Consider the following 54,362-nt stretch of genomic DNA (forward strand, 5'->3'; position numbering starts at 1 on the left):
GGGCTTGCGGCCTGTACGCGCGACTACCTGGTGCAGATGAACAGCGACGTGTACCTGGAGGCGGGGGACCTCGAGGCCCTCTGGCAGGCGGCCCGGGCCGAGCCCAAAGCAGCGCTGGTAGGCCCTACCCTGGTCACGCCGCAGGGGCGGCTGCAGTCCTTTGGGCCCCTCTACGCGCCCTACTACTGGAACCTGCGGGCACCCCGGGCGGTGGCCTGGATCTCGGGGGCCCTCACCCTGATGCCCCGCGCAGCCTACGAGGCGGTGGGGGGCATGGACGAGCGCTTTTTCTTCTACAACGACGACCTCGAGTGGTGCGCCCGCGCGCGCCGCAAGGGTTGGCGGGTGCTTTTGGTGCCCCGCCGGGTGCTGCACCTTGGGGGGAGCTCCACGCCCAAGGACCCCCGCTTCCTGGCCGAGGGGTACCGGGGGGGGCTGCTGTTTAGCCGGGACTACTTTCCCGCCCTGCACGGCCTGCACAGAAAAGTGGTCTGGCTCGAGGCCCACCTGCGCATCCGGCTCGACCCCGACCCCATCCGTAAGGCAGGCTACGGCCTGATTTTGAACAAGATAAACGAGGGCGATTTGGACACGCCTTTCCTACCCTAGAAGGTAGCAGGTTCAGGCCTCGGGCTTGCAAACCCGATCGTTGCGCGACACCAGCTCCGCAAAACAGGGGAGGGCAAGGCCGGTCGCTTTGGGCCAAGATACGCCCGGTGAAGGCCCGGGCTAAAGCCGCACCCGGCTGCGGTCCCCTAGCACCAGCTGCAGGGTGTTGCGCCGGGGGCTGCCCCGGCCGTCCACCACCACCCCCTGGCCCAGAATGCTGCTGTCGAGCCGGTGGGGGAGGGCGTGCACCCGGGCCTCGTCCATCAGGATGGAGTACTCGACCTCGCTCAAGACCACCTGGGCGTTCTTGCCGATGGCGGTGTAGGGGCCGATGAAGCTGTCCTCGATGAGGGCCCCGGCCCCGATGAAGGCCGGGCCGCGCACCGTGCTGCGCACAATTCGGGCCCCCGGCTCCACCACCACCTCGCCCACCACCTGGGCCTCTATGAGCTCCCCCTCGATGCGCCGCGCGATGGCCGAGAGGGCCAGCCGGTTGGCGTCCAGCAGGTCCTCGGGCTTGCCGGTGTCCTTCCACCAGCCCCGCACCTGGTGGGCCACCACCTTCTGGCCGCTGTCGACCAGGCCCTGGATGGCCTCGGTGATCTCGTACTCCCCCCGGCCGCTGGGCCTGAGCCCCTCGATGATGGGATGGATGGCCGGGCTGAACAGGTAGACCCCTACCAGGGCGAGGTTGGACGGGGGCTCCTGGGGCTTTTCCAGAAGCCGCACCACCTCCCCCTGCCCGTTGAGCACCACCACCCCGAAGGCCCTGGGGTCCTCCACCGGGCATAGAAGCACGATGGCCGCAGGCCGGGTGGCCCGGTACTCGGCCACCAGGTGCTGGATGCCGCCCGAGAGCAGGTTGTCGCCCAGGTAGAGCACGAAGGGGTGCTCGCCCAGGAAAGGCCGGGCGGTCTTGACCGCGTGGGCGATGCCCAGGGGGGCTTCCTGCACGATGTAGGTGAGGTGGACCCCCCAAGAAGAGCCGTCGCCCAGGGCGGCCCGCACCTCGTCGCCGGTCTCGGGGCTTAGGATGACCCCTATGTCGCGGATGCCGGCGGCCACCAGGTCTTCTAGGGCGTAGAACAGGTTGGGCTTGCCGGCGATGGGGATGAGCTGCTTGGCCCGGGTGTGGGTCAGCGGGCGCAGCCGGGTGCCCTTGCCGCCCGAGAGGATCAGTCCCTTGAGTTCCATACTCGGCCCAGTCTACCAGGGCCTTGGCCGGGGCCATGGTGTAGAATCCTGAGAAGCCGAGGGAGGTTTCAATGGTGCCGTTCTGCGAAGATGCTCGCCTTGCCGTAAAAACGCCCCCCAACTTCATTCTCACGGGAGAACCCACCGAAGGGCTGAAGCGGCTGGCCGAGGGGCTGCCCGGCGTGTTGGAGGCCCATGGCTACCGCCACGAGCCGGGGGCAGAGGCCCCAAGGGCGGTGTTGAACTTCATCCGGGCCGACAGACCCACCCCTTACCGGCGGAAGGCCCAGGCCACCATGGTGATTTCCTTTCTGGAGCTCGAGGCCATGCCGGCCGACCCCATTGCGGCGCTTTACAGCTACCTGGTGCGGGCCCTTTCCAACATGCTGGTGGTCTATGTGCCGGGCCAGGGGGCCTACTTCCTCACCCTCGAGCTCGGCCAGTACCACGAGCCCGAGGGGCCCCGCTTCCTGGAGCGGCTTTTCGAGCGGATCCACCCCATCGCCTCCGCAGTCCTGGTGGTGAACAACCGCTTCGTGCCCGACCTCGAGCCCGAGCTCTGGCAGGGCGATGCCCTGACCGAAAGCCTGCGCCGGGCCGGCCAGCGCCTAGCCGAGTGGGACCTGCTCCCGGCGGCCTTCCCCATCGAGGAGATCCTACCCCCCGAAGACCTGCGCCACGTCAAGCGCCTGTATGGCATCGGCGGCCTTTCCTACGGCAACCTCTCGGTGCGCAAGGACGAGCGGCGCTTCTGGATGTCGGCCAGCGGGGTGGACAAGGCCAACCTGCGCGAGGTGGGCCGGGACATCCTGATGGTCACCGACTACGACCCGGCGGAGAACGCCATGCGCCTTTCGGTGCCGCCCCATGTGGAGCCCAGGAGGGTGAGCGTAGACGCCATAGAGCACTGGATGATCTACCGCGAGCACCCCAGGGTGGGGGCCATCATCCACGTGCACGCCTGGATGGAGAACATCCCCTCCACCCAGTTCAACTACCCCTGCGGCACCTACGAGCTGGCCACGGCGGTGGCCGAGAAGGTGCGCCAGGCCCCCGACCCGAGCCGGGCGGTGGTGGGCCTCAAGAACCACGGCCTCACCATCACCGGCCACAGCCTGGAGGACATCCTGGAGCGCATCGAGGGGCGGCTTTTGCGCCAAGTGCCGATGAGCTAGTGATGGATAGGGCAGGAATTTCTCACGGAATCGGGTAGGCTTACTGGTATGGAGCGCCCGGTTCGAAAAAGCCTGCCGCTCGTGCCCCTTCTGGCTGGGCTTTTGCTGCTGGCGGGAGGGCTTGTGGGGGTCTACCTGCTGGTGCCGGGGCTGCAGGCGCGGCTCGAGGGGCTCTACCAGCTCCTCAGAAGCGGGGACCTCGAGGCCATCCGGGCCTGGGTGGCGGGCCTGGGCTGGGTGGGGCCTCTGAGCATCATCGCCCTGATGGTGCTCCAGACCCTCGTCTCGGTGGTGCCCATGTCGCTGGTGATGCTGGTCTCGGTGCTGGTGTTTGGCCCGGTGGTGGGGGGGGCGGTGGGCTTCGTGGGGGCGGTGGTCGCGGCCATGGTGGGCTACGGCCTGGCCCGGCTTTTGGGCCCGGTGGTGGTGGACCGCCTGGTGAGCGCCCCCATCCGCCGGCGGGTGGAGGCCCAGGTGGAGCGCTACGGGCCCTGGGCCATCATCGCCCTTCGGTTTTCCCTGGTCGTCCCCACCGACAGCATCAGCTTCGTGGCCGGCCTGGTGCGGATGCACCCCTTGAAGTTTCTTCTGGCCACCGCGGTGGGGGCTTTGCCGGTGACCCTGCTCATCGCCTGGCTGGGCTCGGATTTCACCCGCATGGGGCCATTCATGCTGGCCCTGAGCCTCCTGGTTCTGCTAGGGCTTGCCGCCTGGGTCCTCTACGAGCGGCGGCGCATCTCCGCCGAGTAGGGCCTCCATCCCCTCCACCGCCCCCAGCGGCAGGGCGCAGTCGGCCAGGCGGGTGAGGGGGGTGGGGGTGGGGTTGATCTCGATCAGGTAGGCCCCGCTCAGGTGGGCGATGCGGCCCAGGCTGGCGGCGGGCTCCACCTCGGCGCTGGTGCCGATGACCAGCGCCACCTCGGCCTGAACGAAGGCCCGCTCGGCCCGCTCGAAGGCCCCCGGGGGCAGAAGCTCGCCAAACCAGACCACATCGGGCCGGGCCCGCCCGCCGCAGGCCGGACAGGTGGGAGGGGGGTTGAACGCCTCGGGCGGGGGGAGGGGGAAGCGCTTTTGGCAGCGTTCGCAGCGGGCCCGGGTGATGTTGCCGTGGAGCTCCACAAGCCGCCCGGAGCCGGCCCGGGCGTGCAGGCCGTCCACGTTTTGGGTGACCAGCAGAAACCCCTCCCCCACCCTCGCCTCGAGCTCCACCAACCGCCGGTGCGCCGGGTTGGGCTCGGCCTCCACGGCCTTGCGGTAGCGCCAGGCGTACCAGTTCCACACCTTCTCCGGGTCGCGGGCGTAGGCCTCGGGGGTGGCGTACTCCAGGGGGTTGAAGTCCTTCCAGAGCCCCTCTGCGTCCCGGAAGGTGGGGATGCCGGAGGCCTTGGAGATGCCGGCCCCGGTCAGAACGGCCACCCGCCGGGCGCTGAGCAGGCGTTGGCGTGCGGTCAGAAGCTCCATATCTGTAGAATAAGCCCCATGCGGCTCTTCACCCCGGAGGCCATGCGCGAGGCCGATCGCCGGGCGGTGGAGCTGGGCTACCCTAGCCTTCTGCTGATGGAAGCGGCGGGCAGGCAGGTGGCCGAGTGGGTTCTGCGGGCCTACCCGGGGCGGAAGGCGGTGGTGCTGGCCGGCCGGGGCAACAACGGCGGCGATGGCCTGGTGGCGGCCCGCTGGCTGGCCCTTTGGGGGCAGCCGGTGGAGGTGTTCGCCGCCGAGGGGCAGGCCGGCGATGCGGCGGTGGCCCGGCGGGCCCTGGAAGCTTTGGGCCTTGCGATAAGGCCCCTGGCCGAGTGGCGGCCTGAGCCCCAGGCGGTGGTGGTGGACGCGCTGTTCGGGACCGGGCTCAGGGGACCTTTGGAGGGGTTTTATGCGGAGCTGGTGGAACGGCTGAACGCCTTAGGGGGGCCGGTGGTCTCGGTGGACCTGCCCTCGGGCCTGCCCTACACCCCCCATGTGCGGGCCCACCTGACCGTGGCCCTGGCGGGCCTGAAGACCGAGCACCTCTTCTACCCCCAGCGCTCGGCCTGCGGACGGATTGTGCTGGCCCCGATCGGCATGCCCCCCAGGGCCCTGGAAAACCCCGCGCTGCCCGAGCTTCTCAACCAGGCCGCCATGCGGGCCCTGCTGCCGGTGCGGCCCGGGGATGCCCACAAGGGCTCGGTGGGCCGGGTGCTGGTGGCGGGGGGGTATCGGCACTACACCGGGGCCCCGAGCCTGGCCGCGCTGGGGGCCTACCGCGCCGGGGCCGGGCTGGTCACGGTGGCCTACCCGGCGGACTGCCCGGTGGAACCGCCCCTGGAGGCGGTGCGGCTGCCGGTGGAGGGCTGGCGTCCGGAATGCCTGCGGGAGGCCCGGGCCGAGGCGGTGGCGGTGGGGATGGGGGCTGGGGCGGGGGGAGAGGCGGCGGCCATGGCGGCGCTGGGGCTGGCCCGCCCCACCGTGTTGGACGCCGATGCCCTCCACCCCCCAGTGCTGGAGGCCTACCGAGCGGCGGGTGTACCGGCGGTGGTCACGCCCCACCCGGGCGAGGCCAGCCGCCTGCTGGGCTGGCCCAGCCGGGAGATAGCCGGGCGGCCCCTCGAGGCCGCCCAGGCCCTGGCCCGGCGCTACGCGGGGCTGGTGGTGGTGCTCAAAGGGGGCCCCACGGTGCTGGCCTGGGCCGACCGGCTGGCGGTCAACCCCAGCGGCAACCCGGCCATGGCCACCGGGGGGATGGGCGACGTGCTCTCGGGGGTAATCGCGGCCCTGCTGGCGGCGGGGCTTGCCCCCTGGGACGCGGCCCGGCTGGGGGTCTACCTGCACGGGCTGGCGGGCGACCGGGTGGGCCGGGTGGGGCTGCTGGCCCACGAGGTGGCCGATGTCCTCCCCGAGGCCCAGGCGGCCTTGCGGGAGGGCGGGGTCCGGGACTTCTGGGAGCCCTAGGTCTGGAGCGCGGGGGCGCGGAACTGGGCCCGGTTCTCCGGCCAGAAGAGCCAGATGAGGCCCAAGATGGGCTGCACCAAGGGCAGGAAGCCGTAGTCGATGCCGAATTCGTGCCAGACCGTGCGCCCGATCACCTGGGGCATCAGGAGGCTCAGGGTGCCCACCCCGAGCACCCCCACAAGCTCGAAGGAGAGGGCCACCACCGAGACCCACCAGGCCCAGGGCCGGCGGATGACGAAGGCCACCGTGGCCACCAGGTAGACGCTGGCCGCCACCGCCGAGAGAAGGGGGGGCAGATAGTCGGTGACCCCGGGCTTGAAGAAGAGCTGGTAGACGGAGCGGGCCCCGGCGGCCAGGGCCAGCAGGGGGTAGGAGACGGCCAGGACCTGGCCGATGGCCCGGATGAGGGGAGGGGTGAGGAGCCTCTGCATACCCTAGCGGCTGTAGTTGGGGGCCTCCTTGGTGATGAGCACCCCGTGGGGGTGGCTCTCGATGAGCCCGGCCCCGGTGATCCGGGTGAAGCGGGTTTCGCGGCGGAAACGCTCCAGGTCGGGGGTGCCGCAGTAGCCCATGGCCGCCCGCAGCCCCCCCACCACCTGGTAGAGGACGTCGCCCACCGGGCCCTTATAGGGCACCATACCCTCGATGCCCTCGGGCACCAGCTTCTTGGCCTCCACCGGACCGACCCCCTTGCCCCCCTCCTGGAAGTAGCGGTCGGCCGAGCCCTGCCGCATGGCCCCCAGGCTGCCCATGCCGCGGTAGAGCTTGTAGCGCCGGCCATCCTTCAGCACCTCCTCGCCCGGGGCCTCCTGCGTGCCGGCCAGCATGGAGCCCAGCATGACGGTGTGGGCCCCTGCGGCCAGGGCCTTGGCCACATCCCCCGAGTACTTGATGCCCCCGTCGGCCACCACCGGCACGTCCAGCCCCTCGAGGCCCGCCACGGCCTCCATGATGGCGGTGATCTGGGGCACCCCCACGCCGGTGACCACCCGGGTGGTGCAGATGGAGCCGGGGCCAATCCCCACCTTGACCGCATCCGCCCCGGCCTCGGCCAGGGCCCGGGCCCCCTCTGCGGTGGCCACGTTGCCGGCAATCACCTGCACCCGCTCGCCGTAGGTCCTCTTGAGGTAGCGCAGGGCCTCCAGCACGCCCTTGCTGTGGCCATGGGCGCTGTCCAGCACCAGCACATCCACCCCGGCCTCCACCAGCGCCGCGGCGCGGGCCTCCAGGTCCTTGGCCACCCCCACCGCGGCCCCCACCAGGAGCCGGCCCTGGGCGTCCTTGGCGGCGAAGGGGAATTTCTGCCGCTTGGTGAGGTCCTTGAGGGTGAGAAGGCCCCTGAGCCGCCCCTCGTGGTCCACCAGGGGTAGCTTTTCAATCTTGTGCTGGCGCAACAGGGCCTCGGCCTCCTCCAGGATGGTGCCGGGCGGGGCGGTGATGAGCCGCTCCGCCGGGGTCATCACCTCCGAGACCAGCCGGGTCATATCCCGCTCGAAGCGGATGTCGCGGTTGGTGACCAAGCCCAGAAGCCGGCCGTAGAGGTCCACCACCGGCAGGCCCCCAATTTTGAACTCCCGCATGAGCCGTTCGGCGTCCTCCAGGGTGGCGTTGGGGGCCAGGGTCACGGGGTCCTGGATCATGCCAGCCTCGCTGCGCTTGACCTTTCGGACCTGGGCAGCCTGCTCCTCCACGCTCAGGTTCTTGTGGATGATGCCCAGGCCGCCCTCGCGGGCCATGGCGATGGCCATCTCGGCCTCGGTCACGGTGTCCATGGCCGCCGAGAGGATGGGGATGTTGAGCCAGAGCTTGCGGGTGACCCGGGTGCGGGTGTCCACCTCGCGGGGCAGGACCTCCGAGTAGGCCGGAATGAGGAGCACGTCGTCGAAGGTCAGGCCCTCTTGCACGATTTTCTCCTGCTTGACGTGGGGCTTGAGCGCCTGCATATTCCCTGCAGTATAGCACCCCCACCTAGCGGGCCACGGTCCGGGGCCTTGGGCCCTCGCCCAGGGCGTTCTCCCCGGTGAGCTCGCGGCCCAGGATTAGGGTGTGGATGTCGTGGGTGCCCTCGTAGGTGTCCACGGTCTCCAGGTTCAGCATGTGGCGGATGCTGTGGTACTCCAGGGTGATCCCGCTGCCCCCCAGGATTTCCCGGGCCGCCCGGGCCCCGTTCAGGGCTGCCCGCACGTTGTCGCGCTTGGCCAGCGAGACCTGGGCGGGCCGGAGCCGGCTCTCGTCCTTGAGCCGGGCGAGCCGCCAGGCCAGCAACAGGCCCTTGGTGTGGTCGGCGGCCATGCGCACCAGCTTCTCCTGCACGAGCTGGCGCCTGGCGATGGGGGCCCCGAAGGTGGTGCGGCTCTGGGCGAAGGCCAGCGCCTCGGTGTAGACCGCCTCCAAAGCCCCCAAGGCCCCCCAGGCGATGCCGAAGCGGGCCTGGGTCAGGCAGGACAGGGGCCCCTTGAGGCCCTCGACCCCGGGCAGAAGGGCAGTTTTGGGCACCCGCACCTCCTCCAGCACCAGCTCGCTGGTGACCGAGGCCCTTAGGCTGGCCTTGTGCTGGATTTTATGGGCCCGGAAGCCCTTGCTATCGGTGGGCACGATGAAGCCCCGCACCACCCCGGCCTCGTCCTTGGCCCAGATGAGGGCGATATGGGCCAGGTTGCCGTTGGTGATCCACATCTTGCTGCCGTTTAGCACGTAGTCGCCCCCATCGCGCCGGGCCCGGGTCTTCATGTTGCCGTCGGGGTCGCTGCCGCCATCGGCCTCGGTAAGACCGAAGCAGCCCACCAGCTCCCCTCTGGCCAGCCTGGGCAGGTACTCGCGCTTTTGCTCCTCCGAGCCGTAGGCCCAGATGGGGTACATCACCAAGGAGCTCTGCACGCTGCAGAAGCTGCGCAGCCCCGAGTCGATGCGCTCGAGCTCGTAGCTCACCACCCCATAGGTGGCTGCGCTGGCCCCCAGCCCGCCGTACTCGACGGGGATGTTGGGGCCCAGGAAGCCCATCTCGCCGAACTTGCGGATGAGGTGGGTGGGGAACTCCGCGTTTTCCCACCACGCGGCGATGTAGGGCAGGCACTCGGCCTCGAGGAACCGGCGGGCGGCTTTCTGCATGGCCTGCTCCTCGGGGGTGAGCAGCTCGCCAACCTGGTAAAAGTCGAACATGGCCAACCTCGCCCCGATTCTACCCCCAGGGTGCGGGTTGTTTGCACCCCGGGACCACACTGGGCCGGGTAAGCTGGGTCCATGCGCGTGCTCTTCGTGGGAGATGTCTTCGGCGACGCCGGGCTCAGGGTGGTGGCCTCGCGCCTGCCCGATCTGCGCCCCCAGTACGACTTCGTGATTGTCAACGGGGAGAACGCCCACCACGGCAAGGGGCTCTCGCGCCCGGCCTACCGCAAGTTGCGCGAGGCCGGGGCCGACCTGATCACCCTGGGCAACCACGCCTGGGACCACAGGGATGTCTACGAGCTCATCGAGACCGAGCCCATCCTGCGGGCCCTGAACTACCCGCCGGGCACCCCAGGGCGGGGCCACTGGGTGCTGGAGACGGGGGGGGAGCGGCTTCTGGTGATGCAGGTGATGGGCCAGGTGGAGATGGGCCTCAACCTCTACGACCCCTTCCGCACCCCCGAGGCCCTGCTAGAGGAGGTGCCGCACGACTATGCCCTGCTGGAGGTGCACGCCGAGGCCACCAGCGAGAAGTATGCCCTGGGCCACTATTTCGACGGCCGGATTGCTGCGTTACTGGGCACCCACACCCACGTGCCCACCGCGGACGCGGGCTTCTTGCCGCGGGGCACCGCTTTTCAGTGCGATGTGGGCATGACCGGGCCCCTCCACTCGATTATTGGGGGGGAGGTCGAGAGCTTTCTGGCCCGCTTCCTCACCCAGCGCCCCACCCCCTTCCGGGCGGCCCAGGGCCGGGCGGTTCTCTCGGCCACCGAGCTGGTGCTGGAGGGGGGGCGCTGCACCCAGATCCGCCCCCTGCGCTGGGAGGAGCCGTGGATATGAACCTGAACCACTACCCCTACCCCTCCCGCCGCCATCTGGTGGTGGGAAAGCGCGGTGCGGTGGCCACCAGCCAGCCCCAGGCCGCGCTAGCCGGCATGGAGATGCTCCTGCAGGGGGGCAGCGCGGCGGACGCGGCGGTGGCCATGGCCATTGCCCTCACGGTGCTCGAGCCCACCTCCAACGGCATCGGCTCGGATGCCTTTGCCCTGGTGCACGATGGGCAGCGGCTCTACGGCCTCGACGCCAGCGGACATAGCCCCGCCGGGCTTTCCTTCGAGGCCTTCGCGGCGGAGGGGCGGGTGCCCACCCGGGGCTGGCCCACCGTCACGGTGCCGGGGGCTCCTTCGGCCTGGCGCGCGCTCCACCAGCGCTTCGGCCGGTTGCCCTTCGAGGCGCTTTTCGCCCCGGCCCTTCGCTACGCCCGGGAGGGCTTCGCTGTGAGCCCCGAGGTGGGCCGCAACTGGGCCCGGGCCGAGGCGGTGTACGGGCCTTTGGCGGAGGCCTGCTACCAGCCCTTCAAGGAGGTTTTCCTGCCCGGGGGAAGGGCCCCTAGGCCGGGGGAGGTCTGGCAGAGCCCCCAGCACGCCGAGACCCTGGAGGAGCTGGCTAAAAGCGGCTGCGAGAGCCTCTACACCGGCCCTCTGGCGGCCCGCCTGGCCGATTTTGCCGCGGACACCGGGGGCTATCTGACCCGGGCCGACCTGGCGGCCCACCGGCCGGCCTGGGTGGAGCCCCTCAGCGTGCGCTACCGGGACCTCGAGGTCCACGAGCTGCCCCCGCCCACCCAGGGCCTGGCGGCCCTCATCGCCTTGGGGCTGCTGGGGGGCTTCGAGCTGGGCCGCCACCCCCGCGACAGCGCCGAGGGGCTGCACCTGCAGATCGAGGCCATGAAGCTGGCCTTCGCCGAGGTGCAGGCCCAGGTGGCCGACCCCCGCTTCATGCGGCTGGCCCCCTCGGCGCTGCTGGACCCAGCCCGCCTGGCCCAGCGCCGGGGGGCCATAGGGGAGCGGGCCCTTTTCCCCTCCCTGGCCGCCCCCCAGGGCGGCACGGTCTACCTGGCCGCGGCCGACGGGGAGCTTTGGGTCTCCTTCATCCAGTCCAACTACATGGGCTTCGGCTCGGGCATCGTGGTGGAGGGCACCGGGATTGCGCTGCAAAACCGGGGGGCGGGCTTTGTGCTGGAGGAAGGCCACCCCAACCGCTACGCCCCCTCCAAGCGCCCCTTCCACACCATCATCCCGGGCTTCCTTACCCGCGAGGGGAAGCCCCTGGGGCCCTTTGGGGTGATGGGGGGCCACATGCAGCCCCAGGGGCACCTGCAGGTGGTGGTGGCCCTGGCCGACTACGGCCTCAACCCCCAGGCCGCGCTGGACGCCCCGCGCTGGCAGTGGGTGAGGGGGCGGGTGGTGGAGCTCGAGCCCACCTTTCCCCTTCACGCGGTCCAGGGCCTGCGCGAACGGGGGCACGAGGTGGTGTTGCAGCCGGAGTGGGCCCAGTTTGGCCGGGGCCAGATTGTTTTGCGCCATGGCGGGGCCCTGCTGGCCGCCACCGAGCCGCGGGCCGACGGCATGGCCCTGGCCTGGTAGGGCTATCGCCGGTAGTGGAGGATCCCCTCCAGCTCCACCGGTACAGCCCGCCCCGCCTCCACCAGGTACTCCAGGTGGGCCAGGGTCTCGGCCCAGGCGAAGCGCCGCTGGGCCAGGCTGAGCTCACCCGGGAACAGGGCCAAGGAGAGCTGCCAAGCGGTCTGGGGCTCGGGGCTGAGCAGCCCCTCCAAGAAGGCCAGCCGCTCCTGGTGGTGGGCCCTGAGCTCGGCCACCCGCCCCGGAATGTCCGCGATGGGCCGGTAGTGGCCGGGCAGGGCCAACCGGGCGCCGAGCCCCCGGGTTTTTTCCAGCGAGGCCAGGTAGTGGGCCAGCGGGTTGGGGTAGGCGTAGGCCCAGCGGCCGATGTTGGGGGAGATTTTCTCCAGGATCTGGTCGCCGGCCAGCAGCACCCCGTCCTCCTCGCGCAAAAACATGGCCTGCCCGTCGGCGTGCCCCGGCACCCAGACCACCCGCAGGCGCGTCCCGGCCCACTCCAGCACCACCCCGTCGGGGAATGTCCTGGGGTTGCGCACCGGGTGGACCCGGCTTCGGGTGAGGGCCAGCTCCTTCTCCAGGCCAGCGAGGTATTCGTCGGTGACCCCGTGCCGGCGGAAGAAGGCCATCCCGGCCTGGTTCATGGCCTCGGCCTGGGTCCAGAAGATGTGGCCCCGCTCCTCCTCGATGTCCAGCATGTAGACGCTTACCCCGGCCTGCTCGATGAGCCCGGCGAGACCGTAGTGGTCGGGGTGGTGGTGGGTGAGGAGGAGGGCCTCGAGGTCGCCGTACCCCAGGCCGTGCTCCCGCAAGGCGCCCTCCAGCGCCGCCCGGGCCTCCGGGGTGTCCAGGGCGCAGTCCACCAGCACCGGCCCGCCCGTGCTCAGGGGAGGGGGCAGGAGGAGGTAGACGTTCACGTAGCGGAAGGGGTAGGGGATGGGGATGGGAATGGCGAAGATGCCGGGCGCGACCGGGTGGGAGAGGCGGGCTTGGTGCATGGAAAGATTGTACCAAGTCAAAGGAAAAAGCGCGGAAGTGTGCCCTGCCTCCTAAAGGCCTGGGGTAGACTTAACGAGTTATGGGGAAGCGCGTGCTGGCGGCCATGAGCGGGGGGGTGGACTCCTCGGTGAGCGCGGCTTTGCTCAAGGCCCAGGGCTACGAGGTGATCGGGGCCATGATGCGCTTCTGGCCCGACCAGAAGAAAGACGACTGCTTCGAGACCTGCTGCTCGCCCGACGCGGCCTACGAGGCCCGGCGGGTGGCGGATGTTTTGGGAATTCCCTTCTATCTGCTCGACTATCGCGAGGAGTTCGAGGCAAAAATCGTCCAGCCCTTCCTGGCCGGCTACCAGGCGGGGGAGACCCCCAACCCCTGCGTGAACTGCAACACCCGGGTTAAGTTCGACTCCCTGCTCAAAAAGGCCCGCATGCTGGGCTGTGACTACGTGGCCACCGGGCACTATGTGGTGAGCCGCGACGGCGGGCTGTACCGGGGCGACCCGCGCAAGGACCAGACCTACTTCCTCTGGGGCACCCCTAAAGAGGCCATTCCCCACCTGCTTTTCCCGGTAGGGCACCTGGAAAAGCCCCAGGTGCGGGCCCTGGCCGAGCGCTTTGGCCTGCCCACGGCCAGAAAGCCCGAAAGCCAGAACATCTGCTTCGTCCAGGGCGACCTGAAGGACTTCCTGGCCCAGCAGCTAAAGACCCGCCCCGGCCCCCTCATCGACCTCGAGACCGGCCAGCAGGTGGGCGAGCACGGCGGGGCGCAGCTTTACACGGTGGGGCAGCGTAAGGGGCTGGGTTTGTGGAAGAGCCACCTCGAGCGCTACGTGGTCCGGGTGGACGTGGCCCGCAACGAGGTGGTGGTGGGCCCCAAGGAGGCCTGCATGTGGGGCGGCCTCGAGGCCCGCGGGGTGAACCTGCTGGTGCCCCCTGGGGAGCTGGGCGAGGAGGTGGAGGTGCAGGTGCGCTACCGCACCCGGCCGGTGCCGGCCCGCCTCGAGGAGGTGGGGCCGGAGCGGCTGGTCCTCCGCTTCTCAGAACCCCAGTTCGCCGTGGCGCCGGGGCAGTCGGCGGTGCTCTACTGGGGCGACCGCCTTCTGGGCGGAGGGGTCATCGCCCGGCCGCTTTACAACCTCTGGACCGGCTAGGGGCCTTCCAGCCGGGCCCGCAGCCGGGGGGCTTCCTCCCTCCAGCGCTGGTAGGCCGGGCTCAGGAGACCAAAGAAATTGGCCGGCTCGTAGCCGCGAAAATCCAGGGGAAAGTGCTGCAGGCCCACCTCCAGCACCCTTCTGGCCTCCTCCTTCAGCCCGCTCCCGGCCAGGAGCTGGGCCAGCTCCAGGTAGTAAAGCGGGCTGGCCAGGGGGAAGGTGCGCACGATTTTTTCCAACAGCGCCCGGCGCTCGCTGGCTTCCCGGGCCTCATCCAGCCGCAGCCGGTAAACCCAGAGGCTCTTGGGGTTGCGCAAGGTGGCCTGTTCCAGCAGGTGCTGCCGTTCAGGGGGGGGCAGTCCCTCCAGCGCGCGCAGCACCGCGGGCCGGTAGCCCAGGTAGCGCTCTATGGCGCAGTTGCCCGCACACGGCGCGTACCACCACACGATAAGCCCCAGCCCCAGCCCGAGCCCCAGGAGGTTCCAGCGAGCCCTCCCTGGGGGCGCGACCTGGGCGTGCACCGCCCCCAGCAGGGCAAAGGCCAGCATCATCACCGCGGGGTACATCCCGGTGACGTCGAAGGCCAGCGTGGCCCAGACCCCCCCCGCCCCCAGCGCCCAGGGCCAGGCCGCCGTGCGCCAGCCGCGCCAGAGCACCACCCCCAGCAGGTAGAGCAGGAGCCCGAACCGCAGCCAGCCCCCCGTGGCGGCGGTCTCGAGGTAGTAGTTGTGCGCGCTGTTGAAGAGGATGCCGGGGTACTGCTGGTAGGCGGCCAGCACCTCGCGGAAGCTGCCGTTGCCGGTGCCCAGGGGGGCTTCCAGCGCCATGTTCAGGGTCTGCTTCCACATCAAAAGGCGGCTGCCGATGCTGCCCAGCTCGCTTATGTCGCTCACCTGCTTGCTCAGGGTGGCCTTCAGCCCCAGGGCGTTCTGCACTGGGGAGAAGGGCAGGGCCAGGTCGATGGCCGCCACCGCGGCCAGCACCGCGCCAAGCCCCAGGCCAATCCGCCCCAGCCCCACCCCCTCGCGCCAAAGCCGCCACACCAGGAGCAAAGCCCCCAGCAGCAGGGGCAGGTAGACGGCCCGAGCCCCCGACAAAAGGGCCAGGTACAGGGCTGCGGTGAGCAGGAGGCCACCCAGCAGGGGCCAGCGGCTGCGGAACATCCACACCGCGGCCAGGGGCACCAGAGCCAGGGCTTGGGCCCCGGCCACGTAGTGGCTCGAGCCGGAGAAGTACATGGCCAGCCCCGCCCAGGCCAGGGTGAGGGTGGTGAGGAGCCCGTGGCCCAGCAGGAGGAGGTTGAGCCCCACCAGGCCCCAAAGCCACCTGCCTGCGGCAAAAGCGGCCAGGTAGGCCAGCTCCCAAAGGCCCAGCACCAGGGTGTTGCCCGGGGTAAGGCTCCAGAACACCCCCAGAAGGCCCAGGGCCCACCAGGCCCAGAGGGAAGGGGGCACCCGCGCCAGCGCCACCGCCAGCAGGGCCAGCCAGAGGGGCGGGGCCTCGTAGTGGGTGAGGACCTGCGGCCAGAGCCAGAGGAGGCTTCCTAGGATGAGAGATCCGCCTAGCAGTTGCATGTTCGTCTGAGCCTCTTGACTTGCTCGCGTTCTCCTATACTCGGTTGGGGGATAGAGTGAAGAGAATTTTGTTCGCCCTTTACGGCTGGTGGTGGTCTATATACGTCATCCTGTACCCACTGGTGTTTGTGCCTTCTGAAAGGGGCTTTTGGGGCTCTAACTACGCTTACCATATTGGACTTACCGTGCTTTTTGTAGTAGGCGCAGCTCTTTTTGAATGGTTCTCCTATCCTAAGCTGCGGCTTTCTGATATTCGGTATCTACCTAGGCTGGTCCTCAAACACACTCCCGTGCTCGTGGCGCTTTTGTTCGGTGTTTGGGGGGTTCTGGCTGCTTTTTTCACCCCCTCTCCGATAACAGCTTTGATGGGCAGTTTGGCCAGGAATGGGGACGGAGCCTTGGCCGCTTTTTTGTTTGTGCTGGTTTTTGTTTTTGTGTACCTTCAGGTGAAGACCCGGCCGGTTGTTCTGGAACGAATACTGTTGGGAATAGTCCTTTCCGGTCTTATTTTGAGTTTTGGGGCTGTGGCCGAGGTTGCCCTGGGTCGGGGGCTTATCTACAGGCCCAATCCCGCTGACCTTCCCATAGTCTCCTTTCCTCAAAGGGGCCACCTCGCCGGATATCTGGCGGCAACCCTGGGGGTGTCTATAGCCGTGTCCTTTTGGAAGAGGGCCTGGTTTTATCCTGTGGCCTCCTTTTTCATCGCCTGCGCTCTGGGTCTCACCTTCAACCGCGCCGCTTTCCTTGCGGTTTTGGTGTTGGTTGCCCTGGGCTTCAGGCTTTACCCAAAACGGGCTGTGCTGATGGCGTTGTCGGTGGGTCTGGGCATTCTAGGGGGCATGGGGTTCACGGAGCTGCGGGGTGTGGGGGGGGACAAGGACCTTGCTAGCCGGACCTCTTTGCAATCGCGCTTTTTGTTCTGGAAAGCGGCCATAGGTGGCATCCTGGAAAGGCCGATGTTTGGATGGGGAGGCGGCAACTTCGACTATTACTGGCCTTTTTTCCTGACCCCGGAGGAGCAGGCGCTCTTTTTCAAGTATGAGGTAGGCGAGCTAAAGGTGATCGAAATCCTTAGCCAACCAGGGACGATACCCGTCTGGCTGGTGGAAACACCTTCAGGAGAGAGGCGCCCTCACAGCATTCCTCTTTGGAAGTCTCACAACCAGCTCATGGAGGTGGCCCTGCAAAGGGGTCTGGTGGGTTTGCTGCTTTACCTCGCCCTGATGGCTTTTTCTCTCAGGGCCTTTATCAACCTTTTGCCAGGGGCAGCAGGGGTTTGGGGGTACCACGTGTTCTTGATGTTGTGGTTCATCCCTTTTTTCTCCGAGGGGGTTCTCTGGGTCTTGTTTGCTCTGTCCTGTGTAGAAGGCGAAAGGGCCTGGGGGTTCATCCCCCAGGCCGGGCTTGTTCCTAGGTCAAGGGATCTGGCCGCTGCCGGAAATCCCTACGTATGAGACCAAGGCCGTACCTCCACTCGCAGTCACCGTGCAGTGGGCCAGGGTGGGTGTGGCGGTTGGCGGCACGCTGTAGCTGCCTGCGCTGAAGCCGCGGGTACAGTCGGGGTTGGGGAGGGCAGAGGCCCCAGTGTTTTCCGACAGGTAGGCGTTGGCGGCGAAGAACACGTTGCGCAGGTAAAGCTGTTCGGAGCGAACAGCGGCAGCGTTTCGTGCGCTGAGCAGATTTGGCAGCAGCACCACCCCTAGGATGCCAATGATGGCGATCACGATGAGGAGCTCAACCAAGGTGAACCCCCTACGTATCATCTGGCCACCTCCTGTGGGGCTTTGGGCAACAGCCCCAGAAGCGGGACCGCTTCTGGGGCTGGCAGGCGGTGAGTGGGTTTACTGGATGGTTGTGTCGGGAATGCCCAGAGTGCTGCTCCCGTAGGTCACCGAGGCGCGGCCGTCAGCTGTCACCGACACGGAGCAGGTGGATAAGCCCAGGGGGGCGGTGCCTGCTCCGTAGCTGCCTGCAGCATATGAAGCTAAGCAGTTCGTAGGAACGGTAGTGGCGGTGATGTTCTCGGCAAGGTAGGCGTTGGCGGCCTTGTAGACGTTCTGGGCGTAGGCCTGGACCGCCCGGATCTGGGCAGTGCGGCGGGCGTTGAGCAGGTTGGGGACGAGGACTGCCGCCAGGATGCCGATGATGGCGATCACGATGAGGAGCTCGATCAGGGTGAAACCGGACTTCTTCATCTTTTCTCCTTGTTTCCGCACCGGTATATGGGTATGGGTGCGGTATGGGTAGTGCTAGAGGGCTTGGGGCCTCATGGGAGCGGGCCGATTCCCGAACTCCGAGAGTTAATACTAGCGCCGGTTCTTGTAACGCGTGTGGAATTTGACCCAGCCCCCGCCTTTCCGCGTTACGTGCAGAGATGCGAATAGTTCTCAATCCTAAAATCTCAAATCCCGACTAGAATACTTGATTTACTTTCCATAGCTTGCTAGCTTGGTGGGTGCTGCGATGCTGGCTCACCCCTCCAGGCCCATTCCCAAATCCCTGCTGTTCCTGGCCTTCTTGGTGGGGCTGGGCGTGCTTTTGCCGCTGGTCTATCTGGTGCTGCGGGCCGCCCAGGCCGAGCCGGCCCAGCTTGTGGAGATCGTATTGCGCCCGCGCAACCTGCAGCTTCTGCTCAACACCCTGGCCCTTTTGCTGGGGGTCCTGGTCTTCTCAACCTTGCTGGCTCTGCCGCTGGCCTGGCTCACCAGCCGCTCGAGCCTGCGGGGCAAGCGCTTCTGGGCTTTGTTGCTCACCCTGCCCCTGGCGGTGCCAGGGTATGTGGGGGTGTTCGGGTTTTTCGGGGCCACGGGGGCCAGCGGCTGGCTCAGGGACTGGCTGGGCTTTCCCTGGCCCCGCCCCACCGGCTACTGGGGGGCCCTGGGGGTGCTCACGCTCTTCACCTACCCCTACTTGTTCCTGAACCTGCGGGCCGCCCTGCTTGGGCTGGACCGCTCCCTCGAGGAGTCGGCGCGGAGCTTGGGGTATGGGGGGTGGCAGGCCTTCTTTCGGGTGGTGCTGCCCCAGCTCCGGCCGGCTCTGTACGCGGGCTGGCTGTTGGTGGGCCTGCACGTGCTGGGCGACTTTGGCGTGGTGAGCCTGGTGCGCTACGAGACCTTCAGCTACGCCATCTATCTGCAGTACTCCTCGGCCTTTGACCGGGTCTATGCGGCCTGGCTGGCCCTGATGCTTTTACTCCTCACGGGCAGCCTGCTCTGGCTCGAGGCCCGGCTGCTCAAGAACCTCTCTTTGAGCCGGGTGGGCCAGGGCAGCGCCCGCCCGGCGGCCCCGGTGCCGCTGGGGGCCTGGACGCTGCCGGCCTACGCGCTCCTCCTCCTGCCGGTGCTGGGGGCGCTGGGGGTGCCGTTGGTCTCCATCCTCTACTGGATGCTGGAGCCGGGCCATGGGGTGGTCTGGCCGAGCGTCTGGGAGGCCCTGCGCAACTCGGCCCAGGCCTCGGCCCCGGCGGCTCTGCTGGCTGCTCTGCTGGTCCTGCCCCTGGCCTACCTGGGGGTGCGCTACCCAGGCCGGCTCTCGCGGATGCTGGAACGGGTGGCCTACCTGGGCTACGCCACCCCCCCCCTGGCCTTTGCCCTGGCCCTCATCTTCTTCAGCCTGCGGGGGGCGCCCTTTTTGTACCAGACGTTGGCCCTGTTGGTGCTGGCCTACGCCCTGCACTTCCTGGCCGAGGCCATAGGCCCCATCCGCAGCGCCCTCTACCAGGCCCCGCCCCGGCTCGAGGAGGCCGCGCGCAGCCTGGGCTACACCGCTCTTCAAGCCTTCAGGCGCGCCACCCTTCCCCTTCTGCGGCGGGGCATGCTGGCCGGCATGGCCCTGGTTTTCCTCTCGGCCATGAAGGAGCTGCCCCTCACCTTTTTGCTGGCCCCAGTGGGCTACTCCACCCTGGCCACCCGCATCTGGGGCTACACCGCGGACGCCATGTTCGCCGAAGCTGCCCCCTACGCCCTCTGGGTGGTCTTGTTCTCGGCCCTTTTCGTGGGCCTGCTCTTGAGCCAGGAACGCCGATGAGCGAGGAGATTCTGCTACGCGTGGAGGGACTGACCAAAGGCTTTCACCCGGGGCTGCCCCCGGTGGTGGACGGGGTGAATTTTGCCGTGAGGGAGGGGGAGATCTTCGCCCTTCTGGGCCCCTCGGGCTGCGGCAAGACCACCACCTTGCGCCTGATCGCGGGCTTTGAGCGGCCCGAGGCGGGGCAGGTCTGGCTGGGGGGCCAGGCCATCACCCACTGGCCCCCGGAGAGGCGGCGCATCGGCTTCGTCTTCCAGGACTACGCGCTCTTCCCCCACCTGAGCGTGAGGGAGAACGTGGCCTTCGGCCTGCGCCACCTGAAGGGCCGGGCCCGGGCGGCGCGGGTGGAGGAGGTGCTGGCCCTGGTGGGGCTTACCGTTTTCAAGGACCGCAGGCCGAGTGAACTCTCGGGCGGGCAGCAGCAGCGGGTGGCGCTGGCCCGGGCCATCGCCCCGGGGCCCAGGCTCATTTTGCTGGACGAGCCTTTCAGCAGCCTGGATGCCGCCTTGCGCCAGAGCACCCGCGAGGAGGTGCGGGCCATGCTGAAGCAGGCCGGCATTGGGGCCATTCTGGTTACCCACGACCAGGAGGAGGCCCTTTCCTTCGCCGACCGCCTGGGGGTGATGCGCGCCGGCCGGTTGGAGCAGGTGGGCACCCCCGAGGAGGTCTACCGCCGCCCCTGCACCCCCTTTGTGGCCCAGTTCCTGGGGCGCACCAACCTCATCCCGGGGGAGGCCCGGGGGAGCTGGGCCGAGACCCCCTTGGGGCGGGTCTTGCTGGAGGAGGAGGCCTCGGGGCCGGTGCTGCTTTCCCTCAGGCCCGAGGGGCTGGGGCTGGCCATGCCGCTCGACCACCTGGGCCCGAGGCAGCTTGAAGGGGTGGTGCTCGCGCGCGAGTTCAAGGGCCATGACCTCACCTACCGGGTGCAGCTCGACGGACGTGAGCTTTTGGTGCAGGAAGGCCCCGAGAGCCCCTTCCGCCCGGGGGAGCGGGTGCGGGTCTTGGTGCGCACCAGGGCGGTGGTGGTAGGCCGGGGCGGGTAGAATAACCCTCGCCTTGGAAGCAGAGAAGGACAACCAGGGGTTGCGCCGCATCCTGCTCACCCTGGAGTACGACGGCACCCACTTCGCCGGCCTGCAGGCCCAGGCCCAGGGGGAGCGCACCGTGCAGCAGGAGCTCGAGGCCGCCCTGGGCAAAATCCCTGGGGCCCAGCCCAGGATCTGGCCCTGCGGCCGCACCGATGCAGGGGTGCACGCTTTGGGGATGCCGGTGCACTACGACACCGCCGACCGCATCCCGGTGGAGAAGATTCCCTATGCTCTAAACAGCCTGCTGCCGCCCGACATCCGGGTGCTCCGGGCCCAGGAGGTACCCCTCACCTTTCACGCTCGCAAGAGCTGCCTGTGGCGCGAGTACCGCTACCGCATCCTCCAGCGCCGCATGCCCCCCGCGCTGGAGCGGCACCGGGTCTGGTGGATTCCCCACTCGCTCAACCTGATTCCCATGCGGCACGCTTTGGAGCACCTGGTGGGGGTCCACGACTTCCGCGCCTTCGCGGTAAAGGAAGAGCGCACCACGGTGCGGGAAATCTACCGGGCCCATCTGGAGGTCTGGCCGGCCGAGGGCGGGCGGGAGGTGTGGCTCGAGTTCGTGGGCTCGGGCTTCCTGCGGGGCCAGGTGCGCAGCATGGTGGGCACCCTGGTGGAGGTGGGCCTAGGCAAGCGGGACTCCAGCAGCATCGCGGCCCTGCTCAAGGAGGGCAGCCGCAAGGAGGCCGGGCCTACGGCCCCCCCGCAGGGCCTGTACTTCGTGCGGGCCGGCTACGAGCCCTACCGCAGGTGAAAGCGCAGGTAGAGCCTTGCCGCCTCCACCGGGGCTTGGGAGACCTGAAGCCCCAAGCCGAGCCGCTCGTCTGGGGTGTACCCAAGGGCCCAGAGCAGCTTGCGCGGGCGCAGCAGCCAGGCCCAAACCCCCTGCTCCCATAGGCCCCCGTCGGGACTCCACCAGAAGAACCCCTCCAGCCCGAAGGGCAGGGCCAGGCGGCCCCAAAAACCCCGCTCAGCCTGCCAGTAGAGGGCAAACCCCGGGCCCTGCCAGCCCACCCGGGGGTTCAGGCGCAGGGTGCCGGCCGCCACCTCCAGGAAGCCCCCAGCCTCCAGCCCGGCCTGCTGCAGCCCCAGGTAGAGCTCCCCTCCCACCAGCCCCGGATGGGGCAGGTAGGCGGCGCTAAGCCCCTCGTACCGGGCGAAAACCCCCCAGCGGCCATCCGGCCCCAAGAAGGTCTCGTCCCAAGGCCCCCCCAGGCCGGTGCGCTTGCCGTAGGCCAGCCAGACCGGGCCCAGCCGTGTGCTTCCCTGGGCCTCCAGGAGGCCCCACTGCAGCGCCTCGGCGTACCACAGGCCCAGCTTGAAGCTGTAGTCCACCCCGGCTTCCTGGGCCCGGAGCTCCAGAAGGGCGCCCAGAGCCCCTCCAGGGGTCAGGGGCTGTGCCTCGAGGCGGTTCAGGGCGAGCTCGAGGCGGAAGCTGGGCTGCAGACAGAGCACCCCCTCCGGGGGGCAGGCGAGGGCCAGCGAGCCCCCCAGCAGGGCGCCCAGCAGCCAGCCGCGCATTACAGCCGGCTGCGCGGGTCCAGGGCGTCCCGCAGCCCGTCGCCCAGGTAGTTGAAGGCCAGCACGGTGATGAAGATCATGAAGCCCGGCGCCAGGGCCAGCCAGGGGTAATCGAAGACGTAGATCTGGGCGTTGTTGAGCATGTTGCCCCAGGTGGCCACCGGCGGCTGGATGCCGAAGCCCAGGAAGGAGAGGGCCGACTCGGTGATGATGGCGCCCCCGATGGCCAGGGTGGCGTTGACGATTAGGGGGGCCAGAGCGTTGGGCACCAGGTGGCGGAACATGATGCGGGCGTCGCTGGCCCCGAGCGACTGGGCTGCGGTGGCGAACTCCTGCTCCCTCAGGCTCAGCACCGCCCCCCGGATAAGCCGGGCGGTGCCCACCCAGCCGAAGAGCACGATGATGGCGATGATGATGAAGACCGAGGCGGCCTCGCCGAAGACCGACTGGGCCCAGCGGCCGGCCACCCCCTGGGTGTCGCGCAGCAGGGCCGAGAGCACCAGGAGCAGGGGCAGCTCGGGGATGGTCAGCATGAAGTCCATGAAGCGCGAGATCACCACGTCCAGGTCGACCCGGCTCTGGCCGAAAAGCCCCCAGAGGCCCACCGCCAGCAGGGCCGCCCAGGTGAGCCCGAGCCCCAAAAGCGAAAGGAGGTTGTTGAGCGAGAACTCGCCTCCTAGCAAAGCCTGCACATTGGCGCCGGCCAGCCGCCAGGCCAGGTCGCCTATGAAGAAGAGAAGCCCGTACAGGATGAGCCAGGAGGCCACCCGCCACAAAGCAAAGGGCCAGGGCCGCCAGCCGTCGGCCACGCGGGCTAAGGGCCCGGCGTAGAAGCGCAGCGGCCGGCCCGAGAAGTAGCCGGCAATCACCCCCAGGGTGGTGCCGATGATGGCTGAGGCGATGGCCGCGACGAAGCCCACCATCAGGGAGATGCGCGCCCCGTAGATGATGCGCGAGAGCACATCGCGGCCCAGGTCGTCGGTGCCCAGAAGGTGCTCGCGGCTTGGGGGCTGGAAGTACCTGGCGGCCAGGTCGTCCCCCGTGGGCTGGGCGGTGGGGCTGTAGGGGGCAATCCAGGGGGCCAGAAGGGCCATGAGCACCAGGGCCACAACCACCCACAGGGAGACCATGGCGGCCTTGTGCTTCCTGAAGCGGCGCCAGGCCAGGGCCCAGGTGGACTGGGGTTTGGAAGCGGTTGCCACAGCAGCCATAAAGCCCCCTAACTATAGCGGATGCGCGGGTCTACCACCGCGTACATGAGGTCGGCCAACAGGTTGAACAGCGCCGTCAGCAGGGCCAGGAAGGCCAGGGCCACCATGGCCACGTTGTAGTCCTTGTCCACTAGGGCGTCCAGAATGGCCCGGCCCATGCCCGGGTAGGAGAAGATGGTCTCGGTAATCACCGCCCCTCCGAACACGCCGGGAATGGCCAGCCCCACCAGGGTGATGATGGGGATGAGGGCGTTGCGCAGGGCGTGTTTGTAGAGCACCACCCGCTCAGAGAGCCCCTTGGCCCGGGCGGTGCGGATGTAGTCCTGGTTCAGCACCTCGAGCAGGCTCGCGCGCATGTAGCGGGTCCAGGAGGCCATCTGGATGGTGGAGAGGGCCAGCACCGGCAGGGTGAGCTTGAAGGCCCAGTCCTTGATGTACTGGAAGAAGCTCACCTCACCGGCCCGCACCTGGTGCCACTGCAGGTCGGAGATGCTCTGCACGGGGAACTGGGGGAACCAGGGGAGCTTATCCGGCAGCCAGAAGGCGAAGAGGAACAAGAGCAGAATGCCCAGGAAGAAGATGGGCATGGAGAAGCCCACAAAGGAGAGGAAGGTGATGGCGTAGTCGGCCGCACTGTACTGCCTGACCGCCGAGAAGATGCCCACCGGGATGGCCACCAGCAACGCCAGCAGCAAAGCCGCGCCAGAAAGAACCAGCGTGCGGGGCAGGCGCTCGACGAAGATGATCTGGGCGGCAGGGGTGGCGTAGGTGCGGGACTGGCCGAAGTCCCCTTGCAGGGCCCGGCCCAGCCACTTGAAGTAGCGCACATAGATGGGCTGGTCGAGGCCATAGGCCCGGCGGAGCTGCTCGAGCTGCTCGGCGGTAATCCTGGGGTTCTGCTGCCGCAGTTCATCCAGAGGGTCGCCCGGTTGCAAGGCCAGCAGGGTGAAGATGACCACGGAGGCTGCAAACAATAGGGGTATCATTTGCAGCAGACGGCGGACGGTGTAAGCAAACACGCCCTACATAATACCTTTGGGGGAGCCCCTGGGGATTTAGATCGGCGCTCGAGCAGGGCAATTTCGCCCATGCACGCGCTTTTTAGCAATGCACCTCCACCGAATGGTGGACGAAAAGCCCCTCCTCGGGGGAGGGGCTGGGCGCTAGCGCGCGATGAGCTGGCCGTACTTGGCCTGGTCGTAGACCTTTTGCGCGCCCCTGGACTGCCAGCCGATCAGCCAGGGCTCGATGGTGGGGTAGGCCGAGCTGGCAAAGGTCGAGGAGACGTAGTTGACCAGGCCGCTGCGGAAGACCCGTGCGTCCGCGACGAAGTAGAGGGGAATCATGGCCACCTCGTTGGCCCAGATCTCCTGCATGCGGGCGAAAAGCTGCTTGCGGCGGTTCACATCGAACTCCACCGCCGCCTGGTTCCTGAGCCGGTCGAATTCCTCGTTGCACCAGCCGCCGAAGTTCAGCCCGCGGAAGCCGTTTTCGCGGGTAGGAACGTAAATGACCCTCCCCTCGTCGTCGCGGCAGGCCGAGCGCACCCCGTCGTCGGCCTGGCCCATGCTGAAGGCGAAGTGCAGGAAGCCGGTCCAGGTCCCTTCCTGGGCCCTCGAGCGGTACTGCGCGCTCAGCAGCACCGCGCTGGGGGCGTTGTTGACCCGCACGGCGATGCCCACCTGGCGGTAGTTCTCCGCCACAAACTGCTGGATCCGCTCGCGCACCGCGTTGCCGGCGGTGGTGGCCCACTCGAGCTCGAAGCGCACGGTGCGTCCGTCCACGGTGCGCTGCAGGATGCCGTCGGGACCGGGGCGCCAGCCCAGCTCGGCCAGGAGCTGCCGGGCCCGCTCGGGGTTGTAGGGGTAGCGGGTCACGTTGGGGTTGAACATGGGGTTCTGGGGCGAGACCCAGGTTGGGGCCACCGTGTAGAGCCCATCAAAGAAGGCCTTGGTGATGCCCTCGCGGTTCATGGCGTAGATGAGGGCCTGGCGGGTCTTGACGTTGTCCAGCATCAGGTCCCGCACCCTTTGCACGTTGCTGAACTGGTTAATCTCGATGTGCTCGAAGAAGGGGGTGGAGACGGCCCAGATCTCGAAGCGCCCTGGGGCCCGGCTCAGAAGCTGGCGGCTTCGGGCCTGGTCGAAGGTGATGGAGACGCTCGAGGCCGCATCAATCCCCCCGCCCAGGATGGCCACCAGGAGCGAGTTGGTGTTCTGGATAATGCGGTAGACCACCCGCTGCACGTACTTGTCCTCCCCGCCGGGGGGCTTGATCCAGAAGCGCGGGTTGCGCTGCATCTCGATGCTGCTGCCCGGCACCCACCGCACCAGGGTGAAGGGCCCCGAGTAGACCATCCGCCCGCTGTTTAGGAACTGGGGGGAGGAGAACTGGGTGAAGAAGTTGCGGAAAATCTCGGCCTGGCGCGCCGCATCGGAGGTTTGGGCAGCAGCAGCCTTGGCCCGCTCCCACTCCTGCCGCATGATGTGGTTCGGGGCGTAGTTGACCTGGTTTACCTCGAGGTCGTAGAAGTAGGCCGGCTCCAACACCACCGTGAAGTTGCGGCCATCGCGCACCCGCAGGGTGGCCCGCTCGAAGAAGTCCACCGCGGTGGAGGGGACCCCTTTGGTCTTACCCATCTCGAACCAAAGGGCCACGTCCTCGGTGCTGATGGGCCGCCCGTCCGACCAGACCGCATCGGGCCTTATGGTGTAGTCGAGCTCCAGCCGCCTTACCCCTGGGCGGATGTTGGTAAAGCGCACCCGGCCGTTCTGCAGCGTGGGCACCTCGGTGACCACCACCGGGATGATCTCCAGGTCGCGGTTGGTCTGCACCAGGGGGGCGAACAGGAAGTTCTCGATCTCGAACTTGATGGACTGGTTGGAGATGGCGTTGACCACATCCCCAGCCAAAGCCCGGGGTTCCTGGGCAGCCCCAATCACCAGGCTGTTGTCCTGGGGGCCGGCCAGGGCCAGCCCAGCCAAAAACCAGAGGCTCAGGGCAACCTTTTTCATCCTTACCTCCATGGCCAAAGACTTGTGCACGATTGTATTGCTCCCTACCCTTTTAAGCCAAGAAGCCGGGGAGCCCCCGGCTTCCTCTGCTTAGCCCGGCCTACTTGATGGCGATCCCACCGGCCTGGGCCTGGTCGTGCCGCTTGACCGCTCCCCGGCTGGCCCAGCCGATCTCCCAGGCGTTCCAGCCCGGGTAGCCGTTTCCGCCGGAGTAGGTCGAGGCCACGTAGTTCACCAGCCCGCTGCGCACCACCAGGTAGTTGGAGCGGAAGCGCAAAGGCAGGGCGGGCAGCTCCTCGGCCCAGATCTCCTGGGCCCGGGCAAAGAGCTGCTTGCGGCGGGCCTCGTCGAACTCGATCACGGCCTGGCTGGTGAGCCGGTCAAACTCCTCGTTGCGCCAGTTGCCGATGTTCTGACCGGCGTAGTTGTTCTCCCGGCTGGGTACCTGGATGGCGCCGGTGTTGAGGTTCCTGTACTGGAAGAGGCTGCCGTCCTCGGCCAGGCTGCTCACCCAGGCGAACATGAAGAAGAGCCACTTGCCCTCCTCACCCCGCTGGATGAAGTCGTCGGCAAAGACCACGGCGCTGGGGGCGTTGGCCGCCCGGACCGCAATGCCCACCTGGCGCCACTGCTCGATGAAGAGCTGCTGGGTGCGCTCGCGCACGGTATTGCCCGCGGTGGTCACCCAGTCCAGCTCGAAGCGCACAGTGCGTCCGTCCACGGTGCGCTGCAGGATGCCGTCGGGACCGGGACGCCAGCCCACCTGGGCCAGCAGCTCGCGGGCCCGGGCCGGGTTGTACTCGTACCGGCGCACGTTGGGGTTGAAGAGGGGGTTGGTGGGGGAGACCCAGGTGTGGGCCACGGGCTCGGTGCCGTCGAAGAAGGCCTGTACCCAGGCTTCGCGGTTGATGGCGTGCAGCAGGGCCTGGCGGGTGCGCTTGTCGTCCAGGGTGAGGTCCCGCACGCGCTGAACGTTGGTGAACTTGTTGATGTCGATGTGCTCCCAGATGGCCCCCGGCACCGCCCAAATCTCGAAGCGCCCTGGGGCCCGGCTCACGAGCTGGCGGCTTCTGGCCTGGTCGGCGGTGATGCCCACCGTGGAGGTGGCGTCAATACCCCCGCCTAGGATGGCCACCAGGAGCGAGTTGGTGTTCTGGATAATGCGGTAGACCACCCGCTGGACGTACTTGTCGGCCCCACCTTGGGGAACGATGGCGGTGAAGTTGGGGTTGCGCACCAGCTCGATGGTGCTGTTGGGGATCCAGCGCTGCACCCGGAAGGGACCCGAGTAGACCATCCGCCCGGCGTTGATGGCCTGGTTGGAGCTGAACTGCTGGAAGAAGTTGCGGTAGAGCTCGTTCAGCCGCTGGGCATCGCGATCAGGGTTCAGGGGAGCGGCCGCAGCCTTGACCTTCTCCCACTCGGGGCGCATGATGTGGGCCGGCGCGTAGCCGATGGGCGAGCCGTAGGTGTCGTAGTAGTAGGCCGGCTCAAAGATCACCGTCATGTTCTGCCGGTCGCGCACCCTGAGGTTGACCCGCTCCCAGTAGTCGGGGTTGGTCACGGGCATCCCCTTGGCCTTGCCCACCTCGAAGTAGAAGGCGAAGTCGTCGGTGGTGAGGGGAGCCCCGTCCGACCAGCGCAGGTTGGGCTTCAGGGTGATGTCGATCTCCAGCCGGCGCTTGCCGCCGCCGACATCGGTTACCCGGATGCGGCGGTTCGCCAGGGTGGGCACCTCGGTGGCGAGCACTGCCTCGTTTTCGGCCCGCAGGTTTTGCACGATCAGGGGCGCGAAGAGGTAGTTTTCGATCTCCACCTTGATGGACTGGTTGGAGATCACGTTGAGGAAGTCACCCCCCAGCACCCGCGGCTCCTGGGACGCGCCGATGACCAGGCTGTTGTCGGCAGGCCCGGCCAGCGCAGCCCCTGTGGCTAGGGTTAGACCCAGTGCAAGAATTTTGCTTAGACGACCCATCAAGCCTCCTTTTGGGCCCTGCTGAGCAGAGCCGTGTTGCTGTGGCGTTTTGCCGCCCCTATTATAGCCAGCCCGACTTCGGCGTCAAACTGAGGGGAATTTCAGTGAGCGAGGACGGCACCCTGGTTTTTGGGCACCTGCTCGCAAAGTAAAAGGGCCATCCGCCAAAAGGTGGATGGCCTCCCCTCGAGGGCTTAAGCTAGCCGCCGCAGCCGCCCCCCTCAGGGCTTCTACCGTCGGTGCGGAAGGAGTGGCCGCAGCCGCAAGAGGAGGTGGCGTTGGGGTTGTTTACGCTGAAGCCCCCGCCCATCAGGTTCTCCACCCAGTCCACCTGCGAGCCCTTGAGCAGGGGAAGGGACATCCGGTCCACCACCAGCCGTACCCCGTGCATCTCCACGGTGGTGTCGCCTTCCAGCTCCCGCTCATCCACGGCCATGCCGTACTGGTAGCCGCTGCAGCCCCCCGACTTCACGAAGACCCGAATGGCCGCGTGGGGTTTGTTGTACCGCGCCAAAATCTCCTTGGCCCGCTCGGCGGCCAGCGGGGTGATGGAGATTACCGCTTCCTGCACCACAGCTATCCTCCCACCCTAGAGGTTAGCACGCCCGTCCGGGCCAAACGTAAGCAAGGGCACCGGGGTTAGGATGGTCGTTATGGATATCGCCAAGGCCCAGCAAGCGTTGAGGGAGGCTCGGCTGCCAGGTTGGCTGCTCTACAGCTTCCAGGGCAGCAACCCGCTGGCCCTGGAGGCGCTGGGGTTGGAGGGGCAGGCCCTGAGCCGGCGGCTGGCCTACCTGATTCCTGCCCAGGGGGAGCCGGTGCTGATCGTGCACGCCATTGAGCAGGGCTACTTCGCCCATCTGCCCGGTCGGCGGGTGGTGTTTTCGCGCTGGGAGCAGTTTGTGGAGGCCCTAAGGACCCACGTGGCCCCGCTTGGGCGGGTGGCGATGGAGTACCACCCCGGGGGGGGAATCCCCTACCTATCGCGGGTGGATGGGGGGACGCTCGAGCTTTTGCGGGGGATGGGGCTGGAGGTGGTCTCCTCGGCGGAGCTCTGGCTGCAGTTCCAGGCCTGGCGGGGGGCCGACTTGGCCGCCCACCACCAGGCTGTGGCAGGGATTGAGGAGGCCTTGGCCCGCGCGATGGCCTTTGTGCGGTCCCGCCTGGATGCCCCGCCCAGCGAACTGGAGGTGCAGGCCGAGATTGTGAAGGTGTTTGAGGCCCGGGGGCTGGTCTTCGACCATCCGCCCATGGTGGCCTTCGGACCCAACGCGGCCAACCCCCACCACAGGACGGGGGCCGACCGCTTGGCGCCGGGCCAGGTGATGCTGGTGGACCTGTGGTGCAGGGTGCCCGGCGGGCCCTATGCCGATGTGACCTGGGCGGCGGGCTGGGCGGTGCCGGAGGCGGTGCACCGGGCCTTCCAGGCGGTGCGGGCTGCGCGGGACGCGGCTTTGGCCCACTGCCGCCAAGCCTACGCCGAAGGCCGATACCCCAGGGGTTTTGAGCTGGACCGGGTGGCCCGGGGCGTTCTCGAGGCCGCAGGCTGGGGAGAGCATATCCTGCACCGCACCGGCCACCACCTGGGCTTCGCCACCCCCCACGGCAACGGCACCCACCTGGACGACCTGGAGACCCACGACACCCGGCCCCTCATCCCGGGCCTGGCCTTCACCATTGAACCCGGGGTGTACCCGGGGCCCTTTGGCCTGCGCAGCGAGATCAACGTCTACCTGCACCCTGAAGGCCCCGAGGTGACCACGCCGGTGCAGGAAGAAATCGAGCTCCTCTAGGGCCAGCTTCCCCCCAGGGCTGCCCAGGCCTGGAGCATATCGGGGGGTACCGGAGCGGTGAAGTGCAGGTACTTGCCCGTGCGGGGGTGCTGGAAGCGCAGCTCGTAGGCGTGCAGGGCCTGCCGGGGGATGAGGGGCGAGGGCTTGCCGTAAAGCGCGTCCCCCAGGATGGGGGCCTGCAGGTGCTTCAGGTGCACCCGGATCTGGTGGGTGCGCCCGGTGTGCAGGATGGCCGAGACCAGGGCGTGGCCCTTGGCCACCGCGAGCACCTCGAACTCGCTTTGCGCGGGGCGGGCGGCTATCCCGCCCACATGCATGCGCGTGCGGTCCACCGGGTGGCGGCCGATGGGGGCGGAGAGCAGCCCCTCCCTGGGCACCCCTACCGTGAGGGCCAGGTAGCGCTTGTACACCTTCCGCCCGGCGAAAGCCTCGGCCAGCCGGCGATGGGCGGCCTCGTGCCGGGCCACCACCATCACCCCGCTGGTCTCCTTGTCGAGCCGGTGCACGATGCCAGGGCGGACGAACTCGGGCCGCTCGGCGCTCTCGGCAGAGAGCCCCCAGCGGGCCAGCAGGGCGTTGACCAGGGTGCCCGAGTAAATCCCGGGGGCTGGGTGGGTGATCATCCCAGCGGGCTTGTTGAGCACGAGCAGGTCCTCGTCCTCGTAGAAAACCTCGAGCGGAAAGTCTTCCGGGGCCACCAAGAGGGGGGTGGGCGGGGGTGGGTCGGCCTCGACCAGCTCGCCTTTGAGCTTGAAGGCGGCCCGGGTGACCACCTGGCCGTTGACCCGCACCCGGCCGGCGGCGATCCATTCCTGGGCCTTGGCCCGCGAGATCTGGGCCTCGTGGGCCAGGGCCTGGTCGAGGCGCACACCGCTTGCAAAGAAGCGCACCATTCAGATGCGGCGGAAGAGCAGGGTGGCGTTCATACCCCCGAAGGCGAAGGAGTTGGAGAGGGCGTACTCCACCTTCTGCTCGCGGGGGGTGTGGGGGATGTAGTCCAGGTCGAGCTCGGGGTCGGGGTCGTCGAGGTTGATGGTGGGGGGCAGGATGCCCGAGGCCAGCGCCTGCACGGTGGCTATCGCCTCGATGGCCCCAGCCGCGCCCAGAAGGTGGCCGATCATGCTCTTGGTAGAGGAGACGGCGAGCTTGTAGGCGTGCGGGCCAAAGACCTGCTTGATGGCCAGGGTCTCGGCCCTATCGCCAATGGGGGTGGAGGTGCCGTGGGCGTTGATGTAGCCCACCTGTTCGGGGGCCACCTTGGCGTCCTTGAGCGCAGCCCGCATGGCCAGCGCAGCGCCCTTGCCCTCGGGGTGGGGTTCGGTGATGTGGTGGGCGTCGCAGCTTCGGCCGAACCCCACCACCTCGGCGTAGATTTTGGCCCCCCGGGCCCTGGCCCGCTCATACTCTTCCAGCACCAGCACCGCAGCTCCCTCGGCCAGCACAAAGCCATCGCGGCTCTTGCTAAAAGGGCGGCTGGCCTTTTCGGGCTCGTGGTTGCGGGTGGAGAGGGCCCGCATGACCCCGAAGCTCCCGATGGCCATTTCGGCCACCGAGGCCTCGGTGCCCCCTGTGAGCATGACGTCGGCCTCGCCGAGCTGGATGACCCGGAAGGCGTTGCCAATGGCGTCGGAGCCGGTGGCGCAGGCGGTGACCACGGTGGAGGAGGGCCCCATCAGGCCGTACTTCATGGCGAGCTGGGCTGAGGCCATGTTGGCGATCATCATGGGGATGAAAAAGGGGGAGAGGCGGGTGCCCCCTTTTTCGAAGAGGACGCGGCTTTGCTCCTGCCAGGTGATCATGCCGCCGATGCCGGTGCCCACTAGGGTGCCGATGCGGGTGGGGTCTTCCCTGCTTAGCTCGAGCCCAGCGTCCTCCAGCGCAAGCTGCCCGGCAATCAGGGCGAGCTGGGTGAAGCGGTCGAGTCTTCTGAGTTCGCGTCTCTCGATGTACTCCTCGGGGTTGACGTCCACCTCCCCGGCGATCTGCACGGGGTAGTTGGAGGCGTCGAACTGGGTGATACGCCGGATGCCCGACTTGCCCTCGAGCTGGGCTTTGTGAAAGGCCTCGGCCCCGATGCCGTTTGGGGCTACCGGACCAATGCCCGTAACGACCACGCGACGCATGAGGGCTATTATAGACCCTTAGCCCGGGCCTGCAGCGCACCCCCCAGGATGGTGAGGGCGATGCCCAGCATCAAAAGCACGTCCCCCGGGCTTATCACGTTGGCGTAGCCGAGGAGGCGCACCGGGATGGTATCGGCCAGAAAGCCTAGGCGGCTCGACCCATCCATGAGGGTGTGGACCGCGTCGTAGCGGGATTCCAGCTTGGGAATCCGGGCCTCGAGGCCGGCCTCGTGTAGCGCTACGGGGTCTACCGGCATGTGCCCTCCGTTGGCAAAGATGACCAGCGCGTTGGAGGCCAGCCCCAGCGCTGCTGGCCAGAGCCCCCACAGGTGGCGGTTATGCCAAAGCCCAAAACCCACCAGCCCCACCACCAGGGCCTTGGCCAGCGGTCCGGCCAGCTCGGGTGGGAACAGGCCCCGGGCGGTGCCCAAGGCCAGTCCCCCCTCCAGCAGCGCCGCCGCTACGAACGCCCAGGCGTGGTGGAGTTCGATGCGGGCCAGGTGGCGGAGGCGGGCGCCGAAGGCGAGGGCAAGGGCAATGCCGGCAACTGCACTGGCAAGGTAGAGCGTCGTAGGAACACCTCCCGGTCCTTCCAGATGGGGTCCTCGAGCCAGGCTTGCTGGAAGACCCGCACCAGTTTGGGGTCGAACTGCCGACCTGCCAACATGATAATCTCGTTCAGCGCTGCCTCGGGGGATTTGGCCGGGCTGTAGGGGCGCCCGGCGGTCATGGCCTCGTAGGCGTCGGCCAGGGCCACGATGCGGGCCCAAAGCGGAATCTCCTCACCCCGCTTGCCCATGGGGTAGCCGGTGCCATCCCAGCGTTCGTGGTGGTGCAAAATAACCTCCTGCACCGCCCTAGGCAGCCGGGGCACCAGGGGCCTTAGCACCTCGAGGCCCTTTTGCGGGTGGCTTTGGATGAGCTTGAACTCCTCGGGGCTGAGCCGGCCGGGCTTGAGCAGCACCGCATCGGGGATCGCCACCTTGCCGATGTCGTGCAGGCGGGCGGCATAGGCGATGCGCTTGACCTCCTCTTCGTCGAAGCCCAGCTTCTTGGCCAGGCTCTCGGTGATGGCGGCCACCCGCTCGGCGTGCTGGCGGGTGAAGGGGTCTTTGGCGTCCAGGGCAGCCACCATGAGCTCGATGGTGCCGTTGAAGGACTCCTCCAGCCTGACCTTTTCGTCCCAGTAGTAGCGGGAGAAGTACAGGAGGAGCATGATGAGGAGCACCGTGAACCCGCCCCACCCCAGTATGAGGGGCGTCCGGTAGGCCTCGGCCAGCAACAGGCCGATGGGGGCCTGGAGCAGGTAGCTGGTCCGAAGCCAGCTAAAGTTTTCGAACCAGACCTTTCGCAGGCTGAGCCCGCTGGAAAGGTGAATCACATAGGTGACGGCCGACATGTTCACCAGGAAGTAGGCCAGGGAAGCGGCCCCGATTCCTACGAGGTCGGTGAGGTGAGGGGGGAGGCTGCTGGACAACTGGACCTGCGACCAGACCAGCGCCGCAACGCCGGTGGACAGGGCGGCCTGGACCCGGTTGAAGAGGTCCTTGTACCAGGGGTAGCCTACCTTACCGAAGTTTTTGTCGAAACTGGAGAGGAAGACCAGCAGGGGAGCAAGCCAGGGGGGAAAGTAGACGACGGCCGCTAGCGCGACTATAAAAGTGTGCGAAACCCTGGCACTCAGGGGAAGTTTTACGCTCGTGCGCTTGGAGATAAGGATTAGAACCGCCCAAACAGCTAGGTCCCAAAGGGTGTAGCTCCCCGCCCTGGGGTTCTCGATGTTTAGAAGAGCAGTTTGAATAGCGGCGCAGCTCAGGAAAAGGCCCAGGATATAGTAGCCTACCCTGGGTGGTGGGAGGGCGACCGGTTTCCCCACAGGTAGAGTCTATATGCCATAAAAAAAAGCAAGGGTGCAGCCATCACTGCTGCACCTGCAGTCGTGTTATAGACTCACTCCCACTCTACGCCAGCGCCAGCCGCCATAGCCAGAGCAATCAAAGAGGCGATAAGGGCGAGCACTTTGAGAGCCGTCTTCTTCATATTTCCCTCCCGAGCGGTTTGGAAGCGTTTTTTTGCCAACTTCCAACCTTGGGCGAATAATAAACCGGGCAACCCCTTGGGTCAAGTCACAAGGGGAAAGTTGCGCCCGGTTCAAAGAGTGCCAGGCTTACAACTTGCTGCACCCCTACCCCTTGGGGTAGGACAGACCCAGTTTAAAAACCGCCGGATTAGGGGGGCGTGATTTTTTCACTAGAAAATGAACAGGGGCGTTACGGCAGGGGAACGTGGTAGGTGTCGGGGCCCAGGGTTACCTCGAGCCAGCAGCCCTCGAGGCTCGTCACAATCAGCGAGAACCGCTCTCCAAGGGCCACTTCCTGTTCCTGGCGAGGCCTGCCAGGTCCGCTCAGCTCGACCCTGGCAAGGGTGGGCTTGTGTTCGCCTTTGCAGAGGATTTGCCCCGTCAGGCTTTTTTGCTCCCCCTCCTCAAAGCTGAGGTCCAGATAGCAGTCGGCCAGTTGGTAGAGCCGGCACCACCTCACCGTTTTCATCTTCTCAGGTGGGTTCCTCTTCTCCATAACAAGAATCGCCTGCTTTTGCATACGCCCCGTTTGCCAACTTTACGCCAATTCTAGGTCGGCCAGGGGTGCGAATACCAGGATTACAGGGCGGGCCAGGCCAGCACCTCCTGGCCCACTTGAAGGTCGTAGAACACCAGAGCATCGGTGGAGAGCAGGAGCCTGGGGCCCAGGTTGGGCCTGGCTTCTGCCGGCAGGCGAAGGGTGCGCTGCTTGCTTTGCACCTCGAGCTGGGTGAAAGGGCCGTAGTAGCTGCGCCAAGCTTGCAGAAGCTGGGTGTCCACGCGTGCGCGCGTCGAGCCCTCCATGAGCCCCACCGCCAGGCGGGCTGGACGAGGGGCGCGGGGGGTGATGCGCACCAGCCCCAGCCGGGCCAGTCGGTTGAGGCGGGGTTGAACCAGGGTGTTGGGCAGGCCGGTTTGGGCCAGCAGGTCGAAGAGGCTGACGGGTTTGCGCAGGTGCTGCAGCAGCTCGAGCTCCTCGGGGGAGAGAATGGTCGAGGTGGGCTGCTGGGCAACGGCCTCGAGCTGGTCGAAGGGGCCCAGCTCGATCTGCGCTTCCAGGAAGCGAAGGGCCTCGAGCAGATAGCTCTCAAGGGACCCTTCCAAGCTGGTCTGCGGGGCCCGCTCACCGGGCAGGTAGCGGAAACGGCCTTCCTTGAGGGAGAGGATCTGGAACAAACCCTCGCGCCCCACCTTGCCCCGGTACTGGGCGTGCACCGGCTGCCCCCGCTCTAGGTAAACCTCGCCCCCGGGCACCCGGAAGGTCCCGGTCTGGCGGGCCTGGGCCAGGAGCTGCAGGATCTCGGTGGGTCCCAGCAGATCGAAGGTTCCCTCCACACTCTAAAGCATACAGCGGTGTAAACTGCAACCATGCGCGTAGCGCGGCGGTGGGGCATGGTGGCCTGTTTTCTGTGGGGTCCAGAGCGCCCATCGCTGGCCCGCTTTGCGGCTCGAGCCCTGTTCCGCCCCTGCGAGACCAGGGTGCGGGAGCTTCGCCTGGATATTCCCTACTACCCCGTGCGGGCTGGAGAGGGGTATATCTTGATGCCCAAGGATGCCTACTTCGAGGCGGTGGAAGAGCTGCTAAAGCTGTGAGCGTTTCCCAAATTGTGAACACCCGTACAGGTCTTGAGCCCTTCGCCCAGACCTGCTAGGTTGGGCCTGGGTTGTGTTGCGCTTGCTTGGCCTGGGCCTCCTTTTGGTGCTGGTGGCCTGCCAGCGCGGTGCCACCTTGCCGCCCAACAGCGGGTACTGGTCCGATGCCCGCTTCTGGGCCAGTTTGGGCCTGGAGAAACCGAGGGCAGGCCAGGAGGTGGTCATTCCAGCCGGCAGCAGGGTGATTCTGGACGAGGACCCCCCACCCCTTGGAGGAATCACCGTTTTGGGGGAACTCGAGTTCGCTCGCAAAGACTTGAGCCTGCGCGTGGGCTACCTGATGGTGCACGGCCCTGGAGTGCTTCGGATTGGCTCCGAGGCGCAGCCCTTCACCCATCGGGCCACCATCACGCTGACGGGAGTCCCCAGCGAGGCGGATGTGCACTTGGGCATGGGCACCAAGTTTCTGGGGGCCATGATGGGTGGGCGGCTCGAGATTATCGGGGAAGACCGGGTCCCCTGGACCCGGCTGGCCGAGACCGCCCCAGCGGGCAGCACCCAGATTCGCCTCGCCCAGCCGGTGGACTGGCGGGTGGGGGAGCAGATTGTGATCGCCTCGACTGCCTTAGACCCTCACCAGGCCGAGGTGCGCACCATCCGCGCGGTGGACGGCACCCTGGTCACGCTGGATGCACCGCTGACCTACGCACACTTTGGTCAGCTTCAGAGCTTCGAGGGGCGGGTGCTGGACGAGCGGGCTGAGGTGGGCCTGCTTTCGCGCAACATCGTGATTCAGGGGGACGAGAACTGGATGGGAGGGTTTGGCGGGCACGTGATGGTGATGGGCTCCCACCCCGACCGGCGCGAGACCAACCCCGCCCTGCGCAGCCAGGCCCGCATTCGGGGCGTGGAGTTCCGCCGGCTGGGCCAGTTCAACCGTATCGCCCGCTACCCCTTCCACTGGCACTACAACGGGGACTCGAGGGGCGACTACCTGGAGAACTCCAGCTTCCACAGCAACTTCCAGCGAGGCATTGTGGTGCACGGCACCGATAACGTGCGGGTCAGGAACAACGTTCTTTATAGCACCGTGGGCCACAGCATCGTGACCGAGGACGGCAGCGAGCAGGGCAACCGTTTTGAGGGCAATCTGGTGGTGCTCACCCGGGCTTTCCCCTACCTCCCCGACAACGATTTGCAAGAAGCGCAGAACGACCATAAGGCCGCCTCGTTTTGGATTAAGGGGCCTTCCAACGCCTTTGTGGGCAATGTGGCAGCTGGGGGCGAGTTCACCGCCTTCTGGTTCGACAACGTGGGGGCCGTGGACCCCCAGCGCTTTGAGTTCCGCGACAACACGGTGCACTCCTACCTGCTGGGCAAGGCCATTGGCGCCCCGGGCAACGTGGGCGATTTGGGGGCCATCTGGATTACGGGCGACCGGGCGGCTCCTCGCTTTCACGGGCCCTTCGTGCTGGAGCGGCTTACCATCTACAAGACCCGTGCGGCCCTCTGGGCCAACCCGGCAGGCGACCCGGGGGGGGAGGTCTGGCTCGAGGTGCGCGACTCTGTGCTGGCCGATAACAGCGTGGCCACGGGGAGCCACGGCCTGCGCGACTCGCTGGTTGTCGGGAGGAGCGCCAACCCGGATGCCGAGGGGGAGGTCGGGCGGTTTGGGGTGCAGGAGTACGGGGGGGCCACGCTGCTTCGGAATGTGACCTTCGTCAACTTCCCTCCGGGCACCAGCGCCCTGGCCACCCGCAACTGCTTCCGTGAAGGCCCCAGCATGGAGGTAGAGGGAATTCGCCTGGTCAACGCGCAGTTTGTCTTGTGCAGCGGCAACAGCGACCTGGCCATTGTAGACCGCGACGGCAGCCTGGGCGGCCAGCCGAGCACCCTGGTGTCGGCGGCCTACGGCGCCCGGGCCATGTATACCCAGGCCTGCACCCTGCACGCCTCGGCCAACGCCCGGGTCTGCCCGGGGGTTTGGAACTACCTCAACCTGTTTTTGGAGACCGACCGCTTTTACCGCAGTTACAGCGGGATGGCCCCTGACCTGGTGCGGACCGACGGGGTGCGCCAGAATGGCAGCGACGTAACCAACCCGCCTTTTTACTGGACCCTCATCGAGGGGCAGACCTATACCTTGGACACCGACCTGGCCCAGTGGCAGTACCTCCGGCTGCGGTTGTATCCCAAGCACAAGAACCACGACGGCAGCCCTCGAGGGGCGGTGGTGGTCCTGCCCACCAGCCTTCAGGCCTTTGCGGTGTACCGCTGCGCTTTGGAGGGGCAGCGTCCTGGAAGGCAGTGCGAGGGCAAGACCCTGCTCCAACCCCTAGGGAGCCGGCTCGAGCTGGAGGCCTCCGTTCAGCCGGCCTACTTCTACGATCAAGCGGGGCGCATCTACCTCAAACTCCTGGCCAACACCAATAGCTCGCTGCTGGTGGAGCGCTAAAAAAGCCCCCCCAAGGGGGGGCTTGGAGGCAGGCCTTTGCTACTGCCTGGCGGCCGGCGGGGCGAACTGGATCACCCGCAGCACCTCGCCGGGGTACTTGGCCTCCTTAAGACCGATTACGTAGTAGTCGGAGAGCTTGCGGTCGCCCTTGCTGTCGAACTCAATCCGGCCGGTGAGGCCGTCCATCCTCACCTCGCGCACAGCACGGGCCACCTGTTCGCGGGTGGGCTTGCGGCCGTTGTTGGCCTTGATGGCCGCCTCGATGGCGTTCAGGATCACGTTGGCCGCGTCGAAGGCGTAGACCGCGTAGGCCTCGGGGTCCTTGCCGAATTTGGCCTTGTAGCGGCGAGCGAACTCAGCCGCCTTGGGCAGGGTGCTGATGGGGCCTGCGGTGGTGGTGTAGACCACCCCTTTGGCCGCGCTGCCGGCAATTCTCACCAGGTCGGAGGAGTCCAGACCGTCCCCGCCCATGAAGGTGGCGGTGATGCCCCGTTCGCGCATTTGCTTGACCAGCACCCCACCCTTGTCGTAGATGCCCCCGTAGTAGACCAGGTCGGGGCGCTGGGCCCGCATCTGAAGGATGAGGGGCTGGAAGTTGGAGGCCTCTTCGGTGCCCACCAGAGCCACCACCTGGGCGCCCAGCTCGCGGGCCCGGGCAGCGAAGGCCTCGGCCAGGCCCTGGCCGTAGGGGGTCTTGTCGTGGATTACAAAGAGGCGCTGCTTGCGGAGCACCCGCACGGCATACTCAGCCCCCACCGGGCCCTGCACATCGTCGCGGCCGCAGATGCGGTTGACGTTCAGGTAGCCCCGGTCGGTGACCCGGGGGTTGGTGTTGGCCGGGGAGACCATGACCAGGTTGGTGTCCTTGTAGATCTCCGAGGCCGGGATGGCCACGCCCGAGTTCAGGTGGCCCACGATGCCCAGGAGGTCGGGGTCGTTGACGATGCGCCGGGCTACCGCCACGCCCACATCAGGGGAGGCCTGGTCGTCCTGAGGGGCGAACTGGAGCTGGAAGCCGAGCTGCTGGAAGCGGGCCTGGGCATCCTCAATGGCCATCTGGGCCCCCTGGGCGATGGCCGTGCCCAGGGCCGACTGGGGCCCCGAGAGGGGCGAGACCGAGGCGATCTTGATGACGTTCGACTGGGCGCTGGCCATGCCCAAGGCCAAAGCGCCTAGCGCCAGGACTGCGAGCTTTCTCATACCACTCCTCCTTTGGCTAGCCAGGTACGGCTGGCCCATTCTACCTAAACCCTCGGGCGTCAATCCAGGGGGTGTAGGTTGGTTCAGCCCAGCCAGTACTGAGACTACACCATTTGGCCCCAGGTGCAATAGCCCTAGGGTTGGTCCTCCAACCGCCAGATGCGCCCCTCCAGGAGGTGGACCGCATAGACCTCCCCCTGTTCGTCCTCGCCGAAGGAGGCGACCCCCATGCTGGGGAAGCTGGCCTCGGTCCTGCGGGACCAGGTGCTGCCCACCCGGCGCAGGCTCCACAGGTGGGTGCCGAAGAAATCAGTGAAGAAGTAGCGGCCCTGCATCCGGGGAAAGCGGCTGCCCCGGTAGACATACCCCCCCACCACCGAGCGGCCCTCGGCCTGGGTGTAGGCGTGGACCGGGGGGGTCAGGCTGCTGTGGTGGCAGCCTGGGGGGGTGGCGTTATCGTTGCAGCGGGTGCCCTCCATGATTCGCCAGCCGTAGTTGAGCCCCTTGCCGCCTCGAGGACCCAGATTCACCTCCTCCATGGCGCTTTGGCCCACGTCCCCCAGCCAAAGGTCGCCCGTGGCCCGGTCGAAGCTGGCCCGCCAGGGGTTCCTCAGGCCGTAGGCCCAGACCTCCGAAACCCGGTTGCCCAGGCTGGGGTTGTCGGGGGGGATGCGGTAGTTGCGTCCGCCCTCGCTCGTGCTCACGTCGATCCGCACCACCTTGCCCAAGAGGTGGCGGTTGCCGCTTTGGGCCTCCAGCCGCTGGGCGAAGTTCTCCGGGTCGCCCCCCGAGCCGCCGTCGCCCAAGGGGATGTAGAGCAGACCATCGGGACCAAACCCCAGCCAGCCGGCATTGTGGTTGGCGTAGGGTTGGTCCACCAAGAGCACCACCTGCTCCGAGCTGGGGTCGGCCACCTTGGTGCTGCGGTTCATGGTGTAGCGGGCGATTACGGTGTCGCCCGCGGTGTTGGTGTAGTTGACGTAGAAATAGCCGTTGTTGCGGTAGTCGGGGTGAAAGGCCAGGCCCAAAAGGCCCTGTTCACCCCCTTTGGAGACCTTGTCCGAGATGTCCAGCACCGGTTGGGCCCGGAGGCTGCCCGCCTGGATGAGCCGGATGCGCCCGCTCTTCTCCACCACGTAGAGGTCGCCGCTGCCGTCCTTGGCGTGGGTCAGGTAGAGGGGCTGGTTCAGGCCCGAGGCCACCTGCACCAGCCGAATCTGGGGTTCGCCGGTGGGCAGCGGATTTCCGGGCGGGGTGGGGTTTGAGGGGTTGAGGGCAGCCTCTTGGCAGCCCACCAGGGCAAGCAGGAGCAGGGTGAAGTGACGCATAAAACCTCGTCCCTACGCTACCCCCCAGGCCCTAAGGGCCGGCTTAAAAAGTTCTCAAGGACAGTAAAGCCTGGCTGGATGGAGCATAGAATCGAGGTATGCACCTTTTCCCGCATCCCTACCTCCCCCTACAGGCCTCCGAGGGGGCGGTGCGCCGGGGGCGGGCCATGCAGGGGTATTTGCTCGAGCTTCACCGGGTGCTGGAGTCCTATGCACCGGTTCCTAGGGTGCACCTGCTGGTGCTGGACGAGGCCGACTGGAAAACCCGCACCCGGCACCCCTTTGGTTTTCCTTTTCAGCGCACCAGCCTGCGCGCGGGGCTGTACGTCTTCTGGCCAGCCCGCTACCCGGAGCGCCTGGTCTGGCGTCTGCGCGAGGCGCTGCTCCCGGTGGTGAGGCGGCTCGGGCCGCTGCCGGGCCCGGTGGAGGAGCTTCTCGACCTCAACCTGGGCCACGAGTACGCCCACGCGGTGGCGGTGGCCTGGCGGTGGCGCACCCGGGTGAGGTGGGTGGACGAGTTCCTGGCCAACTACCTCTACCTTCTGGCTTTGTCCCGAGCCCTGCCCGAGCTGTACCTTACGGTCCAAAGGTGGGGCTGCTGGCTGGCCGCGCTGAGGCCCAAGGAGCCCAGCCTGGGCAGCTATGAGCGCAAGCCCAAGGGTCTGGAGGACCAGCTTTGGTTTCAGGGGCAGTTTACTGCTCAGGCCGCGCGGCTGGTGGAGGAGCGGGGGGATGGGCTGCTTAGGGGGTTGCTCGAGGCTGCCCCCTTGCGCAGGGCCACGGTGCACCGGGTGTTGCTGGGCCTCGAGCCTGGTCTGCGGGACTGGTTTGCTATCTTTGCTCCCAAACAGGAGACTTTGTGCTAAACTACCCGGGGTCTGGCGGGCTTTGGGCCAGACAAGGAGGTTATCAAGATGAAGAAAATTTTTGCTTTGCTGGTAGTTGCGATGTTGAGCGGGGCTTTGGCCCAGGGCCGGGTGTTCGGTGAGGTGGCGACCGGCAACCTGAACATGGTGCCCAACTTCTCTTTGGGTGTGAGCGCCCGTGCCGGGGCCGAGGATGTCCTGGGCCCGCTGGCCCTGCGGGGTGGGTTTACCCTGAATACCAGCAGTGGGGGCACCACCTTCGGGCTTGGTGCGGACGCCCTCTTCTTCCTGCGCGGCGTGAGCCCCACCTTCTACTTTGGCGGCGGGCTGGGGTTGCAGTCGGCGGGCAACAACACCACCTTCAGCCTGGGCTTCCCGGTGGGCGTGGAGCTGCCGGTGACCCGCGACTTCAACTTCATCGCCGAGCTGCAGCCTGTGCTGAACTTCACGGGGGGACAGAGCCAGTTCACCCTGGCTTTGCAGGTGGGCCCACGCCTCTACTTCCGCTAAGCTGACCCAGGCTTTTCGGGGGCCTTCGGGCCCCCGGTTTTACTCGTAGCGCAGGGCCTCGATGGGGTCGAGGGCGGCGGCCCTCGAGGCAGGCCAGACCCCGAAGAAAAGCCCCACCAGGGCGCTTACCGTAAGGGCCAGCAGGAGGGTGCCGGGGCTCAGGATGAAAACCCTGAAGAAAGGCACGGTGGCGGTGATGGCGAGGAGGAGCAAAGCGGCCAGGGCCACCCCCAGAAGCCCTCCCAACAGGGTGAGCACCACCGCCTCGATTAAGAACTGCTGGCGGATCTGGCTCGAGGTGGCCCCCAGGGCCTTGCGCAGGCCTATTTCGCGGGTGCGCTCGGTGACCGAGACCAGCATGATGTTCATGATGCCAATACCCCCCACCAGGAGCGAGAGCCCCGCAATCCCTCCCAAAAGGGCCTGCAGGATGCGGGTGATGGAGCGCAGGGTGTCCTGGAAGCTTTCGGTGGAGGTCACCTGGTAGCGGCCCTTGCCGTAGCGGGCCTCGAAAAGGCGCTGCACCTGTTGCTTGACCCGGGTTGCATCGGCCCCCTTCCTGAGCGAAAGGACCACAAAGGCGTACTCCCCCCGCCGCGCGCTGGGGGAGGTGTTCCAGATGAGGGGGATGGGGGCGAAAACGGTGGCGGTGGCCCCCAGGCCGCCAAAGATGCCCCCGGGGGGCTCCAGCACCCCCACCACGGTGAGCTCGAGCCGGCCCCCGTCGGGGTAGAAGAGGCGCACCACCTGGCCCACCGCCTCGCGCCCGGGAAAAAGCTCCCTGGCCGCCCGGTCCGAGAGTACCGCCACCGCTAGACCGCCCCGGGCCTCCTGTTCGGTGAAGTAGCGCCCCCTGGCAACTCGGTTGGTGGGGTCAAGGCGGGGGAGGTCGCCGGGGGTGCCCTGGAGCGAGATGGAACGGCGCTCGCCGGGGCGCACTTCGTACTGCAGGCTGCCGAAAAGCTGGGGGATGACCTCCACCGGCAGGGAGGCCAGCGCCCGTAGGTCCTCCTCGCGGATGGGGGCGGTGCTGAAGTCGTGCCCTTCGTTGAAGTTGGGCTGAACGAAGACCGAGCGCCCCGCGATGGACTCCAGGTCCTGGGTGATGCCGGCGGAGGCCATCTGGCCCAGCGAGACCATGGCCGTCACGGCGAAGACCCCGATCACGATTCCTAAAAGGGCCAGGAAACTCCGCAGTTTGTTGACCCAGAGCGACTCGAAGGCCATGCGGAAGTTCTCCAGTGGGCTCACGCGCTGCCTCCTTCGACCCTTCCATCCCGCAGCCGCACGATGCGCTGGGCGTAGGCGGCCACCTCGGGCTCGTGGGTGACCACCACGATGGTCTTACCCTGGCGGTGCAGGGCGGTGAAAAGGGCCAGGATCTCCTCGGCCGAACGGGAGTCGAGGTTGCCGGTGGGCTCGTCGGCCAAAAGCAGGTCGGGCTCCTGCACCAAGGCCCGGGCGATGGCCACCCGCTGCTTCTGCCCGCCCGAGAGCTCGGCCGGCAGGTGGTCGAGCCGGTCGCCCAGCCCCACCGCCTCCAGGGCGGCCCGGGCCCGCCGGAGCCGCTCGGCGGGGGGCAGGCCGCGGTAGACCAGGGGCAGCGCCACGTTGTGCAAAGCGGTGAGGCGGGGCAGCAGGAAGAAAGCCTGGAATACAAACCCCACCCGCCGGTTGCGGATGCGGGCCCTTTGGGCCTCGGAGAGCCCCTGCACCGCCTCGCCGCCCAGCCAGTAGGCGCCCTCGGTGGGGGTGTCCAGCAGCCCCATGATGTGCATCAGGGTGGACTTGCCCGAGCCCGAGGGCCCCATCAGGGCCACGAACTCCCCTGCGCGAATGGTCAGGTCCACCCCCGCCAGGGCCTGCACCTCCACCGTCCGGGCTCCGCTGCCGGAGCGGTAGACCTTGGTGATGCCCCGCATGAGCACCACCGGGGTCATGGCCGCGCCTCCCGGTAGCTGACCTGGGTGCCCTCCTGGAGGGTTTCCGGTGGCAGCGAGACCAACAGGCTTGCTTCCTCGAGGCCCTCCACCGCGGCCCGGGTCAGGTTGCGGGCCCGGAGGACCACCGGCGTCTTGCGCACCCGGCGGCTCGGCTCATCGACTACCCAGGCGTAGTAGCGCCCTCCCTCCTCCACCAGGGCCTCGAGCGGTACCTGCAGGGCGTCTTCCAGGCGTAAGGTGGTGATGCGGGCGGTGACGGTTAGGCCGGGGCGGGCCAGGGCTTCGGCCTTGGCTTCAGTAAAGCGGATGAAGACGGGCAGCACCGCGCTGCCCCCGCTGCCGGCCACCTCGGCCTGGACGCCCAGGCGCTCGACCTGGCCCAGAAGGGGCTCCCCGGGGAGGGCGTCCAGCTCGAGCAGCACCGGCTGGCCGGGCTCTATCCCGGGGGTCTCGGCCTCGGCCAGGCGGGCCCGCACCCTGAGGCTGCCATCCTCCACCAGCCGAATAGGGCCGCTGCCGGGGGCGGTGCTCTCCACCCCTGCCAGGTAGCCCACGCTAGCGATGGTGCCCTCCACCGGGGCTTTTAGCTGGGCCTGGGCCAGCATGCGCTCTAGCCCTGCGATCTCGCTTTGGCGGGCCCGAATCTGGGCTTCCAGCTCGCGCCTCGCGCCCGTGTGGCCCTGGGCCAGGCTGGTGCGCTGGGCCTCCAGGTCGGCCACCTGCCGCCGGAGCCGCTCTACCTCGTTCGGGGCCACCCCGCCCACAGCCAGGAGTTCAATGGCAGTCCGCAGGTTGCGCCGCGCCTCGGCGAGCTGGTTCTCCAGCCGGGTGCGGTTGGCGGCGTACTCGGCTGCTATGGCCCGCTGCCTGGCCTGCAGGGCCAGCAGCGCGGCCTGGGCGGCTTGGAGCTGGGCCTCCTCGTTTTGGGTTTCCAGTACCGCTAGAATCTCTCCCGCCCTCACCCTGGCCCCTTCCCTTGCCCGCACCTCGGCCACCCGGCCTGGCCGGGGGAAGCTCAGGGTGTAGACCCGGGCCTCCACCACCCCGGTGGCCCTCACCTCCCGCACGAACACGCCCCGTTCGGCCCGCACCACGTTCACGTTCTGAACCACCGGCTGGGGCCGCAGCAGGCCAAAAGCGGTGAGGCCCAGCGATAGGGCCAGGGCCAACCATCCCACCCAGCGCCGCATGCCCTAGACCCACCCCAGGCTCCACAGGCTGAGGCCGAGTGAAGCCACGCCCAGAACCCCTACCGCCAGCAGGGCCCGTTGGGGGGCCAGGACCCGCAGCCCTGCCCAAACGATGCCCAGCGACCAGGCCAGCCCCAGAAAGCCCAGCCCCTGCTGCAGCCGGGTGAAGGGGGCCTGGGCCACGGTCCGCTGCAGCTCGCGCTGCCAGGCCTGGAGGGCCTCAGGGTCGGTCAGGGGAGGGGGCGGCAGTTCGGGGGGAAGGGGCAGGAGCGCCGCCAGCGGCAGCAGGAAAAGCCCCAGCAGGACCCCTGGAGCGCTGGCCCAGCCGTAGACCTCCCAGGCCCGGCTATCGGGTCCGGCCAGCAGGCGGATAATGAGCCCTCCCAGTCCAAATAAGACGATGCCCCCCACCACCCCCCCCAGGAGCCCCAGCCCAAGCTGGAGGGCGAAACCGCCAAGGGGAGAGGGGAGCAGGCGCAGGCTCAGCGCGCTGCCGGCCGAGGCCAGGACGCTGGCGGCGAGCACGATAAGGAAGGGGGCCGTCAGCTCGGGCTTGCGCGCCGAGAGAGCCCGAAAGAACTGCGCCGGCCTTATGAGCACCTCCCACATACCAGACCTCCTCCCTTCCAGTCTGCCCCAGTCTTTGGTCTGGCGGTAGGGCGTCATGGGGTAACCTGGGCGTATGAAGGCGCTGGCCCTCATTGCCCACGACGGCAAGAAGACCGACATGGTAGCCTTCGCCATGAAGCACAAGGCCCTCTTAATCCGCTTCCCCCTGGTGGCCACCGGCACCACCGGGCGAATTCTGCAAGAGAAGGTGGGGCTGGAGGTCACCCGGATGCTTTCGGGGCCTTTGGGGGGCGACCAGCAGATTGGGGCCATGGTGGCCGAGGAGAAGGTGCGGGCGGTGATCTTTCTGCGCGACCCGTTGGAAGCCCAGCCCCACGAGCCTGACGTGCAGGCCTTGATGCGCGTCTGCGACGTGCACAACGTTCCCCTGGCCACCAACCTGGCCGCAGCGGAGGCGGTGCTGGCCTGGCTCGAGCGCGAGCCCTGCGGATAGTGTCAGGATACCCTAATATTAGGAAAGTTGAGTGCTATAGTAGCAAGTAGCTATGACGCCGGTTGAGTGGATCCGTCGAATGGTAGAGGCCAACCGGGAGGCCCTGCAACAGATGCCCTTCCCGCCTGGCCTGGCAGAGTACGTAGAGGAGCTGGTGCAAAGCGGCCAAACCGAGCAGATAATCGCCATGATGAAGATGAGTTTTCTCCTAGGGCTGCAGCAAGGGGCCAGGGAAGAGCCGCCGTTGCCGCCCCGGGCGCGCATCCAGGCCTGAGCGTAACCGAGCCGCGTTAAGGGCCCGTGGTCTCGCAGTAAAGCGGGGCGCGGGCCTTAACGTTGGGGCCTGCCCTGCCCAGGGGAGGCGGCTGGGGCGGTTCACGGGGGGGTTACGGGGAGGGGGTGAGGATGAAAAGTGTCTGGCCGGGGGTTGATTGAGTTTGCCGATGCCTTCTCCCAGGAGCTGCGCCCGGGAGAGGTGATCGGCAGCCAGAGCGACAGCGGGGCGGTGCGGCTGGGCATGGACGCGGAGGCCTGCTTGTCGGTGGAGGGCGGGGCCTTGCGCATAGCCCCCGCCAGCCTGCCCGGCTGGGGCCGCCAGGGCCTGGCGTATGGGCCCCTGCCCCATAGGCCCGGGCTGGCGCTGGGGGTGTTTTTGCTTCCCGGCCACCTCAACGCCCAGTCGGCCGATGGAACCCTACGCGAGAGTCTAGCGGTGGGGTTTTTTGAAAGCCTGCTGCCTCCCAATCCCCTCGAGGCCGGGCCGGCCTTCGTGGTGCAGGCCCACCCTGAGGCCCACGGGCGGCTGTGTGCGGCCAAGCGCCGGGGGCTGCACCCTTTGCTTTGGGGTTTGCCCGCGCTGCCCCTCTATCTTCTGCTCGTGCTGCGCGAGCGGGGGGTGGTTTTTTACGCCGGGGCCCTGGAGGCAGGCCGCCACCTGCCGGCCCTGCCCCTCCTCCGTCCTTTGGCCGTCGAACCCTACGCACCGCCGGCCCAGAGGCTTTATGCGGGGATTTTCCAGGCCGTGGCTGGGGAGCAGGGCTACCAGGCCGACACCCGGGTGTATGGGGTGCGGGCGGCCCTCTGGCCTGAGGGGGCGGGCTGGGGCACCGCTTTGGCGGCCGATCCACAGCCCCAGCTTGGAAGGCGGGCGGCCCGGGGAGGGGTCTGGCGCTTGGAGACGGCGGGAATGGTGCTCTACCCTGAAGCGCCCGGGGGGCTCCTGCACGTGCGCCTGCTCCCCCCAGCAGTCCTGCGCTGGCGCTACCTGGACCCCGAGCACCACCTGGCCCTGGAGCTCACCGGGCGGGAGGCGCGCCTGCGGCTGCGGTACGGCTCGCAGAGCCTTGTGCTGGCGGCGGGGCCCGATGAAGGCGAGCCCACAGCCCCTCGCTGGGTGCAGGTGCTGGACGACGGGCGATACCTGGGAATCAGCCTGGACGGGCGTCCGCTTTTTCCCGAGCCTCTGTTGGAGCCCCGCCTGGCCGAGGCGCACGGGGTGGGGCTGGTGGGGCAGGGGGCCGACCTCGAGGTGCACCCCCGGGAGATACGCCTGCCGCCCTGGCTCGAGCCGGCCCGCCCGGCGCTGCCCAGGGGCGACCGGGTGGTCCTGGACCCCCGCCTCGACCAGCCCAGCGAAGCGCTGCTCCTATTCTGGGAGCCCACCCTGGGCCCAGGCCGCTTGGAGCCGGCCGAAGGAGGGGTGCGCCTGGAGGGGTCGGGGCGCACTTTCTACACGGTTCCCTGGGCTGTGGCGTGGGCCGATTTGGAGGCCGAGATCCTGCCCGCCCCGCGTTGCCGGGCCGGGGTGGGCTTCTGGCAGGATGCCGGGCACCACCTGGTGGTGGCCCTGGAGCTGGGGGAGGGGATGAGCCGGCTGGCGGCGCACCTCCGTTTTGCCGGCTACGAGGACCCCCGCCGGGCGGTCTGGGTCGGGCTGCCCGGGCTCGAGTCCCAAAGGCCCTTCCGCCTGCGGGTGGTGCTCGACGGCGAGCGGTTTTTGGCTTATCTAGACGACGAGCCGGTGCTCTACCGGGCCCTGCAGGACATCTACCCTGGGGCCGAGCGGCTGGAGACGAGGCGGGTGGGGCTGGCCCTGAGCGGCTACGGCGAGGACAGGGGGAGCATTTTCCGCTCCTGGAAGGCCCGCCGGTAACTAGGCCGGCTCGGCGAGCATCCCCTCCCCCGGGCGTAGGATGTGGGGGTAGGGCAGGGCGACGACCATCCTTCCTCCCCCCTCCAGGTACTCGGCCAGCTCGGCGGGGGTCTCCCCGGGTGCTTCGTGCAGCAAAAGCAGGTAGTCGGGCGGGTTTTCGAGGAGCCGGTGCGGTGGGTGGATGGGGATGTGCACCCCGGCCAGGTAGCGGCCCCGCTGGCGGGGGTCGGGGTCTACCAGGAACTCCACCAGCTCAGGGCCCAGCCCAGCGTAGTTGAACAGGGCGGCGCTCTCCGGGTTGGCCCCATACGCCGCGACCCGGCGGCCCCTGGCCCGCAGCTCGGCCAGCAGGGTCAGCAGGGCCTCGCGCAGGGCCGCCACCTGGGAGGCGAACTCAAGGTAATACCCCGTCTGGTCGAGGCCCAGCCGCTCCTCGCTTTCCAGGTAGACCCCGGCCTGGGCGAAAAGGGCGCCCCGGCCCAGGTGGTAGCGGAGCGCCAGGGGCCCACAGGGCGCCACCTGCCTGATCTCCAGGCCATGGGGCCGGGCCAGGCTGCGCAGGGTCTTCAGCGTGAAGTAGTTTTGCTGCCCGTAGCTGAAGTGGGTAAACCGACGGGCCTCGAGGAGGTAGGGCAGGTAGGGGAGCTCGAGCACAGCCTGGCCCCCTTCTGCCAGGACCCTGGCCAGTGCTTCCAGGAAGCGGCTGGGGTTGTGGCTGTAGGCCAGCAGGTGGCCGGCCAGCACCCAGTCGGCCTGGAAGTCCCCGAGCCTTTGGGCCACCTCCCGATCGAAGCGGGCCCGTTCGGTGGGGATACCCTGGGCCAAAGCGGCCTGGCTGCGTTCGGGGTGGGGCTCCAGATAGAGGAGCTGCGCTCCTTGCTGCCCGAGCTGGCGCAGAAGCCTGAGCGGCATGCCCTCCAGGGCCAGGACCCGCTTCTTTGGCCCCAGCAGCCCTGTCAGCTCCCGCCAGGTTGAAAAGCTGGCGGGGGCCTCGATGGTTTCCTGCGGTTCGCCAAGCCGCTGGACCAGGCCGCAGCGCGGGCAGAAGCCCATATCGAGCCGCTGCCTTTGGGTCTTGGAAAGCTGGTCGAGGGAGAGTGAGCTGCTGGTGGGGAGCTGGCCCAGGCTCAGGAAGCCGAGCACCTCCCTCGAGCCACATGCGCGACAGGTCCTGCCCATCCTTCTGTGGCTAAGGTTAGGCGCCGGGGCGTAATCCTCGCGTTATGGTGTGTTTTAGCCTGGGAGCCCCCAGCGCGTGGGAGGGGTTAAAGGTTTTGGGGGTCGGGACAGCATGCACAACGCGCAGGTAACACGAAGCATAACGGTGCCCGGCGTTTGTGGCCTTGCTCCAGGTGGCCGCTCCTTTCTGGCCTAGGCTAGGGAAGCATGGAGGAGCGCCACGACTACATCATCGTGGGGGCGGGGGCAGCGGGGCTGAGTCTGGCCTACCACCTGGTGGAAGCGGGGGTAGAGGGGCGGGTCTTGTTGCTCGAGCGGGCCCCCAAGACCGCCAACGACCGCACCTGGTGCTTCTGGGAGGCGGAAGAAGGCCCCTTCGAGGCCGTGGTCGCACGGCGCTGGCACCACCTATGGTTCTACGGCCAAAGGGGTGCCCAGCGACTTTCCATTGCCCCTTATGCCTACAAGATGATCCGGGCGCGGGACTTCTACGCCTTCATGGAGCGTTGGTTGGCCGGGCGTTCTGGGGTGCTCCTCCGTTACGGCGAGGTCGAAGCGATGGGTGAGGATGGGGAGGGGCCCTGGGTGGTGCAGGAGGGCAGGCGCTACCGGGGCCGCTGGGTCTTTACCAGCCTCTACCACCCTCCTTCCAAGAACCCCCGCTACCACTACCTGCTGCAGCACTTCAAGGGTTGGGTGGTGCGCACCCCAACGCCGGCCTTCGACCCTGAAGCCGCCACCTTCATGGACTTTCGCCTGGAGCAGCGCGATGCGGTACGCTTTGGCTATGTTCTGCCCTTTGACGCTCGCACTGCCCTGGTAGAGTACACCCTGTTTTCACCCGCCTTGCTTCCCCCCGAGGCCTATGACCAGGGCCTGCGGGGGTACCTGGAGGGGGTGCTGGGGCTTGGGCGCTATGAGGTGCTGGAGACCGAGTTTGGGGTGATTCCCATGACCGATGCCCCCTTTCCCCGTCGGCTGAGCCCCCACATCCTGCAGATCGGCACCGCCGGGGGGCAGACCAAGGCCTCGACCGGCTACACCTTTCAGCGCATCCAGGCCCACTCCCGCCGCATAGCCCAGGCCCTGCGGCGAACCGGCCGGCCCTTTTACCCCGAGCCCCGCTGGCGTCGGCATGCGTTTATGGACAGTGTTCTGCTCCACGTGCTGGAGCGGGGGTACTGCCCGGGGGTGCGGGTTTTCAGCGAGCTTTTTTGCCGCAACCCCCCTGCACGGGTGCTGCGCTTCTTGGACGAGAAGACGGGCTGGCTCGAGGACTTACGGGTGATGAGCAGCGTGCCTCTTCCCGCCTTTGCCCGGGCCACCCTGGGGGTGCTTTGGCGGCGCTGGGGGGGTGGGTAGCGTGGCGCTGGGCGTTCTGCTGGCCTTTTTGCTGGCGCTCTGGGGGCCTCCCAGGCCCCAGGCGGCCGGCCCCCCCTGGCTGCGCGGCCTGGGGGCTGGGCTGGGGTTGGGGCTGGCGCTCGGGGGGGCAGCCTTGCTGGTGGGAGGGGAGGGGCTGGGGGCCGCATTGGCCGTAGGGGGGGTGGGCCTGGCCCTGCTTTGGGCCTGGGGTGCGGACCTGCTTTGGGGGGTGCGGGGTCCCATTCTGCGGGTAGCGTTGCTGGCCGGGTTGTTGGGGGGAGGCCTGGGCTTCGCCCTGGGCGGGGGTGGGCTGGCCTGGGTTTGGGCGGGGGTGGTGGGCCTGCTGGTGGCCCAAGCCCGCTGGATGTTGGCCTTGCCCGAGGCCTGGGCCCGCCTGCGGCTTTGGCGTCTGGAGGCCTGGGCGGTGCTTTTGGTGCTGGCAGGGCTGGTGCGGGTGCCGGTACCCCTTTGGCCCGAGGGTTTTCCCTGGCTGGCCCTGGCGCAGATGCTGCTGCTATGCCTCGCCGCGCTGGCCTGGGGCCTCAGGTATGCGGGCGTGCGGGTTCTAGGGGCGGGGGCCCTGGTCTTCGCCCTGGGCCTGGGGGTAGAGGTAATCGGCAGCCGGACAGGCCTTCCCTTCGGGAGCTACACCTATGAGGGGGCCCCGGGGCCCCGCCTGCTCGGGGTGCCCCTTATTGTGCCCATGGGCTGGTTCGCCCTGGGGCTCTCGGCCCACCTGCTGGCCGGCGGGCGGCCCGGGCGGGCCGGGCTTTTGCTGGTGGCCTGGGACCTGGGCCTGGAGGCTTTGATGACCGCCCAGGGCTACTGGCGCTGGTACGACCCCCACCCCCTTTGGTACGGGGCGCCCCTGCAGAACTACCTGGCCTGGTTCGGGGTGGGGTATAGCATCTCCTGGCTTTACGGGCGTCTTTTGCCTGGTTTGAGGGAGGGGTTTGGGTGGGCCTACCGGCTCGAGGCCCTGTTTCTCCCGGTGGGTCTGGCCCTCATGGGCTTCTGGCCGGCGGCGCTGGCCTCGGGCCTGGCCATGAACGCCCTGGCGGCCTGGGGAGGTGTGCGTGGAAGATAGGGCTCTGCGTCCGAGGGATAGGCTGCTGCGACAGGCTTTTCACCTGCTCTCCCAGCACAGCCTGCGACGGGGGCTGCGGGGGGTCTGGCTGCGGGGAGAGTTGCCGCAGGGGGCCTGCGTGCTGGCCAGCAACCACCATTCCTGGTGGGATAGCTACCTGCTGCCGGTTCTGCTTTGGCGGGCAGGCCGGCCCTTCCGGGTCTTGCTGAGCGAGAAGCGCCTGAGCGAGTTCGCCTTTTTCCGCCGGCTCGAGACCGTCTCGGCGGCCCATCCCCGGGGGGCCCTCAGGGCTTTGTTGAGGGGCGAGGCGCTGGTGATCTTTCCTGAAGGGGAGCTGAGGCCCCCAGGGCCGCCGGGGGCTTTGCGGGAAGGGGCGGTCTGGCTGGCCCGGCGGGCCGGGGTGCCGCTGGTGCCGGTGGCCTCGAGGGTGGTGCTGCGGGGCCACGAGTTCCCCGAGGCCTACGTGGTGCTGGGCGAACCCTTGCTCCCCGACCTGGCCGCACTTCACCAGCGGCTTTCCTACCTGCTGGAGCAGCTTGACGCCGAGGTGCGCCGGGCCCCAGCAGAGGAGCCCCTGCCGGGCTTTACCCTGGCCCTTCCCGGGCGCCAGAGCACCCACGAGCGCATGGCCCGCTGGGGGGCCTGGCTGGGCCGGCTGGTGGGCCGATAGGCGATGCTCGAGCCCCTTCTTTGCGCAGCTCTGGCCTGGCTGGGCCTGAAGCTCTGGGTCTTGGGGTTGAACGCCTTCCTCTTCCCGGTGCTGAGGCCCAAAAGGCCCCCGGAACCCACCCCCACGGTCTCGCTGCTGGTGCCGGCGCGCAACGAGGCCGAAAACCTGGCCCAGCTCCTGCCCGGTCTCCTGCAGCAGCAGGTCCAGGAGATTCTCGTGCTGGACGACCAGTCCACCGATGCCACCGCCGAGGTGGTGCGGGCTTTTGGCCGGCTGGATGCCCGGGTGCGGCTCATTCCCGGCCAGCCCAAGCCGGAAGGGTGGGTGGGCAAGGCCTGGGCCTGCCACCAGCTAGCCCTGGCGGCGCGGGGGGAGGTGCTCATCTTCACCGACGCCGATGTGCGCTGGTGCGAGGGTGGGGTGGCCGCGGTGCTGGCGCAGATGGAGGGTGCGGGGCTGCTCTCGGTCTACCCGCGCCAGCTCACCCAAACCCTGCCCGAGCGGGTTCTGCTGCCCCTCATCGATGCTGTGCTCCTTAGCTATCTGCCCTACCCCCTGCTGCGCACCCCTTTTCCCTCCGCTGCGGCGGCCAACGGCCAGGTGATGGCCTTTCGGCGCGGGGCCTACTGGGCCGCCGGGGGGCACCAGGGGGTGCGGGGGGAGGTGCTGGAGGACGTGTGGCTGGCGAGGCGGGCCAAGGCCGCAGGGGTGCGGTTGGCGCTGGCCTTGGGGGGGCGGCTGATTGCGGTGCGGATGTACCGCAGCTACGCGGAGATTATCGAGGGGCTGGGCAAGAACCTCATCGAGTTCCACGCCCGAAGCCGCCTGCTGCTGCTCCTCTCCTACCTGGCCCACCTGCTGGTCTATACCCTGTGCTGGCCGCTGGCCCTCTGGGATGCCGGCTGGCTGTGGGTAGGGGGAATGGGCCTGCTCGAGCGGGCCCTCGTGGGCCTCAAGACGGGCCGGCCCCTTTGGGAGTGTCTGCTGGTGCCGTTGGCCCCCCTTCTGAGCACCCCCATCTACCTGCGCTCGGCCCGCAGGCGTTATACCTGGAAAGGGCGGGAGTACGTGCGATGAGGGCAGTGGTCGTGGGGGCAGGTCTGGCAGGGCTGGCGGCGGCTTTGCGCCTGCGCAAGGCGGGCCTGGAGGTGGTGGTGGTGGAGCAGCTTGAAGGCCCCGGGGGCAAGGCGGCGGGCTGGGAGGGGGTGCCCACCGGCCCCACCGTCCTCACCCTGCCCGAGGTGCCCCAGCGCATCCTGGCCGAGTTTGGTCAGGGCCTGGAGGACCTGAGGCCGGTCTCCCCCCTCACCCACTACCGCTGGCCGGATGGCCGGAGTTTCGCCCCTGAGCTTTCGCTGGAGCCCACCCTAGCGCAGCTCTCCCGGGAAGAGGCCCAAAGCTACCGCCGCCTGCTGGCCGAGGCCCGAACCCTTTTCGAGGGCCTTAGGGAGACTTTTATCTTTGGCCCTCCACCCTCGGCCGCCGCCCTTCTTCGCTACGGGTTGCGCGCAGGGTGGAGGGCCCGCCCTTTGGGCTCGCTGCGGCGGCTGGTGGAGGCGGGGCCCTACCTCACCCCCTTTTTCCTCCGCTTCGCCACCTACATGGGGGCCAACCCCTACCGGGCCCCGGCGGTGCTCCACAACATCGCCTGGGTCGAGCTGGGGCTTGGGGTGTACCACCTGCCGGGTGGGGTGCGGGGTCTGGTGGAGCGGCTCTACC

The 54,362-nt window shown here is 67.9% G+C and carries 52 protein-coding genes (2 of these 52 cut by a window edge); 24 read left to right on the forward strand and 28 right to left on the reverse strand.

Annotated features, from left to right (window positions below; all coding sequences use genetic code 11):
- Positions 1–609: the 3' portion of a glycosyltransferase family 2 protein gene (locus DV704_RS04365; RefSeq protein ID WP_114798337.1), read on the forward strand. 213 nt of this gene lie to the left of the window's left edge; the window shows 609 of its 822 coding nt (coding positions 214–822); the start codon falls outside the window, past its left edge; it ends in the stop codon at positions 607–609.
- 120 nt (positions 610–729) lie between these two features.
- Here DV704_RS04365 and DV704_RS04370 read toward each other — a convergent pair whose 3' ends face one another.
- Positions 730–1,803 carry a glucose-1-phosphate thymidylyltransferase gene (locus tag DV704_RS04370; protein WP_114798338.1) on the reverse strand — a complete coding sequence of 358 codons (1,074 nt, stop codon included), beginning with the start codon at positions 1,801–1,803 and terminating at the stop codon, positions 730–732.
- 71 nt (positions 1,804–1,874) lie between these two features.
- Here DV704_RS04370 and DV704_RS04375 point away from each other — a divergent pair, with 71 nt between their 5' ends.
- Together DV704_RS04375 and DV704_RS04380 are read left to right on the forward strand one after the other, a co-directional pair.
- Positions 1,875–2,978 carry a class II aldolase/adducin family protein gene (locus tag DV704_RS04375; protein WP_114798339.1) on the forward strand — a complete coding sequence of 368 codons (1,104 nt, stop codon included), beginning with the start codon at positions 1,875–1,877 and terminating at the stop codon, positions 2,976–2,978.
- Between the two features lie 48 nt (positions 2,979–3,026).
- Positions 3,027–3,728 carry a TVP38/TMEM64 family protein gene (locus DV704_RS04380; RefSeq protein WP_114798340.1) on the forward strand — a complete coding sequence of 234 codons (702 nt, stop codon included), beginning with the start codon at positions 3,027–3,029 and terminating at the stop codon, positions 3,726–3,728.
- On the opposite strand, the gene DV704_RS04385 is transcribed toward DV704_RS04380, so the two are convergent.
- Positions 3,675–4,439 (reverse strand): NAD-dependent deacylase, encoded by a 765-nt coding sequence (locus tag DV704_RS04385; protein ID WP_114798341.1) that lies wholly within the window; start codon positions 4,437–4,439, stop codon positions 3,675–3,677. The genes DV704_RS04380 and DV704_RS04385 overlap by 54 nt on opposite strands.
- A gap of 18 nt (positions 4,440–4,457) precedes the next feature.
- Here DV704_RS04385 and DV704_RS04390 point away from each other — a divergent pair, with 18 nt between their 5' ends.
- The gene (locus DV704_RS04390) at positions 4,458–5,903 is read left to right on the forward strand and encodes an NAD(P)H-hydrate dehydratase (protein WP_114798342.1); all 1,446 of its coding nucleotides are present in this window, start codon (positions 4,458–4,460) and stop codon (positions 5,901–5,903) included.
- On the opposite strand, the gene DV704_RS04395 is transcribed toward DV704_RS04390, so the two are convergent.
- Genes DV704_RS04395 through DV704_RS04405 form a run of 3 tightly spaced genes read right to left on the reverse strand, consistent with a single transcriptional unit; the run spans position 5,900 to position 9,062 of the window.
- Entirely contained in the window at positions 5,900–6,334 is a 435-nt protein-coding gene (locus DV704_RS04395; protein ID WP_114798343.1) for a hypothetical protein, read from the reverse strand. The two genes, DV704_RS04390 and DV704_RS04395, sit on opposite strands and share 4 nt — an antisense overlap.
- 3 nt (positions 6,335–6,337) lie before the next feature.
- The gene (guaB, locus tag DV704_RS04400; protein ID WP_114798344.1) at positions 6,338–7,846 is read right to left on the reverse strand and encodes an IMP dehydrogenase; all 1,509 of its coding nucleotides are present in this window, start codon (positions 7,844–7,846) and stop codon (positions 6,338–6,340) included.
- Between the two features lie 25 nt (positions 7,847–7,871).
- Positions 7,872–9,062 carry an acyl-CoA dehydrogenase family protein gene (locus DV704_RS04405; protein WP_114798345.1) on the reverse strand — a complete coding sequence of 397 codons (1,191 nt, stop codon included), beginning with the start codon at positions 9,060–9,062 and terminating at the stop codon, positions 7,872–7,874.
- Positions 9,063–9,143: 81 nt separating this feature from the next.
- Between DV704_RS04405 and DV704_RS04410 the strand changes: the two genes are divergently transcribed.
- Together DV704_RS04410 and DV704_RS04415 are read left to right on the forward strand one after the other, a co-directional pair.
- Complete coding sequence (locus DV704_RS04410; RefSeq protein ID WP_114798346.1) at positions 9,144–9,911, forward strand: TIGR00282 family metallophosphoesterase; 768 nt, start codon at positions 9,144–9,146, stop codon at positions 9,909–9,911.
- Positions 9,908–11,497: a gamma-glutamyltransferase family protein gene (locus tag DV704_RS04415; RefSeq protein WP_114798347.1), complete on the forward strand. Its 1,590-nt coding sequence runs from the start codon at positions 9,908–9,910 to the stop codon at positions 11,495–11,497. The genes DV704_RS04410 and DV704_RS04415 overlap by 4 nt, the downstream gene beginning before the upstream one ends.
- 2 nt (positions 11,498–11,499) lie before the next feature.
- Here the strand turns inward: DV704_RS04415 and DV704_RS04420 are convergent, their stop codons facing one another.
- Positions 11,500–12,489, reverse strand: a complete 990-nt coding sequence (locus DV704_RS04420) for an MBL fold metallo-hydrolase (protein ID WP_114798348.1) — start codon at positions 12,487–12,489, stop codon at positions 11,500–11,502.
- Between the two features lie 80 nt (positions 12,490–12,569).
- Here DV704_RS04420 and mnmA point away from each other — a divergent pair, with 80 nt between their 5' ends.
- Positions 12,570–13,640, forward strand: coding sequence for a tRNA 2-thiouridine(34) synthase MnmA (gene mnmA, locus DV704_RS04425; protein ID WP_114798349.1), 1,071 nt, complete (start codon positions 12,570–12,572; stop codon positions 13,638–13,640).
- Here mnmA and DV704_RS04430 read toward each other — a convergent pair.
- Positions 13,637–15,214: an O-antigen ligase gene (locus DV704_RS04430; RefSeq protein ID WP_114798350.1), complete on the reverse strand. Its 1,578-nt coding sequence runs from the start codon at positions 15,212–15,214 to the stop codon at positions 13,637–13,639. The genes mnmA and DV704_RS04430 overlap by 4 nt on opposite strands.
- Positions 15,215–15,270: 56 nt before the next feature.
- Here DV704_RS04430 and DV704_RS04435 point away from each other — a divergent pair, with 56 nt between their 5' ends.
- A complete protein-coding gene (locus tag DV704_RS04435; RefSeq protein WP_158539599.1) occupies positions 15,271–16,668 on the forward strand; it encodes an O-antigen ligase in 1,398 nt (465 codons plus the stop codon).
- Here DV704_RS04435 and DV704_RS04440 read toward each other — a convergent pair.
- Together DV704_RS04440 and DV704_RS04445 are read right to left on the reverse strand one after the other, a co-directional pair.
- The gene (locus DV704_RS04440) at positions 16,630–16,977 is read right to left on the reverse strand and encodes a type II secretion system protein (protein ID WP_114798352.1); all 348 of its coding nucleotides are present in this window, start codon (positions 16,975–16,977) and stop codon (positions 16,630–16,632) included. The two genes, DV704_RS04435 and DV704_RS04440, sit on opposite strands and share 39 nt — an antisense overlap.
- Positions 16,978–17,055: 78 nt before the next feature.
- Positions 17,056–17,409: a type II secretion system protein gene (locus DV704_RS04445; RefSeq protein ID WP_114798353.1), complete on the reverse strand. Its 354-nt coding sequence runs from the start codon at positions 17,407–17,409 to the stop codon at positions 17,056–17,058.
- 268 nt (positions 17,410–17,677) lie between these two features.
- Here DV704_RS04445 and DV704_RS04450 point away from each other — a divergent pair, with 268 nt between their 5' ends.
- The 3 genes from DV704_RS04450 to truA are packed head-to-tail and all read left to right on the forward strand — an operon-like array spanning position 17,678 to position 21,082.
- On the forward strand, positions 17,678–19,240 hold the full coding sequence (locus DV704_RS04450) for an iron ABC transporter permease (protein ID WP_114798354.1): 1,563 nt from the start codon (positions 17,678–17,680) through the stop codon (positions 19,238–19,240).
- The gene (locus DV704_RS04455) at positions 19,237–20,283 is read left to right on the forward strand and encodes an ABC transporter ATP-binding protein (RefSeq protein WP_114798355.1); all 1,047 of its coding nucleotides are present in this window, start codon (positions 19,237–19,239) and stop codon (positions 20,281–20,283) included. The genes DV704_RS04450 and DV704_RS04455 overlap by 4 nt, the downstream gene beginning before the upstream one ends.
- A 40-nt stretch (positions 20,284–20,323) precedes the next feature.
- Positions 20,324–21,082 (forward strand): tRNA pseudouridine(38-40) synthase TruA, encoded by a 759-nt coding sequence (truA, locus tag DV704_RS04460; RefSeq protein WP_114798435.1) that lies wholly within the window; start codon positions 20,324–20,326, stop codon positions 21,080–21,082.
- Here truA and DV704_RS04465 read toward each other — a convergent pair.
- The 6 genes from DV704_RS04465 to erpA form a co-directional block, all read right to left on the reverse strand.
- Positions 21,070–21,849, reverse strand: a complete 780-nt coding sequence (locus tag DV704_RS04465; RefSeq protein WP_114798356.1) for a hypothetical protein — start codon at positions 21,847–21,849, stop codon at positions 21,070–21,072. The genes truA and DV704_RS04465 overlap by 13 nt on opposite strands.
- Complete coding sequence (locus tag DV704_RS04470; protein WP_114798357.1) at positions 21,849–23,060, reverse strand: ABC transporter permease; 1,212 nt, start codon at positions 23,058–23,060, stop codon at positions 21,849–21,851. The genes DV704_RS04465 and DV704_RS04470 overlap by 1 nt, the downstream gene beginning before the upstream one ends.
- 8 nt (positions 23,061–23,068) lie before the next feature.
- Positions 23,069–24,079 (reverse strand): ABC transporter permease, encoded by a 1,011-nt coding sequence (locus DV704_RS04475; protein ID WP_114798358.1) that lies wholly within the window; start codon positions 24,077–24,079, stop codon positions 23,069–23,071.
- Positions 24,080–24,223: 144 nt separating this feature from the next.
- Positions 24,224–26,074: a peptide ABC transporter substrate-binding protein gene (locus DV704_RS04480; RefSeq protein WP_114798436.1), complete on the reverse strand. Its 1,851-nt coding sequence runs from the start codon at positions 26,072–26,074 to the stop codon at positions 24,224–24,226.
- A gap of 100 nt (positions 26,075–26,174) precedes the next feature.
- Positions 26,175–28,049 (reverse strand): peptide ABC transporter substrate-binding protein, encoded by a 1,875-nt coding sequence (locus DV704_RS04485; protein ID WP_114798359.1) that lies wholly within the window; start codon positions 28,047–28,049, stop codon positions 26,175–26,177.
- 199 nt (positions 28,050–28,248) lie between these two features.
- Complete coding sequence (gene erpA / locus DV704_RS04490) at positions 28,249–28,629, reverse strand: iron-sulfur cluster insertion protein ErpA (protein WP_114798360.1); 381 nt, start codon at positions 28,627–28,629, stop codon at positions 28,249–28,251.
- A gap of 73 nt (positions 28,630–28,702) precedes the next feature.
- Here erpA and DV704_RS04495 point away from each other — a divergent pair, with 73 nt between their 5' ends.
- Positions 28,703–29,842, forward strand: coding sequence for a Xaa-Pro peptidase family protein (locus DV704_RS04495; RefSeq protein WP_114798361.1), 1,140 nt, complete (start codon positions 28,703–28,705; stop codon positions 29,840–29,842).
- Here the strand turns inward: DV704_RS04495 and DV704_RS04500 are convergent.
- From DV704_RS04500 to DV704_RS04525, 6 genes are all read right to left on the reverse strand, one after another.
- Positions 29,839–30,735 (reverse strand): RluA family pseudouridine synthase, encoded by an 897-nt coding sequence (locus DV704_RS04500; RefSeq protein WP_114798362.1) that lies wholly within the window; start codon positions 30,733–30,735, stop codon positions 29,839–29,841. The genes DV704_RS04495 and DV704_RS04500 overlap by 4 nt on opposite strands.
- Positions 30,736–31,965: a beta-ketoacyl-ACP synthase II gene (gene fabF / locus DV704_RS04505; protein WP_114798363.1), complete on the reverse strand. Its 1,230-nt coding sequence runs from the start codon at positions 31,963–31,965 to the stop codon at positions 30,736–30,738.
- Between the two features lie 8 nt (positions 31,966–31,973).
- Entirely contained in the window at positions 31,974–32,396 is a 423-nt protein-coding gene (locus tag DV704_RS04510) for a DUF5317 domain-containing protein (protein WP_233498239.1), read from the reverse strand.
- Positions 32,397–32,425: 29 nt separating this feature from the next.
- The gene (locus DV704_RS04515; protein ID WP_114798364.1) at positions 32,426–33,841 is read right to left on the reverse strand and encodes an HD-GYP domain-containing protein; all 1,416 of its coding nucleotides are present in this window, start codon (positions 33,839–33,841) and stop codon (positions 32,426–32,428) included.
- A 394-nt stretch (positions 33,842–34,235) separates the two neighbouring features.
- On the reverse strand, positions 34,236–34,514 hold the full coding sequence (locus tag DV704_RS04520) for a hypothetical protein (protein ID WP_147279584.1): 279 nt from the start codon (positions 34,512–34,514) through the stop codon (positions 34,236–34,238).
- Between the two features lie 110 nt (positions 34,515–34,624).
- Entirely contained in the window at positions 34,625–35,380 is a 756-nt protein-coding gene (locus tag DV704_RS04525; RefSeq protein ID WP_114798366.1) for a DUF4388 domain-containing protein, read from the reverse strand.
- A 33-nt stretch (positions 35,381–35,413) separates the two neighbouring features.
- On the opposite strand from DV704_RS04525, the gene DV704_RS04530 reads away from it, so the two are divergent.
- Together DV704_RS04530 and DV704_RS04535 are read left to right on the forward strand one after the other, a co-directional pair.
- Entirely contained in the window at positions 35,414–35,638 is a 225-nt protein-coding gene (locus tag DV704_RS04530) for a hypothetical protein (RefSeq protein ID WP_147279585.1), read from the forward strand.
- 73 nt (positions 35,639–35,711) lie between these two features.
- The gene (locus DV704_RS04535; protein WP_158539600.1) at positions 35,712–38,093 is read left to right on the forward strand and encodes a G8 domain-containing protein; all 2,382 of its coding nucleotides are present in this window, start codon (positions 35,712–35,714) and stop codon (positions 38,091–38,093) included.
- Between the two features lie 39 nt (positions 38,094–38,132).
- Here the strand turns inward: DV704_RS04535 and DV704_RS04540 are convergent, their stop codons facing one another.
- Together DV704_RS04540 and DV704_RS04545 are read right to left on the reverse strand one after the other, a co-directional pair.
- Complete coding sequence (locus DV704_RS04540) at positions 38,133–39,293, reverse strand: branched-chain amino acid ABC transporter substrate-binding protein (protein WP_114798369.1); 1,161 nt, start codon at positions 39,291–39,293, stop codon at positions 38,133–38,135.
- A 134-nt stretch (positions 39,294–39,427) separates the two neighbouring features.
- Positions 39,428–40,621, reverse strand: coding sequence for a sorbosone dehydrogenase family protein (locus DV704_RS04545; RefSeq protein WP_114798370.1), 1,194 nt, complete (start codon positions 40,619–40,621; stop codon positions 39,428–39,430).
- 98 nt (positions 40,622–40,719) lie between these two features.
- Here DV704_RS04545 and DV704_RS04550 point away from each other — a divergent pair, with 98 nt between their 5' ends.
- Both DV704_RS04550 and DV704_RS04555 read left to right on the forward strand, forming a co-directional pair.
- Entirely contained in the window at positions 40,720–41,487 is a 768-nt protein-coding gene (locus DV704_RS04550; RefSeq protein ID WP_114798371.1) for a hypothetical protein, read from the forward strand.
- Between the two features lie 48 nt (positions 41,488–41,535).
- On the forward strand, positions 41,536–41,997 hold the full coding sequence (locus DV704_RS04555) for a hypothetical protein (RefSeq protein ID WP_114798372.1): 462 nt from the start codon (positions 41,536–41,538) through the stop codon (positions 41,995–41,997).
- 39 nt (positions 41,998–42,036) lie between these two features.
- On the opposite strand, the gene DV704_RS04560 is transcribed toward DV704_RS04555, so the two are convergent.
- From DV704_RS04560 to DV704_RS04575, 4 genes are read right to left on the reverse strand one after another with little or no spacing between them, the layout of a single operon-like run.
- Positions 42,037–43,248, reverse strand: coding sequence for an ABC transporter permease (locus tag DV704_RS04560; protein WP_233498240.1), 1,212 nt, complete (start codon positions 43,246–43,248; stop codon positions 42,037–42,039).
- Positions 43,245–43,937, reverse strand: coding sequence for an ABC transporter ATP-binding protein (locus DV704_RS04565; protein WP_114798373.1), 693 nt, complete (start codon positions 43,935–43,937; stop codon positions 43,245–43,247). Before DV704_RS04565 ends, DV704_RS04560 begins: the two co-directional genes overlap by 4 nt.
- Positions 43,934–45,130 (reverse strand): efflux RND transporter periplasmic adaptor subunit, encoded by a 1,197-nt coding sequence (locus tag DV704_RS04570; protein ID WP_114798374.1) that lies wholly within the window; start codon positions 45,128–45,130, stop codon positions 43,934–43,936. Before DV704_RS04570 ends, DV704_RS04565 begins: the two co-directional genes overlap by 4 nt.
- 3 nt (positions 45,131–45,133) lie before the next feature.
- The gene (locus DV704_RS04575) at positions 45,134–45,739 is read right to left on the reverse strand and encodes a YIP1 family protein (RefSeq protein WP_114798375.1); all 606 of its coding nucleotides are present in this window, start codon (positions 45,737–45,739) and stop codon (positions 45,134–45,136) included.
- Between the two features lie 73 nt (positions 45,740–45,812).
- On the opposite strand from DV704_RS04575, the gene DV704_RS04580 reads away from it, so the two are divergent.
- The 3 genes from DV704_RS04580 to DV704_RS12435 all read left to right on the forward strand — a co-directional run bounded on the left by DV704_RS04580 (position 45,813) and on the right by DV704_RS12435 (position 48,345).
- A complete protein-coding gene (locus DV704_RS04580) occupies positions 45,813–46,193 on the forward strand; it encodes a methylglyoxal synthase (protein WP_114798376.1) in 381 nt (126 codons plus the stop codon).
- A gap of 52 nt (positions 46,194–46,245) precedes the next feature.
- Positions 46,246–46,467 carry a hypothetical protein gene (locus DV704_RS04585; RefSeq protein WP_114798377.1) on the forward strand — a complete coding sequence of 74 codons (222 nt, stop codon included), beginning with the start codon at positions 46,246–46,248 and terminating at the stop codon, positions 46,465–46,467.
- A gap of 138 nt (positions 46,468–46,605) precedes the next feature.
- Entirely contained in the window at positions 46,606–48,345 is a 1,740-nt protein-coding gene (locus DV704_RS12435; protein WP_114798378.1) for a hypothetical protein, read from the forward strand.
- Here the strand turns inward: DV704_RS12435 and DV704_RS04595 are convergent, their stop codons facing one another.
- Positions 48,346–49,524, reverse strand: coding sequence for a class I SAM-dependent methyltransferase (locus DV704_RS04595; RefSeq protein ID WP_114798379.1), 1,179 nt, complete (start codon positions 49,522–49,524; stop codon positions 48,346–48,348).
- Positions 49,525–49,731: 207 nt separating this feature from the next.
- Here DV704_RS04595 and DV704_RS04600 point away from each other — a divergent pair, with 207 nt between their 5' ends.
- The 5 genes in view from DV704_RS04600 to DV704_RS04620 are tightly spaced (at most 3 nt apart) and all read left to right on the forward strand, a layout consistent with a single transcriptional unit that may run on beyond the window.
- A complete protein-coding gene (locus DV704_RS04600) occupies positions 49,732–50,886 on the forward strand; it encodes an FAD-dependent oxidoreductase (RefSeq protein ID WP_114798380.1) in 1,155 nt (384 codons plus the stop codon).
- A gap of 1 nt (position 50,887) precedes the next feature.
- A complete protein-coding gene (locus DV704_RS04605; protein WP_233498241.1) occupies positions 50,888–51,973 on the forward strand; it encodes a carotenoid biosynthesis protein in 1,086 nt (361 codons plus the stop codon).
- Positions 51,963–52,643 carry a lysophospholipid acyltransferase family protein gene (locus tag DV704_RS04610; RefSeq protein ID WP_233498242.1) on the forward strand — a complete coding sequence of 227 codons (681 nt, stop codon included), beginning with the start codon at positions 51,963–51,965 and terminating at the stop codon, positions 52,641–52,643. Before DV704_RS04605 ends, DV704_RS04610 begins: the two co-directional genes overlap by 11 nt.
- Before the next feature lie 3 nt (positions 52,644–52,646).
- Positions 52,647–53,720 (forward strand): glycosyltransferase family 2 protein, encoded by a 1,074-nt coding sequence (locus DV704_RS04615; RefSeq protein ID WP_114798381.1) that lies wholly within the window; start codon positions 52,647–52,649, stop codon positions 53,718–53,720.
- Positions 53,717–54,362 carry the start of an NAD(P)/FAD-dependent oxidoreductase gene (locus tag DV704_RS04620; protein ID WP_114798382.1) on the forward strand. Its footprint extends 698 nt past the window's final position, so only the first 646 of its 1,344 coding nucleotides appear in the window; it begins with the start codon at positions 53,717–53,719; its stop codon lies off the right edge, out of view. Before DV704_RS04615 ends, DV704_RS04620 begins: the two co-directional genes overlap by 4 nt.

Source organism: Meiothermus sp. QL-1 (genome assembly GCF_003351145.1).
Lineage (GTDB): Bacteria > Deinococcota > Deinococci > Deinococcales > Thermaceae > Meiothermus.

What these genes read in the sequence shown, in the direction of transcription:
- DV704_RS04520 (WP_147279584.1), bottom strand. Translation starts at nt 34,514, where the DNA reads ATGAAAACGGTGAGGTGGTGCCGGCTCTACCAACTGGCCGACTGCTAT.
- DV704_RS04545 (WP_114798370.1), bottom strand. Translation starts at nt 40,621, where the DNA reads ATGCGTCACTTCACCCTGCTCCTGCTTGCCCTGGTGGGCTGCCAAGAG.
- DV704_RS04580 (WP_114798376.1), top strand. Translation starts at nt 45,813, where the DNA reads ATGAAGGCGCTGGCCCTCATTGCCCACGACGGCAAGAAGACCGACATG.
- DV704_RS04495 (WP_114798361.1), top strand. Translation starts at nt 28,703, where the DNA reads ATGGATATCGCCAAGGCCCAGCAAGCGTTGAGGGAGGCTCGGCTGCCA.
- DV704_RS04530 (WP_147279585.1), top strand. Translation starts at nt 35,414, where the DNA reads ATGCGCGTAGCGCGGCGGTGGGGCATGGTGGCCTGTTTTCTGTGGGGT.
- DV704_RS04405 (WP_114798345.1), bottom strand. Translation starts at nt 9,062, where the DNA reads ATGTTCGACTTTTACCAGGTTGGCGAGCTGCTCACCCCCGAGGAGCAG.
- DV704_RS04575 (WP_114798375.1), bottom strand. Translation starts at nt 45,739, where the DNA reads ATGTGGGAGGTGCTCATAAGGCCGGCGCAGTTCTTTCGGGCTCTCTCG.
- DV704_RS04480 (WP_114798436.1), bottom strand. Translation starts at nt 26,074, where the DNA reads ATGAAAAAGGTTGCCCTGAGCCTCTGGTTTTTGGCTGGGCTGGCCCTG.
- DV704_RS04445 (WP_114798353.1), bottom strand. Translation starts at nt 17,409, where the DNA reads ATGAAGAAGTCCGGTTTCACCCTGATCGAGCTCCTCATCGTGATCGCC.
- DV704_RS04420 (WP_114798348.1), bottom strand. Translation starts at nt 12,489, where the DNA reads ATGCACCAAGCCCGCCTCTCCCACCCGGTCGCGCCCGGCATCTTCGCC.
- DV704_RS04570 (WP_114798374.1), bottom strand. Translation starts at nt 45,130, where the DNA reads ATGCGGCGCTGGGTGGGATGGTTGGCCCTGGCCCTATCGCTGGGCCTC.
- DV704_RS04565 (WP_114798373.1), bottom strand. Translation starts at nt 43,937, where the DNA reads ATGACCCCGGTGGTGCTCATGCGGGGCATCACCAAGGTCTACCGCTCC.
- DV704_RS04595 (WP_114798379.1), bottom strand. Translation starts at nt 49,524, where the DNA reads ATGGGCAGGACCTGTCGCGCATGTGGCTCGAGGGAGGTGCTCGGCTTC.
- DV704_RS04485 (WP_114798359.1), bottom strand. Translation starts at nt 28,049, where the DNA reads ATGGGTCGTCTAAGCAAAATTCTTGCACTGGGTCTAACCCTAGCCACA.
- DV704_RS04415 (WP_114798347.1), top strand. Translation starts at nt 9,908, where the DNA reads ATGAACCTGAACCACTACCCCTACCCCTCCCGCCGCCATCTGGTGGTG.
- DV704_RS04450 (WP_114798354.1), top strand. Translation starts at nt 17,678, where the DNA reads ATGCTGGCTCACCCCTCCAGGCCCATTCCCAAATCCCTGCTGTTCCTG.
- DV704_RS04500 (WP_114798362.1), bottom strand. Translation starts at nt 30,735, where the DNA reads ATGGTGCGCTTCTTTGCAAGCGGTGTGCGCCTCGACCAGGCCCTGGCC.
- DV704_RS04455 (WP_114798355.1), top strand. Translation starts at nt 19,237, where the DNA reads ATGAGCGAGGAGATTCTGCTACGCGTGGAGGGACTGACCAAAGGCTTT.
- DV704_RS04370 (WP_114798338.1), bottom strand. Translation starts at nt 1,803, where the DNA reads ATGGAACTCAAGGGACTGATCCTCTCGGGCGGCAAGGGCACCCGGCTG.
- DV704_RS04395 (WP_114798343.1), bottom strand. Translation starts at nt 6,334, where the DNA reads ATGCAGAGGCTCCTCACCCCTCCCCTCATCCGGGCCATCGGCCAGGTC.
- DV704_RS04375 (WP_114798339.1), top strand. Translation starts at nt 1,875, where the DNA reads ATGGTGCCGTTCTGCGAAGATGCTCGCCTTGCCGTAAAAACGCCCCCC.
- DV704_RS04550 (WP_114798371.1), top strand. Translation starts at nt 40,720, where the DNA reads ATGCACCTTTTCCCGCATCCCTACCTCCCCCTACAGGCCTCCGAGGGG.
- DV704_RS04600 (WP_114798380.1), top strand. Translation starts at nt 49,732, where the DNA reads ATGGAGGAGCGCCACGACTACATCATCGTGGGGGCGGGGGCAGCGGGG.
- DV704_RS04385 (WP_114798341.1), bottom strand. Translation starts at nt 4,439, where the DNA reads ATGGAGCTTCTGACCGCACGCCAACGCCTGCTCAGCGCCCGGCGGGTG.
- DV704_RS04410 (WP_114798346.1), top strand. Translation starts at nt 9,144, where the DNA reads ATGCGCGTGCTCTTCGTGGGAGATGTCTTCGGCGACGCCGGGCTCAGG.
- guaB (WP_114798344.1), bottom strand. Translation starts at nt 7,846, where the DNA reads ATGCAGGCGCTCAAGCCCCACGTCAAGCAGGAGAAAATCGTGCAAGAG.
- DV704_RS04555 (WP_114798372.1), top strand. Translation starts at nt 41,536, where the DNA reads ATGAAGAAAATTTTTGCTTTGCTGGTAGTTGCGATGTTGAGCGGGGCT.
- DV704_RS04430 (WP_114798350.1), bottom strand. Translation starts at nt 15,214, where the DNA reads ATGCAACTGCTAGGCGGATCTCTCATCCTAGGAAGCCTCCTCTGGCTC.
- DV704_RS04615 (WP_114798381.1), top strand. Translation starts at nt 52,647, where the DNA reads ATGCTCGAGCCCCTTCTTTGCGCAGCTCTGGCCTGGCTGGGCCTGAAG.
- DV704_RS04585 (WP_114798377.1), top strand. Translation starts at nt 46,246, where the DNA reads ATGACGCCGGTTGAGTGGATCCGTCGAATGGTAGAGGCCAACCGGGAG.
- DV704_RS04380 (WP_114798340.1), top strand. Translation starts at nt 3,027, where the DNA reads ATGGAGCGCCCGGTTCGAAAAAGCCTGCCGCTCGTGCCCCTTCTGGCT.
- DV704_RS04470 (WP_114798357.1), bottom strand. Translation starts at nt 23,060, where the DNA reads ATGGCTGCTGTGGCAACCGCTTCCAAACCCCAGTCCACCTGGGCCCTG.
- DV704_RS04540 (WP_114798369.1), bottom strand. Translation starts at nt 39,293, where the DNA reads ATGAGAAAGCTCGCAGTCCTGGCGCTAGGCGCTTTGGCCTTGGGCATG.
- DV704_RS04390 (WP_114798342.1), top strand. Translation starts at nt 4,458, where the DNA reads ATGCGGCTCTTCACCCCGGAGGCCATGCGCGAGGCCGATCGCCGGGCG.
- mnmA (WP_114798349.1), top strand. Translation starts at nt 12,570, where the DNA reads ATGGGGAAGCGCGTGCTGGCGGCCATGAGCGGGGGGGTGGACTCCTCG.
- fabF (WP_114798363.1), bottom strand. Translation starts at nt 31,965, where the DNA reads ATGCGTCGCGTGGTCGTTACGGGCATTGGTCCGGTAGCCCCAAACGGC.
- DV704_RS04465 (WP_114798356.1), bottom strand. Translation starts at nt 21,849, where the DNA reads ATGCGCGGCTGGCTGCTGGGCGCCCTGCTGGGGGGCTCGCTGGCCCTC.
- DV704_RS04440 (WP_114798352.1), bottom strand. Translation starts at nt 16,977, where the DNA reads ATGATACGTAGGGGGTTCACCTTGGTTGAGCTCCTCATCGTGATCGCC.